Origin of the sequence: Rhizobium ruizarguesonis, assembly GCF_012349115.1 — a bacterium.
Taxonomy (GTDB): domain Bacteria; phylum Pseudomonadota; class Alphaproteobacteria; order Rhizobiales; family Rhizobiaceae; genus Rhizobium; species Rhizobium ruizarguesonis.
Genome location: NZ_PQIG01000122.1, coordinates 170801 through 226042, shown reverse-complemented (window position 1 = coordinate 226042; position 55242 = coordinate 170801). Strand labels below are relative to the sequence as shown.

Here is a 55242-nt window from a genome sequence, read left to right as displayed (position 1 = left end):
CAGTGTCTCGGCATGGCCGGTCACGGCATCGTCGGTGGCAAAATAGACATTGGCGTAGGAGGGCAGGCCCGTCTCCTTCATCATCAGATCGATCCGGTCGGGACCGATGATGGAAAGCGCCTGCGTGTTGGTGATCCACCCGGTCACGGCATCGACCTGGCCGGTCATCAGCGGCGTCATGTCGAAGCCGATATTGGTGATGGTCAGGCTCGATGGATCGATATCGTTCTTCAGCAGAATGGCATCGAGCACGTAACGGGCTGTCGGCTGGATGCCGATGCGCTTGCCGACCATATCCTTGACGGTGCGGATCGGCGCCTTCGGCAGTGAATAGAAGGCGAACGGCGCCATGCGGAAACCGCAGGCGAAGATCCTGATCGGCACGCCGGACGACCTGGCAAGAAGAAGCTGTGCCGAATCCGAAAATTGGCCGAGCTGCGCATCACCCGTGATCACGGGCGGCACCGTTGCCGAATTGGGACCGCCGGGGGAAAACTCGACGTCTAGACCCTCGGCCTCGAACAGGCCTTGCTTGACTGCGACGATATCGCCGATCTGGCCATTGCTCATCAGCCAGTCATATTTGATGACGACCTTGGAAGCGGCGGCTTTTGATTGACGCGGCACGAACACGCTGATCCCTGCCGTCGCTGCAGCAAGGGCAAAGGCGCCGCCCTTCAGGACGGTACGCCTGCCGACCACGATTTGTTTGTCATCCCCGTTCATTTGCTTGCCTTTCCCCTTGTTGGATTGTTGGACGACCGGCGATTGCGCTCGCTATTGCGGGCCGATGTCACCGATCGGGCCGCCTGCGGACCACGCATAGATTTCCCAGAGGTTGTCGTCAGGATCGGCGAAATAGACGCATCGCGCGTTCCAGACATAGTCCTGCGGCGGCGCGTAGAAGAGCACGCCCGCAGCTTTCAGCTCCGCATAGGCAGCATCGACCTGCTCTGGCGAGGCGAGCTCGATGGCCGCGCAGGCCTTGTGCGCACCTGGAGGGGCACGGCGGCTAGAGACACCGGTATTTTCGGCAATATGCTCGATCTCCCATAGCGCCAGCGTCACGCCCGCCCCTTTGAAATCGGCAAAGCCCGGAGCCCGGCGGCGCGGCTTGAAGCCAAGCCGCTCGACATAGAAGGCCGATGCTTTGTCGATATCCTCGACCAAAAAGCAGATGTCGGTAATCGGATTGGTTTGGGCAAAAGCGGTCATATGGGCCTCCTGATGGGAAAAGCCTCGCAGACCGCAGCCTCAAGAGATTTCAAATTCGTGCGGTTGTCTTTCGCAAAGCTGCTGATCTGTCATCGGCAAGAGCCGGCTCAAAGACAGACCGAACGCTGGTATTCCTTCGGGGTCGCCCCCATCAGACGGCGAAAGACGCTGGAGAAATGCGCCTGGCTGGAAAAGCCTGTGGCATAAGCGATGTTTGCGAGCGTCTCCTTGCCATCGGCGAGGTAAAGTCGCGCCCGCTCGATCCTGCGTTCCAGAACGAAGCGATGCGGCGCCATGCCGGCTGCCCGTTTGAATTCCCGGCTGAAGTGAAAGGGGCTCATATGGGCCACCCCGGCGAGCTCCTCCACACTCAGATCGGATTTGCCAAGCAGGTTCTCGATGTAATCGATCACACGCCGGAGATTGTCCGATGTCAGCGGACGATCGCCGACTTCAGGTTTGGCGCCCAGTAGCTTTACAACGCAGCAGGCGAGCGCCATCCCCAGATGCTGCATCAAAAGCGGATCGTCGCGCCCGGTCTTCTCGGCGGCAAATGCAAGGGAGAGCGCGACCTGCAGCGTTGTCGGATCAGTCGTCGCGCTGAGCGCGTCACTATCCCAATGCTCGGGATCGAAGCGAGAGCCGCCAATGCCGCTGTAGAGCGCAGGGGACTGGAAAATCGAGATATAATCCGCCGCATCGCCATCGACTTCGAGGACCGTGGCGGCCGGTTGAAATCCCAGGGTGAACGGCGGCCTCTCAACTTTGCGGAACGCCCCGCTTCCGAGCCGATAGGCGTATTTGCCGTGCGCCGTGCGGTTGATCGAAATTCTATGAAGGGAGCCCCTCGAAACCATTTGCCCCGCGGCGCTACGATAGGTCTCGACGATCATGTCGCGTTGAACGAAGGCCTTGTAGCCTCCAAGGGATGGCCGGCTTATTGAGAAAATCTGCGGGTCGATGTCGGGCATTGTTTCATTCTCCCTGGCAGGAGAGAGGCAAGTTGCGCGCCAACTGGAGCGAAGCTTCGCGCTAGCTATCAACGTCGTGGCATAAACCCCGACCGTGCCCATTAAATCGTGATTTTACGCCTGCTGTCGCGCCACACGGCACCGCGGCCTGGCAGGAGTTCGCCTTCGGCAAATTGGGTCGCATGCGCAAGAATTATGCAGTGCACGTTCTTCCTGATCGGTGGCTGCAGACTCATCTGACCGCTCTGAAAACCACCGAGGCCTCCGAAATCATTCCCGGTCGCGGGAAATCGAGCCAGGGATGAGCTTTCGCTCCATCCACTCTTTTCCCCGAAGATCGTTCTTTTGGAAATTCGTTCCTATCCACCGGCATTAATCTATTTAATCTATAGACATAATTAATTGGAGAGAGTGGCGATGAGCATCGAAAAGTCTGAAAACGGTCTCGGACGACGAGATCTGCTGAAACTGTCTGCCGCGGCCGGGGTCGCCGTCGCTGGTGCTTCGCTCATCGGGCAGAAGCCGGCTTTTGCCGCGGGCGAAGAATTGTCGCTGAAAGGCAAGCGCATCGCCATCAGCGCAACCGGCACCGATCACTTCTTCGATCTGCAGGCCTATAATGCCCAGATCGAGGAGGTAAAGCGCCTCGGTGGCGAGCCGATCGCCGTCGATGCCGGACGCAATGACGGCAAGCTGGTCTCGCAGCTGCAGACGCTGATTGCCCAGAAGCCGGATGCGATCGTTCAGATCCTTGGAACGCTCAGCGTCATCGATCCCTGGCTGAAGAAGGCGCGCGATGCCGGGATCCCGGTTCTGACCGTCGACGTCGGTTCGACCAATTCGATCAACAACACCACCTCCGATAACTGGGGCATCGGCAAGGATCTGGCGCTGCAGCTCGTCTCCGATATCGGCGGCGAAGGCAATATCGTCGTCTTCAACGGCTTCTACGGCGTAACCCCCTGCGCGATCCGCTACGACCAGCTGGTCAATGTCGTCAAATATTTCCCGAAGGTGAAAATCCTCCAGCCGGAACTGCGCGACGTCATCCCGAATACCGTGCAGGACGCTTTCACGCAGATCACGGCAATCCTCAACAAATATCCGGAAAAAGGTTCGATCAAGGCGATCTGGTCGGCCTGGGACATTCCGCAGCTTGGCGCGACCCAGGCGTTGACGGCTGCCGGGCGGACGGAGATTCGCACCTACGGCGTCGATGGCAGCCCGGAAGTGCTCCAGCTCATCGCCGATCCGAATTCGCCGGCCGGCGCCGATGTCGCCCAGCAGCCGGCGGAAATCGGCCGCACCGCCATCCGCAACGTTGTCAAGCTGCTCGCCGGCCAGACCCTGCCGCGCGAGACCTATGTTCCGGCACTGCTCGCCAACAAGGCCAATGTCGGCGAAGTCACCAAGAAGCTCGGCATCGGCTAACACGGAATACGAGCGATCCGCTCATCGCCGGATCGCTCGGAATCTGCCCGCCCGGAGAGATCGACATGACGGCCATTTCGTTGAAGCAGCCGGTCACTGCACGCGACGACATCATCCGCTTTGAAGGCATCGTCAAGCATTTCGGCGGTGCGCAGGCGCTTGCCGGTGCGTCGCTGATCGTCAGGCGCGGCACCATCCACGGTCTCGTCGGCCAGAACGGCGCCGGCAAGTCGACGCTGATCAAGCTGCTTGCCGGTCTTCATCAGCCGGACGGCGGCCGGATCGAGATCGAAGGGCAAACATTCGACAGGCTGACACCCCATCTTGCCGAAGAGCTTGGCATCCACTTCATTCACCAGGATCGGCTGCTGGTGCCGACCTTCACTGTCGGCGAAGCCCTGTTCCTTGGCCGGGAACCGCGGATATCGGGCACACCGTTCCTCGATCGGCGCCTGATGCAACGTCGCGCGTCTGATATTCTCAACGACTATTTCGGTATCCGGTTGCCGAACGCGGCCTTGATCAGCGAATTGTCGACTGCCGAAAAGCAGATCGTGCAAATCACCCGCGCGCTCCTCAATCAGCCGAAGGTGCTCGTCTTCGATGAGCCGACGGCCGCACTGGTGCGCCGCGAGGCCGATATCCTTTTCCGGTTGATCCGCCGTCTGCGCGACGAAGGCGTCACCATCATCTATATCTCGCATTACCTGAACGAAATCGAAGAGCTCTGCGACCACGTCACCGTGCTGCGCAATGGGCTCGACGTGGCCTCCCTGCCAATCGGGGAGACCTCGGCTGGCGCGATTGCGCGGCTGATGGTCGAACGCGACATCAAGGAGATGTTTCCGAAGCCGCAGGTGACGCCCGGCGCGGAAATCCTCAAGGTCGAGCAGCTGTCGGCGCCGGGGAAATATAGCGACATCAGTTTCACGCTTCGCCGCGGCGAGGTGCTCGGCCTCACCGGCCTGCTCGGCTCCGGCGCAAAGGAGCTGGTCCGCACGCTCTTCGGTCTGGAGACCCCGGCTTCCGGCCATATCGAGATCAGCGGCAAGGCTGCCCGTTTCACCAATCCCACCCAGGCGGCCGGCCTCGAGATCGCCCTGGTACCGGAAGATCGGCGTCGCCACGGCGTCGCGCTCGACCTCAGCGTCGCGGAAAATATCAGTCTTTCGAGCCTTGGCCGCTTCACGCGTTTCGGCTTTCTCGATCGCAGACGCGAACAGAGAGAAGTGGACGCTCTGATTACGCGGCTGCAAGTGAAGACCAATGGGCGCGATGCCCTGCTGCGCACGCTTTCGGGCGGCAACCAGCAGAAGATCGCCATCGCCAAGTGGCTGAGCCGCCGTTCCGAGGTCTATCTGCTCGACGAACCGACGGTCGGAGTCGATATCGGCTCCAAGGTCGAGATCTATACGCTGATTGGTGAACTCGCGTCGCGCGGCGCCGGCGTCATCGTGCTGTCTTCGGATCTGCCCGAACTCGTTGGTATCACCGATCGCATCCTGGTGCTCTTCCGCGGCCGCGTGGTGCGGGAATTCATCTCGTCGCAGACCACGGCGGATGCGGTGCTCGCTCAATCGACCGGATCATCCGAGGGACATCGCCATGTCGGCTGAAGTGGAATTTGCGCCTGCCGTTTTCTCCGCTGCGGAACCGCCTCTCCGGCCGGCCGGCAATATTGCGGCTGCGGCATTGCGCTTCGGATCGCTGATCGCATTTGCCGCCATCCTGCTCATCTTCTCGCTGACCGCACCCTATTTCCTCAGCATCGGCAATATCGGCAACGTGCTTGGCCAATCGGCCATCTCCGGTGTGCTTGCCATCGGGTTGACGATCGTGCTGATTGCCGGCGGCTCCAATGTCGTCACCGGCGGCATCGACCTGTCGCTGGCTGCCAATATGGGCCTCAGCGCCGCCGTCTATGCGAGCCTGACGCAACTCGGCTACGGCGATGCGACGGCGATTGCCGCGACAATCCTCACCGGCGCGCTGATCGGCACGGTCAATGCCATTGCCGTCGTTTATGCCGGCATCGTGCCGCTGCTGGCCACGCTGGCCGTCATGAACGTCGTCGCCGGCCTGGAATTGGTGCTGACCGGCAATACGGTCCTGCCGGCCTCGACGCCTTTCCTGTCGACGCTTTCGGCCTCGGATCCTTTCGGCATACCGGTTCTCGCCTATGTGCTCCTCGGTTTCACGGCCATCACCACGGCGATGGTGCAATATACCCCGCTCGGCCTGCGCCTCTATGCCGTCGGTGAGTTTCCGGATGCGGCCCGTGCCGCCGGTCTGCCGCTTCGCCGGCTGCTGGCCGGCGCCTTCGTCGCCAGCGGCGTCTCCGGCGGCGTCGCCGGCATCCTGTCGGTTTCCTATCTGAGCGGCAGCACGACCGGCGCCGGCGAGATGCTGTTGCCCGTCGTCGTGACGGCCCTGCTCGGCTCGGTCTTTTCGCGCCGGCTGGTTCCGACGGTCACCGGGACGCTGCTTTCGGCCCTTTTGGTCGGCTTCCTGGTCAATGGTTTCCAGCTGCTGAACATTTCGAGCACGCTGGTCAGCGGCGTCCAGGGCGTTCTCATTCTCATCGTCGTTTCCGCGACCACGCTGCTGCGTCGACAGGAGGCCTGACCATGTCGCTCCAGACCCCTACCCCCGCCAGCATTGGGTTGCCGCGTGTCATCGCCGGCGGCCTGGTGCGCTATGGCTTGATCCTCGCCCTGGTTGCGGTGTTTGCCGCCTTTTCCGTAGCAACGCCAACCTTCCTGTCGCCTGCCAACCTGCAAAGCATCCTGGTCAACAATTTCACGCTGCTTGCCATCGTCTCCGTCGCAATGACCTTCGCCGTCGCGTCGGGCGGCATTGATCTTTCGGTCGGAACGGCGATGGATTTTGCCAGCTTTGCCTTCGTCTCGCTCGTCCTCGCCGGACAGCCGGTGGCAGTCGCTGCACTCGCGGGACTGGCCGCCGGAGGGTTCGTCGGTGCCTTCAACGCGCTCTTGATTTCCGGGATCGGCGTGTCGCCGTTCCTCGCCACGCTCGGCACGCTGTTCATCGGCCGCAGCGTTCAGCAGCTGCTGACCAATGGCGGCAATCCGGTCTATCTGCCGCCGAACGGCGTGCCGGAAGCCTTCCGTTTCCTCGGCCACGGCACGATCGCCGGCTTCCCGGTGCCGCTTGCCGCGGCCATCGTCGTCATCGCCGCTGCTGCCATTGTTTTTGCCCGCACGCGTTTCGGTCGCGTCATCCTGTCGATCGGCATCCAGCCGGGCGTCGTGCGCTATTCCGGCATCGCCGCGCCGGCCCATGTCGCGGTGACATTCATCCTGGTCGGGTTGATCGCGGCAATCGCCGGCCTGATCCTGACCGCAACCGTCACCACCTACATCCCTTCCTCGGGCAATGCCTTCCTGCTCAATGCCATCGGCGCGACCTTCATCGGCACGACGCTCAGCCCACTCGGACGGCCGAATGTCGGCGGCACCGTACTCGGCGCCCTGCTGCTCAGCATCGTCGCCAATGGGCTTCTGCTGACCGATCTGAACTTCTATTGGCAGCAGGTCGGCACGGGAACGCTGATCTTCGCCGTGCTCGCCCTGAGCTTCATCAACGGAAAGGCTGCCGGCGCGTAAGAGCCGGAAGCGGTCCTATCCCGCGGAGGCGTCTGAAATCATTCGCGATACGGCATTCTTCCAGCCGATGATCTTCGTTTGCCGCTCGGTCTCATCCATCGAAGGGCTAAAGCGGCGGTCGTAGGCCCAGGCCTGCGCAAAATCCCGCTTGCCTGGCCAGATGCCGGCTTTCGAGCCGGCAAGCCAGGCTGCGCCCAGCGCCGTCGTCTCGCGGATCGCCGACCGGTCGACAGGATTTCCCGTCATGTCGGCCAGGCACTGCATCGTCCAATCCGAAGCCGCCATGCCGCCATCGACGCGCAGCACCGTTTCCAGCTGGTTGACGCCCCAGTCCTTCTTCATCGCCACCAGCAGGTCGAGCGTCTGGTAGGCGACGGATTCAAGCACCGCGCGGGCAAATTCCGCCGGCCCGCTGTTTCGCGTCAGACCGAAGATCGCGCCGCGCGCAGCCGGATCCCAATAGGGGGCGCCGAGGCCGGTGAAGGCCGGAACGATGTAGACCTGCTGTCCGGGATCGGCCTTGGCGGCAAGCACTCCCGCCTCCGACGCCTGGTCGATAATGCCGAGGCCGTCGCGCAGCCATTGCACGGCGGCGCCGGCGATGAAGATCGAGCCTTCGAGCGCATAGGTCGTCTCGCCGTCGAGCCGGCAGGCGATCGTCGTCAGCATCCGGTTCGAGGAGGAAACACGATCCCGGCCGGTGTTCAACAGGGCAAAGCAGCCGGTGCCATAGGTGGATTTCATCATGCCGGGCTCGAAGCAGGCGTTGCCCATCGCCGCTGCCTGCTGGTCGCCGGCGACCCCGAGGATCGGAAGTTCCGCGCCGAACAGCGCCTTGTCGACGCGGCCGAAATCATCGGCACATTCCCTGACGTCAGGAAGCATGGCGGCCGGAATGCGGAGAATGCCGAGAAGCTCCTCGTCCCAGGCACCGTCATCGATATTATAAAGCAGCGTTCTCGACGCATTGGTCGCATCGGTGGCATGCACGCGGCCATCAGTCAGATTGTAGATCAGCCAGCTGTCGATCGTGCCGAAGCAGACATCGCCGGCCTCGGCCTTCTCACGCAGGCCATCGACATTGTCGAGCAGCCAACGCAGCTTTGTTCCGGAGAAATAGGGGTCGAGCAGCAGCCCGGTCTTGGCGCTGAACAGCTTCTCGTAGCCGTCTGCCTTCAGGCTATCGCACATTTCGGCCGTGCGCCTGTCCTGCCAGACGATCGCGTGGTGAAGCGGTGTCCCGGACCTGCGATCCCAGACGACCGCCGTCTCGCGCTGATTAGTAATGCCGATCGCGGCAATGTCGGCGGCATCAAGTCCGGCATCGGCGATCGCCCTGCGCACAGTATCGACGACGGACTGCCAGATTTCGGCGGCGTCGTGCTCCACCCATCCAGGCTGCGGATAATATTGGGTGATCTCCGCCTGCGCCGAGCCGGCCGTTTTCATGTCGCCATCGAAGATGATTGCGCGCGACGATGTCGTGCCCTGGTCGATTGAAAGAATATAGCCGCTCATATCCGTCTCCGGCTCGCACGAAACCGCTCCTGCCGAGGACAGCAGGACGCGGACGTTTCATGAGAGAAAGATTGTGGGTGCCACCGGCTTGTTGCCGGTGGCAGGAAGTGATGGCCGGAAGCCCCGTCGCTTCCGGCCGGGTCCGCCTTACTTCGACTGCCAGCTCTTGACGAGTTCGTCGTAGTTGACCGTGACCGGCTTTTCCTTCTCGTTCTCGATCTTCAGCTGCGGTGCAAGGTTGCCCTTCTTCACCGCATCCGCGTTCCAATAAGCGAGGTCTTGCTCTTCAGCGAGTTTCGGGCCGATATCGCCCTGGACGCCCGATTTCTCGATACGTCCCATGACCTTCTCCTGCTCGCCGCAAAGAGAATCCATGGCTTCCTGCGGCGTCTTGGCGCCGGCAGCGGCGTCACCGATAGCCTGCCACCAAAGCTGAGCCAGCTTCGGATAGTCGGGGACGTTGGTGCCGGTTGGCGACCACTGAACACGCGCAGGCGAGCGATAGAACTCGATCAGACCGCCGAGCTTCGGAGCGCGCTCCGTAAAGCTCTTGTCGCGAATGGTGGATTCGCGGATGAAGGTGAGACCGAGCTGGCTCTTCTTCACGTCAATCGTCTTCGAGGTCACGAACTGTGCATAGAGCCACGCGGCTTTTGCACGGTCCGTCGGGGTCGATTTCATCAGCGTCCAGGAACCGACGTCCTGATAGCCAAGCTTCATGCCGTCTTTCCAGTAAACGCCATGCGGGCTCGGTGCCATGCGCCATTTCGGCGTACCGTCTTCGTTCATGACAGGCAGGCCAGGCTTGACCATGTCTGCGGTGAACGCCGTGTACCAGAAGATCTGCTGCGCGACGTTACCCTGCGCCGGCACCGGACCGGATTCCGAGAACGTCATGCCCTGAGCTTCCGGCGGTGCGTAAGCCTTCAACCAATCGAGATACTTCTGGATCGAATAGACCGATGCAGGGCCGTTGGTATCGCCGCCACGCGCGACGCACGAACCGACGGGACGCGAATTCTCGTCGACCTTGATACCCCATTCGTCGACTGGAAGACCGTTCGGCAGACCCTTGTCACCATTGCCGGCCATCGACAGCCAGGCGTCGGTGAAGCGCCAGCCGAGCGACGGGTCCTTCTTGCCGTAATCCATATGGCCGAAGACCTTCTTGCCGTTGACGTCGCGGCCGGTAAAGAATTCGGCAATGTCCTCATAGGCCGACCAGTTGACCGGAACGCCGAGATCGTAGCCGTATTTCGCCTTGAAATCGGCCTTGTTCTTCTCGTCGTTGAACCAGTCGTAACGGAACCAGTAGAGGTTGGCGAACTGCTGGTCGGGAAGCTGGTAGAGCTTCTTGTCCGGCGCTGTCGTGAACTTGGTGCCGATGAAGTCGTCGATATCGAGGCCGGGGTTGGTAACGTCCTTGCCTTCGCCGGCCATCCAGTCGGTCAGGTTGCGCACCTGCTGATAGCGCCAGTGGGTGCCGATCAAGTCGGAGTCGTTGACCCAGCCGTCATACAGGTTCTGCCCGGTCTGCATCTGCGTCTGGATCTTCTCGACAACGTCACCCTCTTGAATGACGTCGTGCGTGACCTTTATCCCGGTAATCGCAGTAAAGGCCGGAGCCAGAACCTCGGACTCATACTTGTGGGTGGTCAAGGTTTCCGAAACAACCTTGATGTCCATCCCTTGGAAAGGCTTCGCAGCATCGATGAACCATTGCATTTCCTTTTCCTGGTCGGCGCGAGAGAGCGTCGACACGTCGCCGATCTCTTTATCCAGAAAAGTCTTTGCCTCGTCCATGCCGGCATAGGCCGACCCGGTCATGGCCAGCAGCACGGCTGCTGTCGTCGTCAATAAATGCCTTCGCATGATATCCTCCCAGGGTTTTGCGATTGCAGTCTTCACGTCTCAGGCGGCCAGAAAAACCCTGGCCATCTGCATCAGTTTGCCTCACACGTAACGGAATACGCCAACGGCGTAGACAACGGAGAGAGCGAGAGCCCACCAGAGGCTTGATCCAGCGAGACCAAGCCAGGCAAGATGGATAAAGGCGCTGCCGAGCAGCGAAAGGAAAAGCCGGTCGCCGCGCGTCGTCTCGAAGCGCAGGATTCCGATCCGGGGATTGCCGCCCGGAGCGGCGTATTCCCAGACCCCCATGCCGATCAGCAGCAATGCGATGACGACGAAGAAAGTGGCCGTCGGCCAGGTCCATGCCATCCATGAAAAATCGGGAAGCGAAAAGCTCATCAAACCCTCCCCAGGGCGAAGCCCTTGGCGATGTAATTGCGCACAAACCAGATCACCAGCGCTCCTGGGATCAAGGTCAGAACACCCGCGGCGGCGAGCAGGCCCCAATCCATGCCGGATGCAGAGACGGTACGGGTCATGGTGGCAGCGATCGGCTTCGCGTCGGTCGTCGTCAGCGTTCGTGCGATCAGCAACTCGACCCAAGAGAACATGAAGCAGAAGAAGCAGGCGACACCTATGCCGCTCGCAATCAGCGGCGTGAAGATCTTCAGGAAAAAGCGCGGGAACGAATAGCCATCGATATAGGCCGTTTCGTCGATTTCCTTCGGCACGCCGGACATGAAGCCTTCAAGGATCCAGACCGCAAGCGGCACGTTGAAGAGGCAATGCGCCAATGCCACGGCGATGTGCGTATCGATCAGTCCAAAGGCTGAGTAGAGCTGGAAGAACGGCAGGGCAAAGACCGCCGGCGGCGCCATCCGGTTCGTCAGCAACCAGAAGAAAAGATGCTTGTCACCAAGGAACCGATAACGGGAGAAGGCATAGGCCGCCGGCAGCGCGGCTGCCACCGAGATCACCATGTTGATCACGACATAGGTGATTGAATTGATGTATCCGGAATACCAGGCCTTCTCCGTGAAGATCGTCACGTAATTGGCGATCGTCGGATTATGAGGATAAAGCGTCAGAGAATTGACGATTTCCGCGTTGGTCTTGAAGCTCATGTTGACGAGCCAATAGATCGGCAGCAGGAGCACAATGATATAGATCGTCGGAACCACCCACCACCAGCGTGATTCCTCGCCGCGCCGGCGCATCAGACGGCTGACTTCATCGGAGGAGAGACCGCTTGCGACACTGGTAACGCCAGAGATTTTTCGGCTCGCTGTCGTTTCGTTGGAGGTGCTCATTTCAATTCTCCGCGTCGTGGCTTGTCATGACGGTGTAGAACACCCACGAAAGCAGCAGGATGATCAGGAAATAGACCAGCGACATGGCAGCGGCCGGACCGAGGTCAAACTGTCCGAGGGCGGTCTTGACCAGATCGATCGACAGGAAAGTGGTCGCGTTGCCGGGACCGCCACCAGTGACGACAAAAGGCTCGGTGTAGATCATGAAACTATCCATGAAACGCAGCAGCACGGCGATCAGAAGAACGCGCTTCATCTTTGGCAGCTGGATATAGCGGAACACAGCCCAACGAGAGGCACCGTCGATCTTGGCTGCCTGATAGAAAGCATCCGGAATGGAAACGAGGCCTGCATAGCAGAGCAAGACGACCAGGCTCGTCCAGTGCCAGACATCCATGATGATGATCGTCACCCAGGCGTCGAACGGATCCTGCACATAGTTGTAATCGATGCCGATGGCATTGATGTAATAGCCAAACAAACCAATGTCGTTGCGGCCGAACACCTGCCAGATCGTGCCGACAACGTTCCACGGGATCAGCAGTGGTAGCGCCATCAGAACCAGGCACACCGGCACGCCGATGCCCGATTTCGGCATGTTGAGCGCAATGAAGATACCGAGCGGGATCTCAAGAGCGAGAATGATCAACGAAAAAATCAGGTTTCGCTGTAGGGCGGCCCAGAATCGGTCGGAATGCAGGATTTCGGTAAACCAGTCAGTTCCGTTCCAGAAGAACTGGTTGTTTCCGAAAGTGTCCTGAACGGAATAGTTCACAACCGTCATCAAGGGAATGACGGCCGAGAATGCCACCAGCACGAGGACCGGCAGGACCAGAAACCACGCTTTGTTGTTCCAGGTTTTTTCCATCATCAAGCCTCCGGTCCGGCGCGCCAAGAGTCGGCATAGATACTGATACCCGATGGCTCGAAGGTCACCCGAGGATCAGCCGGAATGTCCTCGTCCTCAGGGACGACGATCGCGATCGGCTGGCCGGCAAACTGCGCGCGGACGATCTTCTGCCGGCCGATATCTTCCACCTTGCTGACGGTCACAGGCATGCCCTCGCGGCCGATCCGAACAAACTCGGGCCGGATTCCAAGCTCTACCTTGGCCGCTGCCGAAGTCTTTGGCGCATAGTCGAGCGTCAGCGCATGCTCGCCGACCCGAACCGTGCGGCCTTCCACCTTGGCTGGCATGAAGTTCATGCCCGGAGAACCGATGAAGTAGCCGACGAAGGTATGGCTCGGACGCTCGAAGAGCTCGGCCGGCGTGCCGATCTGCACGATCTCGCCATCGTACATCACCACGACTTTGTCGGCGAAGGTCAGCGCCTCCGTCTGGTCATGCGTGACATAGACCATGGTAAAACCGAACTGCTTATGCAGCCGCTTCAGCTGCGATCGCAGCACCCATTTCATATGCGGATCGATAACAGTGAGCGGCTCGTCGAAGAGAATCGCGTTCACATCCGAGCGCACGAGGCCGCGGCCGAGCGAAATCTTCTGCTTTTGGTCCGCCGTCAAACCGCGCGCGCGACGCTTGGCCCAGTCTGCAAGATCAATCATCTCCAATATTTCGCGGACACGACGATCAACATCAGGCTCCGCGACTCCGCGGTTGCGCAATGGGAAAGCCAGATTGTCATAGACGGTCATCGTGTCGTAGATGACCGGAAACTGGAATACCTGCGCAATATTTCGCTGCTGCGTCGGCAGGTTCGTAACATCCTGTCCGTCGAAGAGAATTCGCCCTTCGGAGGGCTGAATAAGGCCGGAAATGATATTGAGCAGCGAGGTTTTTCCGCAGCCTGAAGGTCCGAGCAGCGCATAGGCACCGCCATCGTTCCACTCGTGGTGCACTTCCTTGAGAGCGTAGTCCTTCTCGCTCTTCGGGTTCGGCCCATAGGCATGTCGAATATGATCGAGGGTGATACGTGCCATGATCTTCTCCTAGCCCCCCTGCCTGGCAGTGGTGATCGCCCGGCCGTCCGCGCCGAACGCCATCAGGTGGCGCGTATCGATGAAAACGGAGAGATCCGTGTCCGGGTCGACATTGTGGATGCCGTGCGCAAGCATCACCCAGCGGGTGTCGGCAAATTGCAGATGCACGAAACTTTCCGACCCGGTGATCTCCGAAATCTGTGTCCGTGCTGTCAGCCGCGCCGAATCAGCCGTCTGGGCGGTTGGTGCAAGATGATGGGGGTGAAACGCGATCGTTGCCGGCCCGTCTGGCACGTTCTGAAGATGCCGCGGCACGGCAAAAATCACAGCGCCGTCGCGCAGGAAATTGCCTGCCGATTTGATGAGATCAATAAAATTCAGCGGTGGATCGGCAAAGGTTTTCGCCGTCGTCAGATCGAGCGGATGGCGATAGACCTCGACCGTCGGGCCAAACTGGGTGATCCGGCCCTCGCTGAGCGCTGCCGTATTGCCGCCCAGCAACAAGGCTTCGGAGGGTTCCGTCGTGGCATAAACGAAGATCGCGCCGGACAGGGCGAAAATGCGCGGCAATTCCTGCCGCAGTTCCTCGCGCAGTTTGTAATCGAGATTGGCGAGCGGCTCGTCCATCAAAACAAGGCTCGCATTCTTCACGAGTGCACGGGCAAGCGCCGTGCGCTGCTGCTGGCCGCCCGAGAGGTTGAGCGGCGTGCGATCGAGATAAGGGGCGAGTTTCAGAAGTTCGGCAGCCTTGCGTACCTCCAGATCGATGATCTTGGCATCCTTGCCGGCAATCCGCAGCGGCGAGGCAATATTCTCGTAGACCGTCAATGCCGGATAATTGATGAACTGTTGGTAGACCATGGCGACATTGCGCTTCTGCACCGGCATGCCGGTAACATCGGCGCCGTCGAAATGGATCGAGCCGCCTGTGGGACGGTCAAGCCCCGCCATCAGCCGCATCAGCGACGTTTTACCCGCGAGCGTCGGCCCGAGCAGGACGTTCAGCGTGCCCCGCTCGAGAACCAGATCGGTCGGATAGATATGATAGTCCGCGCCCACCATCTTGGCGGCGTTTCGCAGTTCCAGCATTCCTGTTCCCGTGCCTCCACGCAGCGGGGACCACATGGCTCCTACCCGGCCATCGCCGGCATGGCAGCCATGTACTCCTCCAGTGACTGGGCCTGCTCCTTCGAAAGGCGCAGACCATCCTTTGTTCTCCTCCACAGCACGTCTTCGGCGTGCCGGGCCCATTCATGTTCGACGAGATAGGTGACCTCTGCCTCATAGAGATCGCCACCGAAGAGCCGTCCGAGATCGTCGATACCGCCGGCATCGCCAAGCAGCAGCTCCGCCTTGGTGCCGTAGCGCCGCACCAGCCGGCGGGCATGCCGATCGGCGAGGAACGAATAACGCCGCTTCAGCTTGTCAACCTGTGTCTCGTAACCGCGGACCGGGAAGTCGCCGCCCGGCAGATGGCTTTTGGCCGTCCACGGAGCGCCCTTGACGCCGATTGCGGCACCGATCTTCTCCAGCGCATGTTCGGAAAGCCGGCGATAGGTGGTGAGCTTGCCGCCGAAGACGTTGAGCAGCGGCGCGGCACCTTCGCCTTCCAGCTTCAGCACATAGTCGCGCGTCGCCTCCTGCGCCTTCGAGGCGCCGTCGTCATAGAGCGGCCTGACGGCTGAATAGGTCCAGACGATATCCTCCGGCCTGACGGGCTCCTTGAAATATTCCGACGCCGCATTGCAGAGATAGACCGTCTCCTCCTCCGAAATCCTGACATCCTTGGGATCGGCGGTGTAGTCGCGATCCGTGGTGCCGATCAGGGTGAAGTCGCCCTCGTAGGGGATGGCGAAGATGATGCGGTTGTCGGGATTTTGGAAGAAATAGGCTCTCACATCGTCGAACTTCTTCTTCACGACGATGTGGCTGCCCTGGACGAGGCGGACATGGTGGGCTTCGTTCTGGCCGAAGGCGGAACGGATGACATGATCGACCCAGGGACCGGCGGCATTGACCAGCATGCGCGCCTGATGGCTGTCATTGCGGCCGGTGAGGGTATCGGTGGTCTCGATATGCCACAGGCCGTTCTCGCGCCTTGCCGACACCACCTTGGTGCGCGGCATGATCGTTGCCCCTTTGTCGGCGGCGTCGCGGGCGTTCAGCACCACCATGCGGGCATCGTCGACCCAGCCGTCGGAATATTCGAAGGCCTTGGCAAACAGCGCCTTCAGCGGCTTGCCGGCCGGATCGCGGCGCATGTCGAGCACGGACGTCGGCGGCAGCAGCTTGCGACCGCCGAGATGGTCGTAGAGGAAGAGGCCGAGCCGGATCAGCCAGGCCGGACGGATGCCGCCCTTGTGGTAGGGCAGCACGAAACGCAGCGGCCAGATGATGTGCGGCGCCATCGCCCAGAGGATCTCGCGTTCCATCAACGATTCACGCACCAGGCGGAACTCGTAATGCTCGAGGTAACGCAGGCCGCCATGGATCAGCTTGGTGGCGCCCGACGAGGTGCCCGAGGCGAAATCGTTCATCTCCGCCAGCGCCACCGAATAGCCACGCCCAACGGCATCGCGTGCAATACCGCAACCGTTGATGCCGCCGCCGATGACGAATATGTCGTGAATATTTCGGCCCAATTCCCCCTCCGAGCCCGCTGTCGATTTCGCATCGCACAAAATTTGCGCAATTGCGAAAGTAACATCAGTTAAAACGAAAGAGATCCGAATGTCAAACGAATGTTTGGTGGAGGTGGCTGCCTAGCGAAATCTGCCGTTGGTTTCGATTAGTTTCACATTGTTTTCGAGGCAGAGATTGCGGATCGACGGCACCGGACAGTGATCGGTGATGAAGGTATGAACCTGGGAAAGCTGGCCGATCCTGACTGGTGCGGTGCGTTCAAACTTCGTCGAATCGGCAACGAGAATGACATGTCGGGCATTGGCGATGATTGCTTGAGCGACCTTCACTTCGCGAAAATCGTAGTCGAGAAGCGCGCCGTCAATATCGATCGCCGACGCGCCGATCACGGCATAGTCGACCTTGAACTGGCGGATGAAATCGACGGCCGCCTCACCGACGATCCCGCCGTCCGAACCGCGCACGACCCCGCCGGCAATCACCACCTCGATTGCCGGAAAAAGACGTAATCTATTGGCAACGTTGATATTATTGGTAATTACCATCAGCTCGTGATGGTTGGCGAGCGCCTCACCCACCGCCTCTGTCGTCGTTCCGATATTGATGAAGAGCGAGGCACCACTCGGGATCAGTTCGACCGTCGCAATGCCGATCGCCTGTTTCTCGGAAGCGGCGATCTGGCGACGCGCTTCGTATTTGACATTCTCCGTTCCGCTCGGAAATGTGGCGCCGCCATGGATGCGTGTCAGCACCTGCGCATCGCAGAGATCGTTCAGGTCCTTGCGGATCGTCTGCGGCGTCACCGAAAAGCGGGAGGCGAGCTCCTCGACCAGAACCCTGCCGCTCGATTTCGCAATCGCCACGATTTCGGTTTGCCGGTCGGTCAAAAACATGAGCGTGCGCCTTTCGATCTGCTTTCGTTTTAAAGAAAGCGAACGGCGGCGCAATGCCTAACTGTTGCCAATCCGCCTTCACCGCCCGAATTTGACGCTACCGCTTCCGCATGACGTTGACGACCAGGACGCCGAAGATTGCCATGACGCCGCCGATTGCGCCGAGCACGGTCGGTGTTTCGCCCAGCCAGACGAACCCGATCAGCGTGGCGACCGGCGGAACGCCGTAGAGGAAATTCGAGGCGCGGGCGGCCGTCAGCCGCTTCAGGGCGATCGCCCAGGTGAGGTAGCCGATCGCGGTCGGGAAGATGACCAGATAGGCAACGCCCCAGTTCACTTCCGCCGGTGCGGCGGCCAGCGCCTGGATCGTCGCCGGAACGGCTGGAAACAGCGGCACGGAACCGATCAGCAGGATCCAGGCAGTGACGGCAAGCGCCGGCAGCCGCCCGAGCAGCGGCTTCTGCAACACGCTGGCGATCGCTGAGCAAAGCGCTGCGCCAAGGATGAGGACGGCATTTGGATCGAGCTTGAAACCGCCGTCGGAGGCGACCGCAATCAGCGCCACGCCGCCGAAGGAAACCGCGGTGCCGGCCCAGCCCCAGCGGCCGAAGCGCTCGCCGAGCGCGAATGTGGCAATGAGGGCGGTGAAGACGGGCATGGTGTTGATGATGAAGCTCGCCGGTCCTGCCGCAACGGTCTGCTCGCCAGTGTTCAGCAGAACCGCATAGGCGGCAATGAAAAGCACGGCAGCAACGGCGAGACGGACGAAATCGCGTTTTTCCGGTATCGGCCGGTAGATAACGAGATAGACGAGGGCGATGACACCGGCTGCCACATAGCGGGCCGTCGCCAGTTCGATCGGCGTCAGCGGTCCGAGGCAGATACGGATCACCACGAAGGAGGACGCCCAGAAGAGGATGGTGACGAGGATCGCCGCAAAGGCCACCAGATCAAACCCGCCTTGCTGTTTCGTCGAAATCGGTGCGCTTGCTGCCATGCTCATTTTCGCCTCCATATGTTCCTGCGACAGTGGATTAGGCCTTCCATGCGTGCTTGAAAAGCATCGCAATCGATGATCAAATGTGCGTATGGTTCACAGCTCGCCAGTCCTTCCGCCGCTCGATACGCTCGAGACCTTTGCCCGTGCCGCCCGGCTCGGATCGTTTTCGGCCGCGGCGGAGGAAAGCGGCATCACCCACGGGGCGGTATCTCGGCAGGTCTCGCGCCTGGAGCGCTGGATGGGTGTGCGCCTGTTTGCGCGCGAAGCCCGGGGCGTGCGCCTGACGCCGGAAGGTATGCGGTTCTTCGCGCGGGCGGAGGAGGCACTTGCGCTCCTCGGCAATAGCGGCGAGCGCTGGCTGCCTCGTCGTAACAAGGTGGTGGTGCGCCTTTCGGTGACGCCCTCCGTCGCCTCTCTATGGCTGTTTCAGCGCCTGCCGAAGCTCGAAGGAAACGAGCTGCATGTCGAGCTGACGCTCGAACACCGGCTGGCGGATTTCGGCGAAGGCACGGATCTCGCCATTCGTTGCGGCAAGGGGCCGTGGGCCGGCGTGCGTGCCCTGCCGCTCTGGCAGGAGAAATCGTTTCCGATCGCCGCCCCGATGCTGGCGGACCGGCTCGGGCAGCGCTCCGATGCCCTTTCGCTGCTCGAGATGCCAATCCTGCATGATTCGAATATTGAAGGCTGGCGCCGCTGGCTCTCCCGTGAAGGTGTCGACTATACGCCGCGCGGCCACGACCGGCGCTTCGAGGACTATAATTTGGTGATCGATGCCTGTGCGCAGGGGCTCGGCATCGCGCTCGCGCGCCCGCCGCTGTCGGATGCCGCGCTGGCGGCCGGGCGCGTCGTCACTGTCTCGGAGCGGACGCTCGATTACCATGTGGCCTTTCACCTGATTAGACCGGACGATGCGCTTAGAAGCCCTGCCATCGAATTCGCCAGCCGCTTTCTGCGCGAGGCCGGCCATGACGAGACAACGATTGCCGCCTTTGTCGCACCCGGTAGGGTGAAAGCGTAGGCCAAAAGCCCAGCGGCGGCTTCGGCGATCGCTGGTCGCTACCCCTCCGAAATCTTCAGGCGCATTTCCTTCGCCAGTTCGAAACCAGCGGCCCGATAGACGGGTTCGCCTGGATCCGAGGCATGAATGACGACGGTGGTGCAGCCAATCGACTTCAGATAGTCGACAGCCTTGTTGGTCAGCGCCAGTGCGATGCCGCGCCGGCGGAAAGCGCCTCAGACATAGACGGACCATATGTAACCGTGCAGCCGCTGTTCCGGCCGGATGACCTCCGGAAATGGCGATTGGTGCAGCTGGCAGGATGCGGAGCCGGCAATGTCACCGTCGACGATGGCAAGGAACGAGGTCAGCCGGCGCTCATCGCGACCGCTTCTGATGAACGACAAGATCCGTGCCGCTGCATCTGGCCTGTAGCGTTCCGGTGGTGTGCCGTAGCTGTCCCAGATCTTCAGATAGTGCCCCACCAAGACCTCGTCTTCGTCGGGCGTTGCTATTCGAATATCCATGATGTCGTGATCCGGCTTGGGCGTGCGAGGGCGCGAAATCGCTCCTCAGAAGAGGTGGCGCCCCCTTGCCGCCATGCGGCAGGAGGCGCCAAAAAGGCATATCAATTCGCTGCCGTCAGCGTCATCGAGGCACTGCCGGCCGCAACGTTGAGGCCGAGCTGACCGGTGAGGCTGACCGTCTGCAGATGGATCGAACCGGAGGTGCCGCCAATCAGGAGATTGGCGCCGACACCGGCGCCGAGCGTCGCTTCGGCTGTGGCGCCGACATAGAGGCCGGCGAGCGATCCGCGGTGATAGCCGGCCGTCGGCGCAAACACCGCCCAGATCAAGCGGCTGCGCGTGGTGAAGCCGAGGTCGATGCCAAGTTTTCTCACTTCGCCGGTATAACGATCCGAAAGTTCGTTGCCGACGGTCGACTGAAAGATGCAATCAGCTTCCTTGGATGAACCAAGCACATAACCCGTGCCGCCACCAATATCGCAGGTGAGGTAGCCGATTTTCACGCCATTGCGCAGGTCCGGCTCTTCATATGTCCTCGTGACGAGGTCAGCGGCATTGACCGCCCCTGCGCCAACAAGCGTCAACGATACCGCGGCAAACGCCGTCGCAACAATTTTCTTCATAAGTCTCTCCTTCTCAAATCGCGACGGGAGCATACCCGGCTACTCGCCACCAGATTCGGCAACAGATAACGGACGGAACCGCAAAACGGATCCCGAACCGGCATCACTTACGCATCGCATGTCAAAGCGCGTGGGAGGGCGCTAGCGACAAACACAGTCACGGTTCAGCCCCCATTGGGACATTTCGAAGGCATCCTTTCGCGTCATCCGGTTATTTCACGATGTTGTCAGCGATGGTTGCCGGAAAGGCACGATCCTGATCGCTGTCAACTCTCAACGAGCGGTATCATGCACATCGCAGGCACCCCTATTTGCATAGGCAATCGATGATCGCGCAGGTTGCCATGCCGTATAGATAGCTGTACTATTTTTGAAATACTCTCCATGCGACACTGTATTTGGAGAGGAAACGGCATGATGTCTTGGCATTGCCGCAGAATTTCCGCTTGTTTTCCGGAATTCTGCTTCTGTTCGAACAGAAACTAAGTCTGAATTTGAGAAATATAATCAGGCGATATTTTCGCGGGGGCCGGACAATCGCACGCCCGGCGATCTCTATTGGAGATAGCGGGCAATTTATCGGGAGGGAAAGATGCGCATACGCAGGACAAATATCATACTGGCGGGATGCCTTGCCGTCTCCGCCTGCCAGTCCGGGCCGACGTCGCAGGCCGTCTCGGATCGTAATTCCGAATTCGGCTGCATCGCGGGAACCGTCGGCGGCGCGATTGTCGGCGGCTTGATCGGCAGCACGATCGGCGCCGGAACCGGGCAGGTGCTTGCTGTCGGCGCCGGCATCGGCGGCGGCGGTTACGTCGGCAACCGGCTGGCTTGCCGCTAATTCGGGAGGGAGATCACGCGATGAAAACCTTGGCTTTGGTGACCACATTCATATTGTGCCAATGCGTTGGCGCAATGGCGCAGCAACCGCAGCCCCAACAGCCCGGATCGATGTATCAGGGCCAGATGGACCGGCTTGACGCAAATACCAGCAAGACGGTCGACCGCTCGGAATACGAAACCTTCATGGGCACGGCTTTTGTCAGCCTCGACAAGAACAAGGACGGAAACCTGCAGGCCGGCGAGACGGTGCAGATCCTGTCCGTCGAGCAATTCACCCTGACGGACGCCAACCAAGACGGCCGCATCAACAAAAGCGAGTTCATGCAGCGGGTGATGGCGGATTTCGCGACGGCCGACCACGACCGGAACGGAAACCTTCAATAGTCAATGAAATGCAACGGTACAGAAAAACCCGGCGAAGTGTTTCGCCGGGTTTTTAACGCTCGATCTGTCCGCGTCATACTTTTCGCATCAGCCGCATGACGAGCGATACGACGAACAGCACCAGGAAAATGAAGAACAGAACCTGGGCAATAGAAGCTGAAGCGCCTGCGATGCCGCCAAATCCGAGGACGCCGGCAATCAAGGCCACAACGAGAAATACCAGAGCGTAATAAAGCATCGCGATCTCCTTTGCGTTTGCTGCGGAGATAACGGAGACGGCCCGGTTTGGTTCCCTGCCCGCCTTGAGGCGGTGCACCGGTCTTCGGATAAGCTTATTCAGCCGAAATGAAACACGCCTTTGTACATCCGGTCGCCTTCAGTCGGCTCGGGAGGCTCGGCGGCATCGAGATAGGTCTTGAGCGGTCCGGTCAGCACGAACCAGACACTCGCGCCCAGCAAGAAATAGGCTCCCACCGGATCGTCGATACGGGCGATGAAGGGAAGGCAGGCGGATGCGAAGAGAACAATGATCCGCACCGACCACTCCGCCTCGCGTTTGGCGATGGCACGTGCTCTCAGCGACTTGTATTCCCGGGCGCCATAGGCGCTTCCTCGTGCCTTTACCGCCGAAAGCAGTTTTCGCGCGGAAGGCAGCGCCAGCATGATCAGGGCGACGACGCTGAGTGCGAAAGGCTTGCCCGACATGACCTGCCCGCTCGCAAAGAACAGAAAGGAGAGCACGACGAGATTCCATGTCGGCTCCAGCAGCTCCGGCGGCTGCCGCGTGCGGATGTGCCAGCTGCGCAGCAAGCCCGCCGCGCCGTGCAGTAGCGGCTGATCGATATAGCGATTGATCCAGTCCATGCGGATGCGCCCGTCCCCGATTGCATGAAGAGGGTTCCGAACACCACGGAATTTGGTCATCATCGTGGCAAGGCGGTCGCAATATCCACCATTGAGCCGACTTTCGTCCTTGGCGACCACAGCCTAATGCAGTTCTTGCGCGATTTCCCAGACATGGCCCGACGGATCGGCGAAGGCCGCGGTGCGGCGGCCCCAGGGACGATCGATGGGACCATTGAGCAGGGTGACGCCAAGTTTGCGCAGCTCCGCACAGACCGCATCGACGTCATCGACCCTGATCGTCAGCAGGATGCGCGCGCCGGAACCCGGTGCCGCCACCGCCGATGGCTCGACCAGTTGCGGCGCTTCCGTCGCCCTGAGCAGGTTGACCATCGTCCCTGAGAATTTCAGCACCGAGGACACCGCGTCCTCATAGACGGACGCAGGTGCAAAGACCTTCTGGTAGAAGGCTTTGGCTTCGTCGATATCATCGACGAACAGGGTGATAACCTCGATCCTGTCTAACAGCATGGACATCTCTTCCTCCGTTGCTCCGGCCATTCAGTCGATAGCGCCGGCCGGCTCTCTGCTGGTCGCTTCGAGCCTCACGGTTTCGACATGCCGCCGCAAAAAAAAGCTGTCAGCTCCTGAGGCCGGGCGCCTCGTGGCCGGTGCGAGCCACATATTCCGTGTAGCCGCCGCCATATTGGTGGATGCCGTCGGGCGTCAGTTCCAGCACCCGGTTGGAGAGTGCTGCCAGGAAATGCCGGTCGTGCGAGACGAAGAGCATGGTGCCCTCATATTGCGACAGCGCCTTGATCAGCATTTCCTTGGTGTCGAGGTCGAGATGGTTCGTCGGCTCGTCGAGCACGAGCAGGTTCGGCGGGTCGAACAGCATGATCGCCATGACCAGCCGCGCCTTCTCGCCGCCGGATAGGACCCGGCACCGCTTCTCGACATCGTCGCCGGAGAAGCCGAAGCAGCCGGCCAGCGCGCGCAAAGGCCCCTGCCCCGCCTGGGGAAACTGGTCTTCCAGCATCTGGAAGACGGTGCGTTCGCCATCGAGAATATCCATGGCGTGCTGGGCGAAATAGCCCATCTTGACGCTGGCGCCCAGCGCAACGCTGCCCTGGTCTGGCGCGGTGGAACCCGTCACCAGCTTCAGCAGCGTCGATTTGCCGGCGCCGTTGATGCCCATGATGCACCAGCGCTCCCGCCGCCGCACGACGAAGTCGAGCCCCTCATAGATGCTGCGGCTGCCGTATTTCTTGTGGACGTTCTTCAGGTTGACCACGTCCTCGCCGGAGCGCGGCGCCGGCTGGAACTCGAAGGAAACGATCTGGCGGCGCTTGGGCGGCTCCACCCGGTCGATCTTCTCCAGTTTCTTCACGCGGCTCTGCACCTGCGAGGCATGCGAGGCGCGTGCCTTGAACCGCTCGATGAACTTGATTTCCTTGGCGAGCATCGCCTGCTGGCGTTCGAACTGGGCCTGCTGCTGCTTCTCGTTCTGCGCCCGCTGTTGCTCGTAGAATTCGTAGTCGCCGGAATAGGCCGTCAGCGTGCCGCCGTCGATTTCGATGATCTTGGTGACGATGCGGTTCATGAACTCGCGGTCGTGCGAGGTCATCAGCAGCGCGCCTTCGTAGCCTTTCAGGAATTCCTCCAGCCAGATCAGGCTTTCCAGATCCAGATGGTTGCTCGGCTCGTCGAGCAGCATGACGTCGGGGCGCATGAGGAGAATGCGGGCGAGCGCCACGCGCATCTTCCAGCCGCCCGACAGCGCGCCGACATCGCCGTCCATCATCTCCTGGCTGAAGCTCAGGCCCGCGAGCACTTCGCGGGCGCGCCCCTCGAGCGCATAACCGTCCAGCTCCTCGTAGCGCGCCTGCACCTCGCCGTAGCGCTCGATGATCTCCTCCATGTTATCGGCCTGTTCGGGATCGGCCATGGCCGCCTCGAGCTCGCGCAATTCGCCGGCAACGATGCTGACAGGACCTGCGCCATTCATCACCTCGGCGACGGCGCTGTGGCCGGCCATTTCGCCGACATCCTGGTTGAAATAGCCGATGGTGACGCCCTTCTCGCAGGAGACCTGCCCCTCGTCGGGCTGCTCCTCGCCGTTGATCATCCGGAAGACGGTCGTCTTGCCGGCGCCGTTCGGACCGACGAGGCCGATCTTCTCGCCTCTATTGAGGGCTGCGGACGCCTCGATGAAGAGGATGCGGTGGCTGAGCTGCTTGCTGATATTTTCGATACGGATCATGGTTTGCGCGGGAGCCTGGAGAAGGAGATTTTGGCGCGCTTATGCCATGCGGGGAAACCGGGGGATAGCCCTGTTTCCCACCCTCTCGATCAAGAGTATGATGCCGAAAGGCGTGAGCGGTTTTCGAACGACATCATGCCCACTTCTTTAATTTGCAACAGGATTGGCTAATATCGCGGCTCACGCCAACGGAGACCTGTGCCAATGAGCGTTCGTCCGCCGCAATCCTTCAGACAATCCGAGCAGGATAGAAACGGCTTCAACGTCCTCGAATACGAGTTGATGTCGGAACGCGCGGATTCGCTCGGACGTCACGGGCTGAAGGTGGAGACTGCCCTTGCCGCCCTGAAGGCCTGGACTGCCGACCGCCAGAGCGGCGAAGACCGCGAGAGGCTTCTCAACGACGCATCCGACGCCGTCTGGGCGTTCTTCATCCAGCGCGAGATCTGCGGCTTGCGGAACAACCGCGACGCCATCCAGCGCTACGGCATCCCAAACGAAGTGATCGCGAGATTGGGCGCGATCAGGAAATGACGAGGGCAGCGGCTGCTGTGCTGCCGTCCCGCCCCTCTATTGGGTGGAAATCCCCCGTGCGGAACGGTATGGCTTGGTGCCGCACCAATTCGAAAGGGAAACGCGATGCCAATCTCCATCCGGATCGGGAATCAGGATCTCACCGTCGATGTCTCCTCCCTCGGCGCCGAGATGCAGGCGCTCAGGTCAAGCGACGGACGCTCGTGGCTATGGACCGGTGACGCGGCCTTCTGGACCGGGCGGTCTCCGATCCTGTTTCCGATCGTCGGCAAGGCGCCTGATGACAAGATCGCGATCGACGGCACGGTCTATCCGATGTCCCAGCATGGTTTTGCCCGCCGCAGCGAATTCGCGCTTGCGGCCTCCTCCGAGACGATGTGCCGCTTCGAATTGGTCGCCTCGGATGCGACGCGAGCGGTCTATCCGTTCGAATTTCAGCTGGCCGTCGTGCATGCGGTCGAGGGCCGCGCGTTGACTGTCACGGCGGAGGTCACCAATCGCGACCCGAAGCCGATGCCGTTCGGCCTCGGCTTCCATTCGGCCTTCGCATGGCCATTGCCCGGTGCGGCCGGCCGCGACCATATCGTCACGCTCGACAATGAAGGCGAGCCGGCGCTGGTGCGGCTGGGAGGTGGTCTCATCAATCCCGCGCCCCTACCCTCGCCATTCGATGCCGGCCGGTTGGTGCTCGATCATTCGATGTTCGAGCAGGATGCAATGATCTTCCCGCGTGGTGCGGGCGAAGGCTTGAGTTACGGCGCCGAAGGCGGGCCCACCATGCACTTCCATTTCGAAAACCTGCCCAATCTTGCGCTGTGGACCAAGCCCGGAGCGCCCTTCCTCTGCATCGAGCCCTGGCATGGAACGGCCGCGGAAGCCGGGGGCTCCAGCGAGCTATCGAAGAGGCCATCGACCACGATCCTGGCGCCGGGCGCCGTGGCGAGCTTTTCCTTCGCGGTCGAAATCCCGCAATAAAAGACAGCAGAAGGCGCTCGCCGGGAAGTCCGGTGAGCGCTAGTTTCAGTGAGCGCCGGCGCCACCGCCGGCCCGCGGTTTTTGGGTGAGCAGCAGGGCGACGGCTGCAATGGCAAGAACCACGCCGATGACGGCGAAGGTATCGGCAAAGCCGAGGATGAGGGCCTGGCGTCTGACGACCTGACCAAGCGCCACGACGGCTTTCTGGGCTGCGACGGCATGATCGGAAACACCATGCTGCTGGAAGTAGCCGGTCAATTGGTCGAGACGGGTGCGAACTTCGTCACGGCCGAGCGTCACCGACTGGCCGATGATGTTCGAGTGGAACTGCTCGCGTTTGGTCAGCACCGTGCCGAGCGTGGCCGTGCCGACGGCGCCGCCGAGATTGCGCAGCATGTTGGTGAGGCCCGAGGCGGCGGCAGCATCCGAAGGGGCGATGCCGGCGGTGGTGATGGCGGTGATCGGCGTCAGCACCAGGGCCTGGCCGATGGCGCGGACAATGTTCGGAATCCAGAACTGGTCGCCTGCGGTATCGGCCGACAGCGTAATGTTCATGAAGCAGCTGATCGCAAAGATCGAGATGCCGAGGAAGCCGATGTAACGTGCATCGAAGCGCTTCATCATCATCGGGACGAGGGGGATCAGAAGCAGCTGCGGCAGGCCGGTCCAGGCCAGCACGTTGCCGATCTGCTCGGCATTGTAGCGCTGCACCTGGCCAAGATATTGCGGCAGGATATAGACGGTGCCGAAGAGGGCGACGCCGACCAGCACGTTGACGGCAACGCCGATGCCGAAGTTGCGCTGCTTCAGCAGGCGCAGCTTGACCAGCGGCTTTTCCACCCTCAGCTCGATCCAGATGAAGGCGACGAGGAAGACAAAGGCGAGGATGCTGAGCTTGACGATGAAGGGTGAGGAGAACCAGTCCTCCTTGTTGCCTTCTTCGAGCACCGTCTGCAGCGCCGAGAGGCCGATCGCCATGCTGATGATCCCGGCCCAGTCGCCTTCCCTCAGCAGGCCGAGCTGCATCGGCTGCTTGTCGAGCGTCAGGGCAAGGGCGACCGCCATGATGGCGCTCGGGATGGCGTTGATGAAGAAGATCGTCTGCCAGCCGTAATTTTCGGTAAGATAACCGCCGATGGTCGGACCGATCGCCGGTGCGAAGGTGACCGAGAGCGCGAAGGCCGCAAGGCCGAGCGGCTGCTGGTGTTTCGGCAGCTTGGTCAGCACCATGGTGAAGGCCATGGGGATCAACACGCCGCCTGCAAAACCCTGCAGGCCGCGCAGCACGATCATCGTGCCGAGATCATGGGCGAAGGCACAACCAATCGAAAACAGCGGGAAGAGCACGGAATTGACGAGGATATAGCGGCGGAACGAGAAGACGCTGCTGAAATAGGCTGTCAGCGGAATGACGACGATCTCGCCGATCAGGTAGGAGGTCGAGATCCAGGCGCCGTTGTCGACGCCTGTTCCGATGCCGCCCTCGATGTCGAGCAGGGAGGCATTGGTGATCTGGATATTGAGGATCGCCATGAAGGCGCCGATCATGCCGGCGAGAACGGCGATCCATTCCCTGGTGCTGGCGCCGGTTTTCGGCTGCGGGAGGGCGATTGTTGTTGCTGCGATGGTGGACATGACACGAACTCCTCGTCCCCCGGCCTAGCTGCGGTCGTTCTTGGTGTCGATGCTAGGCTGGACCGACATGCCGGGGCGCAGGTCGCCGTTTTCGGCGGCGTCGCCGTCGAGCACGATCTTCACTGGAATGCGCTGGACGACCTTGGTGAAATTGCCGGTGGCGTTGTCGGGCGGCAGCAGGGCGAATTCCTGGCCGCTTGCCGGCGCGAGGCTATCGACATGGCCGTGATAGGTGCGGCCCGGGAACATATCGACCTCGATATCGACAGGCTGGCCGGCCTTGACGTCGGTGAGCTGGGTTTCCTTGTAGTTGGCGATGACATAGGCAGCCGTCGTCGGTACGACCGACATCAGCTGGGTGCCGGCCTGGACATATTGGCCGACGCGCAGCGTCCGGTTGCCGATGGTGCCGTCAACAGGAGCTGATATCGTCGCATAGGAAAGGTTGAGCTCGGCCTGATGCTGAACGGCCTGGCTATTCGCAAGTGCTGCCTTTGCCTGGGCAAGCTCGGCATTCAACAGGTCGACCTGCTTGACGGCGGCGTCGAGTGAGGCGGTGTCGCGGATAATGGTGGCCTGGGCGGCAGCGATCTGCGAGGCGGCCTGTTGCGCCGTCTGGACCGGGGCATAGCCGCTGGTGGCAAGGTTCGAATAACGCTTGTTGTTCTGCTCGGCAAAGGTCTCGTTGGCGCGGTCAACATCGACGGTCGCGCGGGCTGCAGTAATAGTCGACTGCTGGATATCGAGCGAAGCCTGCCTGGCGTTGACGGTGGCTTCCGCGGCGGCGACATCGGCCCTGGCCTGATCGAGGGCAGCCTTGAAGTCGCGGTCGTCGATACGGGCGAGCGGCTGGCCGGCCTTGACGGTCTCGTTGTCCATGACAAGCACCTCGGCGAGATAGCCTGATACCTTGGGGGCGATGGTGCTGCTGTCAGCCTTCACATAGGCATCGTCGGTCGAGATGTGGAAGCGGCCGACCGTCCAGTAATCATGGCCGTAATAGGCGCCGGCGGCGATCAGCACGAGCGCAGTGGCGCCGAGAAGCAGGGAGCGGCCGCCGCGCCTGCGGGCGGGCTTTTCTTCGGCAACGGGGGCGGCGACCTCAGTGATGCGCGGCGGCTTGCCGGCGTCGAGGCTTGCGGGAGCGGCTTCGGCGGTGGTTTCGACGGCGGTATTGTTGTTCAAGGCATGCAGCTTCTTGATGGTCATTGTCTCTCTCCGGATGACGGGTCGCCGTCTCTTGGGCTGCGGCCTCTGAATTCAAGTGAAATCCTATTTAGGAAACTTGATGTTTTCCAAAATATGCACTATAAAATGGATGTCAATGGGAATTTGGAAAATCATCATGGTCCAAAATCAACAAATTGAGAGAAGGCCGCGCGGAAGGCCGCAGATACGCTGTGACGACGACACCAGGAGCCTGATCGTCGAAGCAGCGGACACTCAGTTTCACGAGAACGGCTACGCGGCGGCAAGCATCGCCACGATCGCCCAGGAGGCTGGTGTTTCCACAAAGACGCTCTACCGGCTGTTCCCGACAAAGGCCGATCTCTTCGCGAGCGTGGTCTCCGAGCGTATCAGCCGCTTCCTGCTGGCGCTCGATCCCCCGATGCTTGCCGCCGCCGATCTGAGAGAAGGGCTGGAGCGCATGCTGATGGCCTATGGCATGCTGACACTTTCAGAAGATACGGTCACCATCATGCGGCTCGTCATCGCCGAGTCGGACCGTTTTCCGGAGATCGCTACGTCCTTCTACGAACAGGCGATCCTGCGCACCAATGCGCTGATGGAAAACTGGCTGCGCCTGCAGGTCGACCGCGGCCTCATTGCACTCGACGATCCGCATTTGGCCTGCGGCATGCTGCGCGGCATGATGACCATGGAGCCGCAGCGCGCGGCGATCCTGCGCCAGGAGCCGCCGCCGAAGATCGAGGCGATCCAGGCGCGGGCGAAGATGTGCGCCGATCTTTTCCTGAAAGGTTGCGCGCTCTGAAGCATCGCTCGGGCTTCAGAGCGCGTTGGTTTTTCTTACGAGCGAGCCGGCGCGTGAAGAAGCTTGCCCCGCAGCAGCCCAATTCGCCAAGGTCACACGATGCCGTTCGAGGACACCCTCAGGTCGGCGGCGCCCCTAGCGCATGCAGAATGCCGCGCAGTTCGGCAAGGCCGCGCATGCGGCCGATGGCCGGGTAGCCTGGTGTGACGACTTTATCGAGATCGTCGAGCATGCGATGGCCATGATCCGAGCGGAAGACGATGGTGTTTTCGGGACTGCGCCGGCGGTCTTCCGCCACCAGTTCCTGAAGCACCGCGACCATGTCGACGTCACCTTCCAGATGCGCGCTTTCATGAAACGTCCGGCCGTCGCCCTCGCGCGTCGTGGCGCGCAGATGGGCGAAGTGGATGCGCGAGGCGAAGCGCCGGGCGATCGCCGGCAGGTCGTTCTCGGCGCGCACGCCGAGGCTGCCCGTGCAATAACACATGCCGTTCGCCGCCGATGGCACGGCATCGAAGAGCGCGGCATAATCATCGGCCGTCGAGGCGATGCGCGGCAGGCCGAACAGCGAGCGCGGCGGATCATCGGGATGCAGTGTCAGCTTGACACCGCGCGCTTCGGCAGCCGGCGTCACAGCCTCCAGGAATTCGATCAGGTGCCGACGCAATCTTGCGGCATCGATACCGCTATAGGCGACCAGCTTTTCCCGGAAGGCCGGAATGGTCAGAGGTTCGGTAGTCGACCCCGGCAGAGCCGAGGTGATGATGCGGGTGATGTCGGCGATCTCCTCGTCCGACATCGCCTCGAAGACGACACGGGCCCGCTCGCGGTCCTCCTGTGAATAGTGCTGTGCCGCATCCGGTCGCTCCAGGATGAAGAGATCGAAGGCTGCAAAGCGCTCGTGATCGAAGCGCATGGCGGTGGCGCCCGTCGGCGTCACGTAATCGAGGTCGGTGCGGGTCCAGTCCACGACAGGCATGAAATTATAGCAGACGATCGGAATGCCGCAGGCGGCGACCGCTTCGAGACTGGCGATCCACGCCTCGATTTCGGCCTTCGCCTCCCCGCCCTTGCGCTTGACGGCATCGGGGATCGGGATGCTTTCCACGACCGACCAGGTGAGCGGCGAGCGGTCGCCAGGCGTCGTCTCGATCAGGGACTGGCGCTCGCGCACTTCCTTCTCCGTCCAGGCCCTGCCAATCGGCACCTGATGCAGCGAAGAGACGATATTCGTCGCGCCCGTTTGGCGGACATCATCCAGCGTCACCGGCGCTTCTGGTCCGAACCATCTCCAACCCTGTCGCATTTTCTTCCTTCCCTAAGTCTTTCGTTTCGTGTTGGCCTGCCGTCAGCAGAAATAATCGGGGTAACGCGCGCGCAGTTCGTCGACATCGGGAATGACGGCGCTTAAGTGATGGATCATCGCGCTGCGTGCAGCCTGCGCATCGTGAGCGGCGAGCGCATCGCGGATAATGATGTGTTCGTGCACGACGTTATCCATGCGCCCGAGCACCGGCAACGTCAGCCGCCGTGCCCGGTCGATCTGCACCTTGACCGTTTTCAGAATTGTCCAGATGCCGGGATAACCTGATATCTGCGCGATCGCCTCGTGGAAGGCCTCGTCCTCCTCGTGGAAGCTAGAGGCATTGCCGGTCGCGGCATGGGCTTGCTGGCGGGCAATGATGGCGTCGAGACGGGCGATATCGTCGGCGGTGGCGGTCAGAGCCGCAGTCTCCACGGTCGTACCTTCGAGCGCCTTGCGCACGACGACCGCCTCAGGGATCGCCTGGACCGGCACCCGCGACACGACGGTGCCCGACTGCGGGTAGATATCGACCAGTCCGCCTTCGGAAAGCCTAAGCAGCGCCTCGCGCACCGGCGTGCGGCTGACACCGAATTCATCGGCGATCCGCTTTTCCTGCAGCAGCATGCCGGGTGGCATCCGCAGCGACACGATGTCGGCATAGAGGCGATCGTAGATGGCGCCGGCCGTGGTGATGCGGCGCAGCCTGCCCCCGACCTCCTGCGACGTCGGGGCTACCAAAACTTCAGTTTCTGATGCTTGGGGCATGACATACCGAGACGTTAAAACTTCTGGCATACTAGTATATCAATTTTATCACCCTGCCAAGACATGCCGCTGGGGGTTCGGCGCTTCGCGAATTGAGCATATCGGCCCGCGGGCCGCAGGCTCGGACGGATTCGAAAGCATGGAGTGGCATTGCGGTGTAAAAGCGCGGGTGAACGGCAGAGGCCTCGCGGAATCGGAAGCCCGATCTTGCGCCGAGGCACTCTTTGTTTGGAACTTAGATCGGCCGAGTTGGTTGAGATCCCCAAGGAGATGCTCATGAAAAACCCAGCACGACGCAAGACAAGCGAAGGGAAGGCTGACGGCGGCCGGCCGGAAGCTCCACCCGCCGCGGACGCAGGCGGACGGAAAATGGCTCGGCGAGCCGCAAACCAAAGCGACAGGCAGAGCGGTGGGTCGCCACCAGCCGCCCGCGAGGAGGAGATCCGAAAAAGGGCATATTCCCTGTGGGAGAAGGAAGGGAGACCGGAAGGCAAGCACGGGCATCACTGGACTCTCGCCGAGCATGAACTCGATGCCCAGCAGGGTGAAGCCGACAATCCTCCAAACCTCGCAGCACTGCGAGAGGCCTCGCGCGAACACACCGATGCATTCCTCGTCAAGACGGATCTCGAGGATGCGGACCAACGCGAAGCCTCACCCGGCACACGCGAGCAGGATTGAACTTTCCGCCGCGCGCCAATTTCAGATCGCGCGCCAACTTCAGAAAGGTCCCGGACATGAGCGACAAACAGAACTTGAATGCCGGATTCACCGGAACGCCCGTCGAACAACCGGAGGGATTGACCAAGGTCGCGAAGTCTGCGGCCAAAGAGATCAAGCGTGAGGCTTATGCAGTCACCACCGGCGTTAGAGAGCATCCGCACACTGCAAGCGCGCTGTTGCTCGGCACCGGCATTCTGGCATTCGGGCTCGGTTATCTCCTCGGTCGATCAGCGGCGGAAGGTTCGACACGCCCCTATTGGCGATAGCGGCAGCCACTTAACCACAAAATCATGCCGCACTTCAAAGAGCGACAGCATCCCTTGCGCGTCTAAAAAGACGCGCAGCGCCGTAGATCTGCCGACCCCGATGTGGCCGCCATCTCGCTCCGCGGCATGCCCGTCGGCTGCTGGACGAGCAATCAAGCCCGCACCTCAGACGTGTTTTCTGTTGAGGCAGACCTTGCCCTCGCATTCATTTGCCGCCCATCATAGTATAGAACTATGCCCGTCTGGACGCCTGTTGCTGGAATACCACGTCGAATAAAGCCACAGATTGCATCCTCATCACCGCTTGACAGCCGTGATCACGATCCTTAGCGAGGCAGTATGGCTACGGTCAGGACCGGCAAAGTGAATTATTTCAGACAACTCAAGATGGCGGTGCTTTATCCCGGGAATGAGGCCGGAAGCGCGCTCGACCGAAACAACCGCATTGCGGTCTTTGCCTTTGCAATCCTTCCAGGGCTTTCGCCGAACTTTAACTCCTTCATCCTGCTGGCCTCGATGGTATGGGGCGCCTACTGTCTGGCCACGGGCAGCCTCGCCTTGAACCTGTCAAGATCCGACCGGCTGGTTGCCATTGGCATGTCGATCTACCCGCTGGTGATGATCGCGAGCATTTTTATCAACCCGCCTTACTCCGAAGAACTGGACTGGATATTCCGGCTCCTGCCTTTCTTTTCGGTCTGGCTGATATTGCCGCGGATGCGCCAATCTCCCGATGGCCGTCTCGTGCCGCTCTTTATCCTCGGCGCAGGCATCGGCATGATCGTCACCTTTCTTTTCAGTCTCCTGCAGATCATGTTTCTGATGGAGAGGGCAGAGGCCGGGACTTCGAACGCTGCACTCCTGGGCGTCATTGGCGTTCTTTTCGGCGGCATCGCGCTTCTCAACGTTCAATCTCCCAGAAGCGTGGAGCAAAGAATTGCGATATTGGGATATGCCGCCGGCCTAGGCTGTGTTCTGCTATCGGGAACGCGCTCGGCCTGGCTGGTCATTCCCGTCCATGTCGTCATCTTTCTCTGGTATTTTCGCAAACACAGCTTCCATCTGAGTTTGCGAAGCCTTGTTATTACCAGCTCCTTGCTGTTGGCGGGACTTATCGCCCTGGGCAGCGGCCAGGTTCTCCATCGCATCGAGGCGCTTCAGGAGAATCTGACATCGCTCGAACGCAGTGACGGCGAGATCACGTCGATCGGTGCGCGGTTCGCCTTATACAAAGGCGCACTATCGGCAATCAGCAAGGACCCGTTGACGGGTTATGGCCCGCAAAACCGGATGGCTTCGGTTTTGGCTGAGCTGCCCGAAAACATACGGCCGCAGCTGCCCTACTCGCATGTCCACAACGGTTTCCTCACCGCGGGAATCGACGCCGGCGTTTTCGGCATTGCAGCGCTTTCGCTGATGTTGCTGACGCCCGTGGTAGGCGCGTGGAGAAAAGAAGCGGGACCGGGCCGGGATTTAGCGATTGCGCTCGCTCTTCTGCTTGTCAGCAGCTACGTCATAACGGGCAGCTTTGGCATTATGTTCAATCAGAAGGCTTTGGATCCGATCTTCGCCTATCTCGTCGCCCTTATTTGTGTGGATCGCGGCAGCACGTGCTTTGCGCCCGTCGTTCGGAGCTGACGTCCGGCACCCCTTGAGCCTGCAGACCCTACATCGTGCTTTGAATTGTCTGAGGCAGACGTATTGGCTCGGCGCCGGTGAAAGCCAGATCCGAGACCTCACCGGTTGACGAATAGCCGGAAACAAGCTCTGCCAACGTCGCGCGTGCAGCGATCATGTCGTTCCGGTCCAATGCCGCGTTGAGCGAGTTCAGCCTTTTCGACAGCTCAGGCCAGGACAGGAAATCCTCGCGCGCCTTCATAATCCGAGGATGTTCGGTTGTTTCAGGATTATCCCCGATCAGCAGCTCTTCGTAGAGCTTCTCGCCGGGCCTGAGACCGGTAACGGAAAGCTCGATATCGCCTTCGGAATTGTTCTCATCGCGGACGGTCAACCCGGAAAGCTCGACCATCTTGCGGGCGAGATCTGCAATGCGAACGGGCTCCCCCATATCGAGCAGGAAAACATCGCCGCCGTCGGCCATCGCGCCGGCCTGGATGACAAGCTGCGAGGCTTCCGAAATGGTCATGAAATAGCGGGTTATGTCAGGATGTGTCAGCGTAACGGGGCCGCCGTCCTTGATCTGCTGCCGGAAAAGCGGCACGACGGATCCGGAGGAGCCGAGGACGTTTCCGAAGCGGACCATGGAAAAATTCGTTCGCGTTCTGTCGGTCGCCGATTCTGCTGCGAGCGCCTGCAGAACCATCTCCGCCAACCTCTTGCTGGCGCCCATCACATTTGTCGGCCGCACGGCCTTGTCTGTGCTGATCAGCACGAAATTCGAAACGCCGCATTTGTTCGCTGCGCGTGCCGTGATCAGCGTACCCATGACATTGTTCTTGATGCCTTCCACGGCATTGTGTTCGACAAGGGGCACATGCTTGTAAGCGGCGGCATGATAGAGCGTCTGAGGTCGCCAGCTCTGCATGATATGTTCCATGCGATCCTGGTCGCGGACGGAACAGAGGATTGGGACGATCTGCAGATTTTCGTGTCTGTACAGTTCGGCCAGCTTCCGCAATTCGGCATGGATATTATAAAGCGCAAACTCGTTCTGATCGAGGAGGATAAGGCTGGAAGGCTCGTTGCGCAGAATCTGGCGGCATAATTCGCCGCCGATCGAGCCACCAGCACCGGTGACCATCACCACCTTGTTGCGCATCGCCGTGTCGAGCAACTCCTGCCGCGGCGCGACCGCTTCCCTCCCCAGCAGATCTTCAATCTCCAGCTCACGAATGTCGGAGACGGCGATGCGTCCCTGAGCCAGGGCCGTGAGATCCGGCAACGTGCGAACATTGACCCTGGCTTTACGGATATGTTCCAGGATTTCGTTGCGACGCTGCCGCGATGCAGACGGAAGAGCAAGAAGCACATTGTGCACGCCAAGGGCTCCCGCAAGCACCGGAAGATCCGAGGGGTCGTAGATCGGCAAACCACCCATGATGCCGCCCTTGAGACGCGGGTCATCATCCAGATAGCCGACGACATTGAGTTCGGCACTGTTGATCAAGGCACCGGCCAATTGCCGCCCGGCCGTCCCTGCCCCATAGATCAGCACCTTGGCGAGCATATTGTTGTGAAGGATGCGCTGGTAGGCATCCCCGAGCCAGTAGCGGATGCTCAACCTCGACAGGCCGATGGCAATCAACAGCAGGAAGGGCTGGAGGATGCCAACGGTTCTCGGGACACCGGGGACGCTGAGGGCGGTAAAGATCGTCATGAAGGCGACGCCGTAGATGGCGATCGCCTTTAGAACAGTAATGAAAGCAGCCATATTGGCATAACGGAAGATCGCCCGGTACATGCCCATGACGATGAAGATGGGAAGTGCCATACAGAGCGAAACGAAGACCGGCAACCACTGGATGCCGGTCAGCACCGTCCATTCGTTCAGACGGAAACAATAGGCCAGCCAGATCGTCAGAACGCAAAAGCTAGAATCCAGCAGCAAGGCCAGAGCGCGTTTGGCAACCCGCGGCATCGCCAGCAGAGGGGCGACGAGCGCTTGCATAGGCATTAAGAACCATCCTGAGCGCGGCGTCTCAGTGGGGGTATTTTCGGGCATTGCTTACCAGCGTCTCGCGGATCAATCAGACAACCACCTTCTTGTCATTTTCTCCAACGAGCGCAACTGAAATAATCGGAAATCACAGTCTCCCGCACCGCTGATCTATCAGAAGTAGGTAGCTTAATGCCTTATTCCCTTACGGCGGATGACCTTTTCGGCAGTCATAAAGAGGATGCTTATATCGAAGCCGAACGAGCGACGTTGGAGATATTCGACATCGAATTTTACCTTCTCCGGAATCGGCAATTCGTCCCGGCCATTGATCTGCGCCCATCCCGTTAGTCCGGGCAGGAGCTTGTCGACACCATGGGCCGTCCGCAACTCTATCAGATCATATTGATTGTAAAGTGCCGGCCGCGGGCCGACGAAACTCATCTTCCCCGCAAGAATGCACCAGAGTTGTGGCAGTTCGTCGAGGCTGGATTTGCGCAGAAACGAGCCGATGGGTGTCAGAAACCGATCCGGATTTTCGAGCAGATGCGTGGCAACCGTCGGTGTATTGACGCGCATGCTGCGAAACTTCGGCATCAGGAAGATCTGATTGAAACGGCCGACACGTTTTGACCAATAAAGGATCGGTCCTGGCGAGGTAAGGCGAACACAAAGAGCGACGATAAGGATTGGCACAAGCAGGATCACCGACGCAATCAAAGCCAAGAAGAAATCCATCGCCCGTTTCAAATCCATATTCCGAAGTTCTTCCGCCCATCGATCGACGATCCGGCATTCGCCGCTGTCGTTTGCCGTATCGTCAAAAAGTGTTTCGCGTCAACTGTAGGGCATGGCGTTTTATCATGCGCCGGCTTCGTCCATTATCGACCTGTGCATTGGAAGGGAACAGCACAAGCCTGCTTCCTCGGAAAGCTCTCCCGTGGGATAAAAGCTCAGCAAGTCATTTCAAGATGGCCAGCGCTCGGAGTCGGTGATGCCGAGCAGCGGCTTGGCCTTGCACAGGGCACGACAGAGATTGCCGCGATGCGGCTATCGACTATGCGAAAGAGGTAGGAAAACTCTGATTTTCAATGCCAGATTTGCGTCTGACGCCGCCGGCATTGTAACAGAAGAGGTCAAAAACTCTTGAACGATACAGCCGCGAGCACGATAGCGCCTTGAAGCGGGTCTCCTGCTATTTAGGAATGCGCTCGACGAAAGAGTTCGAGCACGCCAGCCCAATCGATATGATTCAACCCGGCTGGACGGACGCGACCGGCCGGGTTGAGTCTGGAGCTTTACTTACCCATCATCTGCTTCGCGTTGTCGGGCGTAATGGCGGTGGTATCGACCGTTACTGTCGCCGGCACCGACGATGCGCAGTCCAGCAATATCGACTTAGCCATGTCGATCGCTTCCTTGGCTCCTGTCGGATATGTGAAGGTCGCGGACCAGTCGCCCTTTGCGACGGCCTCGATCCCGCCTGCCGGACCTGGCAAGCCATCAGTGCCGATGATCTTCACGCTCTTACCGGCACCTTTCGCAGCAAGGAGTGCACCCGCCGCCATCATGTCGTTGCTGGCATAGACCATCTTGATATCGGGATGAGCCTGCAGCATCGCGGCGAACGCGGTCTGCGCTTTATCCGGCAACCAGTCTGCCGCTTGTTCTGCCACGATCTGGATCTTGGAGTTGGATTTCACGCCATCCTTGAAGCCATTCAGCCGTTCGACGGCCGGTGTGGAACTCGGCAGGCCCTGCAGCACGGCCGCCTCGCCGCCGTCCGGCAGAAGCGTCTTGCTCGTATATTCGCCGGCGGCCAACGCGATCTTGTAGTTATCTCCTCCGATGAAGGCTGTGTAGTCCTTGCCAGCCTCGCCGTTCGTCTTGCGGTCAAGTTCGACGACCGGGATACCCGCGTCCATTGCCCGCTTGACGGCGGGCGTAAGCGGAGCCGCCTCGAAAGGCGAGATCAACAGAAGATCAACCTTTTGGGTGATGAAATTGTCGACCTGCGATGTCTGAGTGTTGACGTTGCCCGCGCCGTCAGCGATCTGCAGCGTGAACTGCGGGACTGCCTTGGCGGCGGCCTCCAGTTCATCGTTGACGTGCTGGCGATAGGGCTCCGCATTGTTGGCCTGCGAGAAGCCGATGACGAACTCGCCATCCTTGGCGCAAGCCTTCACGAGCGGATCGGCAGCGTGAGCCACGCTGGCAATAGCAAGGCATGAGCCCGCCAGGAGTGCCATGCGCCCGGCATGCGACAGTCGAAGTGCATTCTGTGTCATTACTTTCTCCTCCACATTGATCCCGGATCCACCCTCCGGGTGATGCCGCCACACTACCTGCCCAATCCTTCGCGGCGACGAACGAGGGATTGAAGGACTGCCGCCAGAACGATAATTGCCGCTGTCGCAAGCAACTGCATGGCTGGCGTGATGTTGTTCAGCTGCAATATATTGGCCAAAGCGCCGAGCATGATCGTACCGGCGATTGTTCCGACCATTGAACCCGACCCGCCAAACAGGCTGGTTCCGCCGATGACGACAGCCGCGATGGCCGTCAATTCATATCCGGTCCCGTCATTGGCACTGCCAAAATTGAATTGCCCGGCATGGACGATGCCAGCAAGCGCGGATGCAAATCCGGTAATGGCGTAAACGGCGATCTTGATTGCCGAGACCGGAACACCCGAGATACGGGCGGCGCGCTCGTTGCCGCCGACGGCATAGACGTAACGGCCGAACCTCGTCGTGTTCAGCACCAGTGTGGCGATGCAGGCAAAGATCAAGAAAACGATCGTGGCAACGGGAACGACGTTGCCGAATAGCCGGCCGCCCAGAATGGCAAAGATGGGCGGAGCGAGCCCTGGACCATCACCATAGGAAATATTGATGTACTGATTGTCCGACACAACGAGTGCAAGCCCACGGGCGGCCTGTAAACCGGCAAGAGTGACGATAAACGCTTCAAGTCGAAACTTGCTTGAGATCGCTCCCTGGACCAACCCGAAACAAGTGCCCATCAGCAGCACTGCCAGCACCGTCGTGACCAGCCCAAAACCGCCTGAGACCATCAATGTTGCTGTTACGACGCTCGCAAGGCCAAGTGTCGCCCCAACCGAGAGATCAATCCCGGCGGTGATGATCACGAAGGTCATTCCGATCGCGATGATGCCAGTTTCGGACACCGCGCGGACGATGTTGGCGATGTTGTCGGGTTGAATGAACAGGATGACTCCGTGCCGACGCGGTGAGAAAATGATGCCCCCGGCGAAAACGAGTATAAGGCCGATCAAGCTCTGGAAGCGGACCAACACCGCGAGCGGATCAATCCGCTTGGCGGGCTGAACTGCTGGATTGGATGCGATTTGCTGTTCGGACATCAGGCCTCCCTCCCGTTGGCGGCCGCCAGGACTTCGTGTTCGTCGACGCCGCCAGAAAACTCAGCAACGCTGTTGCCGTTGCGCAAAACCACGATGCGATCGCATAGGCCGATCAGTTCGGGCATCTCGCTAGAAGCGACAAGAATGCCCAATCCCTCTGAAGCCAGCTTGCGCAAGCGGGCGTAGATTTCACCCTTTGCGCCGACGTCGACGCCACGTGTCGGCTCGTCGAGAAGCAACAAGCGCGGATTGCCCAGCACTTCCTTTGCGAGGACGACCTTCTGCTGATTTCCCCCGGAGAGAGCCCCGACCGCGATGCCGGGATTCTTTGGACGAATGTCGAATTGGCCAAAAGAGCTCTTGATCGCATCCTCTTGGCGTCGCGCCGACAGCAAGCCCTTTGGTGATATCCAGCGGATGATCGACATCACCAGATTGAGACCTACAGACATACGCAACATGAGACCGGCCCCACGCCGGTCATCGGTTACGAATGCCAGTCCTGCCCTGCGAGCAGCCGCGATCGATTTAAGCCTGGTCGGCCTGCCACCAATCGTAATGTCCCCATGCCATTGGCCGGGCACTCCTGTTCCGTACAGAGCGCTCAAAAGCTCGGTTCGACCCGCCCCCATAACGCCGGCGAGCCCGACGATTTCGCCATGCCGAACATCCAGATCGACTTTAGTTGGCGCCTGCCACCCTGGCGACACGCGGTATGGGCGGAAGGAAGCCTGTCGCATCCGCAGGAGCACGTCACCAACACTGTGTGCGCGGCGGGGATAAAGCTCGTTCAAAGGACGTCCGACAAGAAGCTGCACCAGTTCGGCCTGCGGCGCATCTGGTTTGGTGACGCCTGCCACCTTGCCGTCGCGCATGACCGTCACGCGATGAGCGATCTGCGGGACTTCCTCAAGACGGTGCGAGATATAGACGATGCCGACGCCCGACGATGCCAGGCCACGCATGATGTCGAACAGTCGATCCACTTCGCCAACGGTCAAGGCAGCCGTCGGCTCATCCATGATGAGAGCTCTCGATGCGTAGGAAAGCGCCTTGACGATGGCGACGACCTGGCGCTGGCCGATCGAAAGCTCACTGACGAACTGGGCTGGATCGATAGATCGGTCGATCGCTTCTAGTCTTTTACGCGCCTCTTGCAGCATCGCCTTGCCATCGAGCATGCCATGCCGATGGACAAGTTCGCGCCCGAGGAAGAGATTGGCAGCCACTGTCAGGCTCGGAACGAGGTCCAGCTCCTGGAAGATCGTTGCGATCCCGGCTGCTTGTGCATCACGCGGGCTATGAAATCGCGCCGGTTTGCCGTCGATGAAGATCTCTCCCTCGTCCGGCGTATTCACACCGGACAGCAGGTTCATCAACGTCGATTTTCCTGCACCATTTTCACCAAGCAGCGCATGGATTTCGCCAACCTGTAGGTCGAAATCCACGCCACGAAGCGCCTGAACGCCGCCGAAGCGCTTGACGACACCTTTCGCTGAAAGAACGACTTGGCTCATGCTGCTTCTCCACACGATTCCCGCACCCGCAAAACTGGCGACAGTCGAATGGTCTCGCGGGGGCGGCGCTTGTTGCCTATCCGCTCGATCAGCAAGTCCGCCGCCCTCCTGCCAATCTCGTCGCAAGGCTGGGCCATCAGCGTCAGGCGCGGTTCGAAATAATCTGCCCATTCGAAATCATCGATCCCAAGTACAGAAATGTCCGCGGGAACACGCAGCTTCCGCTCCCGGATAGCCCTCATAGCCCCGATCATCGCCAGATTGTTCGAAGCAAGAATCGCTGTCGGCGGCTCCTTCAGCCCCAGCAAACGGTGCGTCGATGCAGTGGCGTCGGCGGTGCTGCGATTGCCATCGCTGATTAAATTATCCTCTACCTCTATTCCCTTCTCCGTCATCGCTGCGCGGAAGGCCTTTGCGCGCTCCACAGTCGTCGCAAAGCCGGGCTGACCGAGAATGATCCCAACCCGTCGATGATGCAGCGTGACGAGATGATCGACGAGCGTTCGTATTGCGGCGACGTTATCCGTCCCGACCTGGTCGAAACGGTTGTCCGACAGTCTGTCAACAAGCACACAGGGAAGGTCGGACCGGATGAGATAGTCCAGCGCTTTTTTAGGATCGCCGGAAGGCGCAAGTATAATCCCGTCGACGCGGCGCTGATGCAGATGCTGGATCAGTTCCAGCTCCCGGACCGGATCATCCTGCGTGTCACAGAGGAACGCGATCAAGCCTCGTTTGGAACACTCGGCCTCAATCGCGCAGATGATGTCACTGAAGTAAGGGTTGGAAATCGCGGAAATCGCGAGGCCGACAGTGCCTGTCGATGACAGTTTGAGCGAGCGAGCGACTGTATTGGGGATGTATCCGATCGCCTCCACGGACTCGATGACGAGCTTGACCTTCTCGGGTGAGACGTAGCGCGTCTTATTGAGAACGTGCGAAACCGTGGAGACTGAGACTCCAGCCGCCTTTGCCACCTCGGAAATAGTCGTCATGAGCGCACTCCAGCTCTCGCCAGCAGCGCCACAAAAGAGTTTTTCAAACTATCCTCCCAAGCGGAATTCCAACCTCCAGAGGCTCTCCCAGGATCCGCTATTTGGTCACGCTAGCGCCATCGAAACGTTTGCGCAATCGTTTTTTTCTGCTAATCGTTCATCGTTCTTGTCGGTGAAATCTCTTGGGAGGGAGATGCCATGCTGAAGGGTATGCCGCCGTTTATTACGGCCGACGTGTTATGGGTCATGGCCTCCATGGGTCACGGCGACGAACTGGCAATCGTGGATCGAAACTTCTCCGGTTTTCGTGTGGCGACCCAAACCACGAGCGGAAAGCTTCTCATCTTAGAGGGTGTCGATGCACCGACTGCAGTCCGCGGGATCCTTCAGCTGATGCCCTTGGACACGTTCATTGAAACGCCTCTGATGCACATGGAGGCCGTTGACGCGCCAGGCGAGTTGCTGGAGGTACACAAAGACGTCCTCGCGGTTTGCAGTGAGGCAGAGGGGCGTTCGATAGCGAGCCAACCTGTCGAGAGGTTTGCATACTATCCCATCGCCATGCGATCGTTTGCAGTCATCCAGACGGCTGAATCGCGCCCCTATGGGAACTTCATCCTTAAGAAGGGCGTGGTCTGATGGTCAGGTCTTCTTCTTGCCGAACGCCCTTCGGGGGCTCAATCGGGTCGCATTACCAAATCCACAGCTCCATCCGAGGTGCGCTAAATTGAGTCACTTGCCCAATCTTCATGAGCGTGGCGAATTCGTATTACAAAAATTGTCTCATCATCTTCGATCCGATAAACGATTAGATGCGCTTTGAAGGGATGAATTCTAACGGGCGGATCAATCTCATCCCGTTCGCGCGCGATGCGTGGATTGACAGCTATCAGATCAAATAATGCGAAAAGTTCATCGTGGTATCGCTTTGCCTGGCCCGCCCCGAACATACGGACACTTTGCTCGGCGATCGCAATAATGTCATCTTCCGCTTCGGCAGAAAGCTTAAAACTCATGACTTGTTGGCACGAGCCATTGCCTCAGCAAAGAGTTCATCCTTTGATCGGATGCCGACACCACTTTGGAGCCCGGCCTCGACGAAGCTTTGCATGGCGGCGATCTTGTCGTTTCGCGTCTGGTCGCGTCGGATCAGGTCGCGCACGTAGTCGCTAGCATTCGAATATCGCCCGGTCCTGGCCTGGGCCTCCACCCAATCCTTCATCGGGCCTGGAAGAGATACGTTCATCGTGGCCATTGATACCCTCCATTTGAAGGCAACATAACCGATTTTGGCAAAGTTTGTCAAAGGCTCGAGCGCCTTGATGTGATGCGGACCTGACGACTGCATCACCACTTTTGCGGCCTTCCCAGAGATGAAGGGCCCTCCCGGGCCCTTCGGATCAGTTTGAAGACCGGCTGTTCAGCCCCACTTCATTTCTCCCTTGGCAACCTTGGAGCCGATGTCGAGCGCAACGCCCATGCCGAGACCGGGGAAGCGGGCTTCCATGGCGGCCTTCAGCGCGGTGGAATCGGCGGCCTTGGCGAGTTCTTCCTCGAAAGCGAGCAGATAACTCTTCGTGTGCTCGACGGCGGACAGATCGGTTGCCGCTTCCGGCGTCATGTGGCCGGGAACGACAATCGTCGGCTTGCGGGCGCTGATCTTGTCGAGGGTGGCCACCCAAGCGGCACGCTGCTCCGGAGCCTGGGTGTCGGCCGTCCACACGTGGACGCCGGAGAAAATCATGACGCCCCCGAAAACGGCGTTCAGCGATGGCACGAACAGGTACCGGCGATTGCTTAACCCTGCTTCGGCCGCGACAATCTCGACTGGTTCGCCGTCAACTGTGAGGCTTGGAGCGTCGAACGCTTCCGGCATGACGATGTCTGCAAGGGTCTGCGGGCCGTTCTCCTTGAGCTGCGGCCCCCAAACGGCAAGCTTTTTCTCGATATTGCCCTTGATCGCTGCAATCGTATCGGAAGCGGCCAGCACTTTTGTGCCGGGAAAGGCTTCGAGGACCGGCTTCAGGCTGAAGTAATAGTCCGGATCGGACTGGCTGACATAAATCGCGGTCAGCGTCTTGCCGGTGGCCTTGATGGCCTCCGCCAGCGCACGGCCGTCGGGATAGCTGAACCCGCCATCGATCAGCAACGCTTCGCTGGGGCCGGTCAGCAGCACCGGAGCGCGAAAGAAGCCATTCTGACCGGCGGGGAAGTGCTTCCAGGCCAGCTTTGATCCGGCCGCGTTGCCGAGGCCGGCAGGCGCAAAAACGGCAACGGCGCCGGCTGCGAGGGTGGTTTTCATGATTTCTCTCCTTGAATACATGGTTGTCTCCGATGATCGCCAGTTTCGATTTTCTGCTGCCGTGAGTGTTGCCCCCGGCAGGGTGGTCGGTAGTTCATGGAACGGTCTGCTGAAAATGAACGATCACGCCGCCTGAAGCTCGGCAGCAAGTCGGTCAAAGCCGCCGAACAAGGCATCGCTACGCAGCACGCGGCGCTTATCGCCGTCGCTGACCAATAGCGCGGGGACACCATCCATCCGGAATGCAGCCATGAGTTGGCGGGACTTTCCGATCCTGTTGCGATAGATATCGAGCAGAGCCTCGTCCGGAGCCCGGACACGAGCGGCGGCATCGGAAAATCCGGCCTGATCGAGAACGCCGGCCACGACAGCGATCTCCGAGGTGTTGCGGCCGTCAATATAACGGGCGATTTGAAGTGCCTTCAGAGCTTCGCGCTCGCTGTCGAGTTGCCTTAGCCCGACCGCAATGATCCCGAGCGTCGCAGGGGCGGAGTCGAACAGACTGTCTGCGCCCGCGAGAACCTGATCGCGATAGAGATGGCTGAAGACCTGTCCGGTGAGCCGGTTGATCCGCTGGTCATTGTGCCAGGCATAGGCTGCGAAACGTTCATCCAGCGGACGCGCGCCTTCGCCCGCGAAGAGCCCGGTGGGCGCAAGCTCGACGGTGAGATTGTCAAGCTTGGCCATTTTGTCGAGCGCGGGCGCCGCACCATAGCACCAGCCGCAAAGCGGATCGTAGAGATAGGTAAGATGCATATCGGACCATCCTTGAAGCGATGGCCAACGGATAGTGCACTTCTATTGAGTGATAAATATTGTTAAATGTGACAGAAAGTATGTCAAAAACTTACAATCAAATGGAAGAAGGCTATGGAGGCTGTCAACCTCAATCGGCTGGCCTATTTTGCAGCCGTCGTCGATACCGGCTCGTTCACGAAAGCTGCCGAGCGCCTCGCGATCACGAAGACGGTCGTCAGCCAGCAGGTTGCGCGGCTGGAAGCTGAGTTGAAAACTAGCTTGCTTCTCCGGACGACACGACGCGTCGAGCCGACCGAGGCCGGCAAGCTTCTCTACGCGCGCTGCGTCTTGATTTTCCGCGAAGCCGGGGACGCTGTCGATGAAATCACCCGCGCAAATGCCGAGCCGACAGGCATGCTACGCATTGCTGCGCCCAATGATTATGGTGCGAGCACGATCGCTCCCATTGCTGCGGCCTTTATCCGGAAGTACCCCGCTTGCAGGGTCGAGCTTCTGCTCGCTGATACGAAGATGGATCTGCTCGCCAATCAGATCGACCTGTCGATCCGCGTTGGATGGCTCGATGACTCCAGTCACCAAGCGAGACGGATCGGTTCGTTCCGGCAGTTTCTTGTGGCGTCCCCCAGCTTCTTCGCCACGCTCAGTTTGAACAGTCCAGAGGATGCTGCGGGCCAGCCGTTTATCGCCAACCTGGCCCTCAAGGAGCCGGTGGTCTGGAGGTTTATCCAGGGCGATTTCGACCGGCGAACCGTGCGGATGCAACAGAGCCTCATGAGCAATTCGACGCCTGCGGTGCTCGCGGCCACGCTTGCGGGGGCAGGCATATCCGTCCTGCCGGATTTTCTGGCTGGAGAGCATATAGAGGCTGGCCGACTGATAAGATTGTTGCCGGACTGGACCCTGCCTGCCGGAGGAATTTATGTCGTCTATCCGGCAGCTCGGTTTCGTCCGCCCAAGGTCACGGCTTTTGTCGCAATGCTGACTGGTAGTTGCTAGCGCGGCTCAGGCTGCGCCAACGCGCAGGGATACGGTGGCAGGAATTGGTATGTTGCCGCAGGGATTTGCAAAGGAAATTCCGACGCCATATTCTCTCTTTGACGATGATCCCTTCCCCCAGTTCCTTCAGGCGCTGTGGTGTAGGAAAGCAAGGGCGAGCATGCGACAAGATACAAGCTACCTGCTGGAGCGGATGACGATTGTCGGTGATCTCGAGGTCGCCTCCTTTGTTCCCTGGATCCGGCGCCATGCCGCCAAGCTTGGGCTTTCGCACACCATATCTCATACGAGTTCCATGCGGATCGAACTTGAGGTTGCTGGGCCGGTGGAGCTGATCGACATGATGGAGATGGGATGCTCTCTCGGGCCCATCGACGTATGGGTCGAGAGGATAGAGCGCACCGCGCTCAGCGCAAAAAGACCCAGTGCCGGGCTGTAAGAGATTTCCTCCGTGCATATTATTTACTCAATGTTGCCAATGCGAAATAATTATGCAAACCTGATAAGGTTGGGCGGAATTGCCTCGAGGGCGAGGTAGGACGTGCTCGGCAAGCATATGATGTTGTTTGGGAAATCTAGTCATGCCATCCCCTACGACCGGCTTTTGGACGCCAGTCGCCCTTTCCCGGGATTTGCCGGCCGGAACCGTCATACCGGCACGGACGGCAGCCGGATCGATTGCCCTGTGGCGTAGCGCTTCGGGGCGCATATCGGCATCGGCGGATCGCTGTCCGCATCGTGGCATGCGCTTGTCTCACGGCTTCGTGCGCGGCGAGACGCTCTCCTGCATCTATCACGGTTGGAGCTACGGCCAGGCCGGAAACTGTCTCCGCATTCCGGCTCATCCAGGCCTGACGCCACCGGAGACAATCCGCGTCGCCACCCATGACGTCGAGGAAACAGATAACGTGATCTGGGTGGCTGTGGGTGCGCCCGCTTCGAAGCCACCGAGGCTTGATGACCTCACTCCCTTGCGTTCGCTGACGGCATTCGCCGGCGTCGCGGCGATCGAGGCGGCGGCCGGTGCGAAGGCGAGCAATGTCGGTCTAGTCGAGATCGACGCATCCACCGGGACCGTCTGTCTGCTATTATCCGCTTGGGAAGACGGACAGACGTTGATCCATGTGCTGCTGAAGGGTGACACCGGCCCGGAGGCGGGCATCGGTGCTTCACGGGTCGCCGAGAGCCTGCGCCGCCGAGCCGAGGATCTTCAGAAAAAGGAGGTCGCGCAATGACCGTGCAGGCGATGATCGACGAATGGTATCCGGTCGGGCTTTTCAGCCAGCTCGACAGCGCCGGCCGTAAGACGGCGCTGATGGGCGAGCCGATCGAAGTGGCGCGCGATGGCGATGGCAATGCGAAGGTGACGGGCGGCGATGGCCGTGTTCTGCCGGTTCGTGTGCGTTACGGTCATGTCTGGTCCTCCCTCGGCGAGCCGAAGAAGGAGCTTTTCCCCATTCCCGAGGCTGACCAGCCCGGCCGTCGCTTCGTCGATGTCGGCGTGGTGCGGGTGCGCTGCTCGCCGCTCCGCGCCGTCGAGAACTTCCTCGACATCGCCCATTTCCCCTTCGTCCACACCGACATTCTCGGCGCGGAGCCGCACACCGAGGTCCAGAACTACAAGGTCGAGATCCGCGAGGAAGAAGACGAGGTCTGGGCAACGCAGGTGAAATTCTACCAGCCGCAGGCCGCCAAATCGGCAAGCGGCGGGATCACCACGGAATATATGTACCGCGTGCCGGCGCCCACCTGCTCCGTGCTTTACAAGACCTGCCCGCCGCGCCCGAGCGAATGGGATGTCATCACGCTCTTCGTGCAGCCGCTGGCAGAGGACCTGTGCGACGTCTGGCCATGGATGGCGCTCTTCGATGACGAGACCGCGATGACCGACCTCATCCACTTCCAGCAGACGATCTTCCTGCAAGATCGCTCGATCCTCGAAAACCAGATCCCGCGGCTGCTGCCGCTCGACCCCGGCATGGAAATCCCGACGCGGGCCGATCTGACATCGATCGCCTACCGGCGCTGGCTGAAGCGTCACAACTATACCTACGGCGCACAGCTGGTGGCGCAATGAAGCTCTACGACTACATTCTCTCGCCCAGTTGCTACAAGGTGCGTCTGATGGCGGCGCTGACCGGGGTGAAGCTTGACTTGCGCCCGGTGGATTTCCATCCCGGCGCCGAGCATCGCGGTCCCGAGCTGCTTGCGCTCAACCCGGCAGGCTCCATTCCGATCCTGGAGGATGGCGACCTGATCCTGACGGAATCGTCGGCGATCCTCGTCTATCTTGCCGCCAAGGCAGCACCCGAGTGGCTCGGCAGCGGTACGGCCGAGGAAGCGGCACGGGTGCAGCAATGGCTGTCGTTCTCCGGCCGGCTGACGGCAAGCCTCGGGGCAGCACGGCTCCATGAGATGCTGCTGCGGCCGGGCGATATCGGCGCGCTGCAGGCCCAGGGCATCGCCGCGCTTCGCGAGCTTGAAGCCGGGCTTGTCGAGCAGGGTCTTCGCGGCATGCGCTTCCTCGCCGCCGACCGGCCGACAATTGCCGACATCGGCTGCTTTCCCTATGTAGCGCTGGCGCCCGATGGCGGCGTCACGCTGGATGCCTATCCCGCCATCCGGCTCTGGTCCCGGGCGCTGCGCGCCCTCGACAAGTTTATCGAAATGCCAGGCATTCACCGGCTGCACGAGCTGAAGCCCGAACCTCATATCGAACCGGGCGAGGCGTGACATGGCTGGATATCTCCTGAAGAACTGCGCAGCCGTGATTGTCGACGAGGGCAAGGGACCGGTCGTCCATCGCAATGTCGATCTCCTGACCAGCGGTCCGGCGATCCTGGCGATCGGCGAAAATCTGGGGGCGGACGCACTGCCTGCCGGCACGACCGTGCAGGATGCCGCCGGCTGGTTTGTCTATCCGGGCCTCGTCAACACCCATCATCACTTCTTCCAGTGCTTCGTGCGCAACCGCGCCGATCTCGACTGGACGAAGCTCTCGGTGATCGAGTGGCTCGACCGCATCTACCCGATCTTTTCGCAGCTCAACGAGGAATGCTTTTACCAATCCTCCGTCACGGCGATGGCCGAGATGATCAAGCACGGCTGCACCACGGCCTTCGACCACCAGTACAATTTCCCCCTGCATGCCGGGAAGCGGCTGATCGACCGCCAGTTCGAAGCGGCCGAGCTGCTCGGCATGCGCTTCCATGCCGGCCGCGGCGGCAACACCTTGCCGAAGTCGGAAGGCTCGACCATCCCCGACGCGATGCTGGAAACGACCGACGAGTTCATCGCCGACTGCGCCCGGCTGATCGAGACCTACCACGATACCAGCCCCTTCAGCATGCGCCAGGTGGTGGTCGCGCCCTGCCAGCCGGTCAATTGCTATCGCGAGACCTTCGTGGAATCGGTGGCGCTGGCGCGTGATCGCGGCGTCATGATGCATACCCATGTCGGCGAAGGCGAAAGCCCGGTCATCCAGGCGCGCCACGGCATGCGCACGGTCGACTATCTCGAAGAACTCGGCTTTGCCGGGCCCGATGCCTTCTATGCCCATTGCTGGGAGCTGACCCATGACGAACTCAGGAAGATGGCCGCCAGCGGCACCGGTGTCGCGCATTGCCCGGAACCCGTCTATCTGGTCGGCGCCGAGGTCACCGACATTCCCGCCATGGCCGCCTTCGGCCTGCGCGTCGGCCTCGGCTGCGACGGGGCTGCCTCCAACGACAATTCCAACCTGATGCACTGCCTGCATTCCGCCTACATGCTGCAGTGCCTCGTCGCCTCCGGGCGTGCCCATCCCGTGCCGCCGCCGGTCGATTTCCTCGGCTACGGCACGTCAGGGGGTGCCAGCCTGCTCGGCCGGCACGAGATCGGCCGGCTGGCGCCCGGTATGGCCGCTGACCTGTTTGCGATCGACACTCGCCGTATGGATTATGTCGGCACGCGGCACGACCCGCTGAGCCTGATTGCCCGCGTCGGCATCGGTATGGCGACCGACATGACCATGATCAATGGCCGCATCGTCTGGCAGAAGGGCGAATTCCCCGGTCTCGACGAGGCCAAGCTGGCTGCCGATGCAGAGGCTGCACTATCCACCGTGGAATTTTAAAAAAACCAAAAGAGGGAACTGAGAACATGACCAAACTGACCCGCAGAAACCTGATGACGGCCGCTGCCGCTACCGGCCTTGCCGGCGTGCTCGGCAGCCGTCTTGCTTTGGCCGCCGACGAGCCGCTCGGCATCACGCTCGTCGTCCCGTCGCCGATCGGCGACGTCGGCTGGGGGCATGCGCTTGCCGCCGGTCTCGAGCCGATCAAGGCCGCTTACGGCGACAAGGTGAAGGTCACCGTGCTTGAGAATATCGCCGAAGGCCCGGACGCCGACCGCATCATGAACAAGACCGTCGCCGACGGAAACAAGTTCCTGGTCGCTGGCTCTTTCGGCTATCAGAACGGTGCCTTGCAGATCGCTCGCCGCGATCCTAGCGTTACGGTTCTGCACGCCTCCGGCTTCCAGATCGCTCCGAACTTCTCGCCTTTTGCGGCCAAGTATTTCCAGGGCACCTATCTGCTCGGCATGGCTGCCGCAGCCCTCTCCAAGACCGGCAAGCTCGGCTCCGTATCCGCCTTCGCCATTCCCGAACTGATCACTTCGATCAACGCCTTCACCCTCGGCGCCCAGGCCGTCAAGCCGGATATCGAGGTCTCGGTCGTCTGGGTGAACTCCTGGTTCGACCCGGCCAAGGAGCAGGAAGCCGCCAAAGCCCTGATCGCGCAGAGGTGCGACGTGATCTTCTCCAATGCCCAGGACACGCCGTCCGTCATCTCGGCCTGCGAGGAAGCCGGCGTCTACGCCTTCAACCTTAACTCCTCGATGAAGAAATACGCACCGAAAACCTATCTCGGATGCATCTCGACGGACTGGTCGCCGTTCTTCAAGGCGTCGGTCGACGCTCACCTTGCCGGTACGTTCAAGGGCGCCAATGCGTTCCTCGGCGTCGCCGACAAGGTCGTCGAAGTGGTCGACTGGAACCCGGATGTTCCAGCTGACGTGATGACCAAGATCAAGGAGATCGAGGTAAAGATCGCCGACGGCAGCTTCTCGCCCTTCACCGGGCCGATCACCAAGGCCGACGGCAGCGAAGGTGTCGCATCCGGCGCAACCATGGCCGACGCCGAGATCATCGCCATGAATTGGCACGTCAAGGGCGTGTCGACGCCGCTGCCGAAATAAGTCATGACGACCCCGCTCCTGTCGCTGCGCGGCATTTCGAAGAGCTACGGCCAGATCCACGCCAATCAGGCAGTCGATCTGGACGTGGCCCCGCAATCGATCCATGCGATCCTCGGCGAAAACGGGGCGGGAAAATCGACGCTGATGAAGCTGATCTACGGCGTCGAGCAACCGGACGACGGAGATGTCGTCTGGGAAGGAGAGCCCTTGCGCCTCGCCTCCCCCGCCGAGGCGAGGCGCCACGGCATCGGCATGGTCTTCCAGCACTTTTCGCTGTTCGAGACCCTGACCGTCCTGGAGAATATTCGGCTGGTTGTGCCGGGTCGCAAGGCTGAACTCAAGGAACGCATTCGCAGGCTTGGACGGGAATTCGGTCTTGAGGTCGACCCGCTCGCCCACGTGCATGCGCTATCGGTCGGCGAGCGGCAACGGGTGGAGATCATCCGAAGCCTGATGACCAATCCGAAGCTGCTGATCCTCGACGAGCCCACCTCCGTCCTGCCGCCGCAACTGGTGGAGAAGCTCTTCGACACGCTGCGACGGCTGCGCGACGGCGGCGTTTCCATCCTGTTGATTTCCCACAAATTGGAGGAAATCCGGGCGATCTGTGACCGGGCGACCATCCTGCGCGGCGGACGCGTGACCGGGGATGTCGATCCGCGCGAACATGATGCCCATGACCTTGCCCGCATGATGATCGGCCGCGATATGCCCGCTCCCATCTCGGCGCTGCCACTGTCTGGCGGCGAAAAGCGGCTGGAGATCATCGGTTTGGACTACCAGCCCGACGATCCCTTTGCCGTGCCGCTCGCCGGCATCAGCCTTGAAGTGCGTGCCGGCGAAATCCTCGGGATCGCCGGTATTTCGGGCAACGGCCAAAGCGAGCTTGCCGCACTGATTTCAGGTGAGACCGTGCTGGGGCGCGATCAACGCGACCGGATCTACATGATGGGGATGGATGTCGGCAGGCTCGATGCCGCCGCGCGGCGGACGCTCGGATTTGCCTTCGTTCCGGAAGACCGGCTCGGACGCGGCGCCGTCCCCGAAATGTCGCTCGCCCTCAACAGCCTGCTGACGGCCCATCCGCTCAAGCTTTTGCGGTACGGTCTCGTCGACAGGGCGCGGGCGTTGGCGTTCACCAAGGATTGTATCCGTCAGTACGATGTCCGCACCCCCGGCCCGGATGCGGAAGCCGGCACTTTATCCGGCGGCAATCTGCAGAAGTTCATCGTCGGCCGCGAAATCATGCTGTCTCCGAAATTGCTTTTCGTGGCGCAGCCGACCTGGGGCGTTGATATCGGCGCTGCATCCGCCATCCGCAGCCGTCTGGTCGCATTGCGCAATCAGGGCATGGCGATCCTCGTCATTTCCGAGGAGCTGGAAGAACTGTTCGAGCTCTGCGATTCCATCCAGGTGCTGCATCACGGCCGGCTCAGCCCGCCGCTCGCAACGCGGGACACGAAGCCCGAGGAGATCGGCCGATACATGATCGGGGCACAAGCCTCGCCCGAGAAAGTCCAGTAATGAGCGCTTGGTCCCTTGCTTTCGTTCCCACCCTGGTCCGTCGGGAGCGCGCCTCGCTTGCCGCGACCTTGCTCGCGCCCGTCATGGCGCTTGTCATAGCGATCGCGCTCAACCTTGGCCTTTACATCTTGATGGGCCGCGACCCTGTCGCGGTCGTTTATGCGATGCTTTTCGAACCCTTCCTGTCCTGGGCCTCATTTTCGGAGGTGCTTTTAAAGGCAGGCCCGCTCCTCCTGATCGCCCAAGGGCTGGCGATCGGCTTTCGCGCCAAGGTCTTCAACATCGGCGCCGAAGGCCAGTTCATTCTCGGTGCGATCTTCGCCTCTGCCATTCCGGTCTGGTTTCCGCAAGCGACGGGCCAGTGGATCTGGCCGGCAATGCTGCTGCTCGGCGCCATCGGCGGCGCTCTCTGGGCTTCTCTCACCGCTTTCTGGCGCGTGCGCCTTAACGCCAACGAGATCCTCGTTTCACTGATGCTGAGCCTCGTTGCGGCGCAACTGCTGAACTATCTGCTGCTCGGCCCCTGGAAGGATCCGAACGGCTTCAACTTCCCCCAGTCGGTGATGTTTCAGTATGATGCGATGGTGCCGACCCTGATTGCCGGCACCCGCGTCAATGTCTCGTTCCTGATTACGCTCGCTTTGTCTGTTGCGGCCTGGATCTTCATGCAGAAGAGCTTCATCGGCTACAAGCTGCAGGTCGGTGGTCTGGCACCGCGGGCTGCCGGCTATGCCGGCTTCAGGGAAGGTTGGGCGATCTGGCTTTCGCTGCTGATCGGCGGCTTTGCGGCCGGCCTTGCCGGGGCTGCCGAAGTCGCCGGTCCGCTCGGCCAACTGCAGCGTTCGGTCGCGAGCGGTTATGGCTATGCGGCCATCATCGTCGCCTATCTCGGCGGCCTGCATCCGATCGGCATCGTGATCTCGGGGCTGGTCATGGCGGTCATCTATATCGGCGGCGACAATGCCATGGTCTCGGCCAACCTGCCGATCGCCGCCGTCCGTGTCTTCCAGGGCAGTCTGCTGCTCGCCTATCTGATCGCCGTCGCCTTCGTGCGCTACCGCCTTGAATGGCGCCGCGCCGCCCACCGGAGCCCGTCATGAACGCCATCGAGTTCATTCTTGCCGGCATGCTTGCGGCTGCGACACCGTTTCTTCTGGCAGCCCTTGGCGAACTGGTGGCCGAGCGCGCCGGCGTCCTCAACCTCGGGGTCGAGGGATTGATGGCCTTTGGTGCCGTGCTCGCCTTCATTATCGTCTACCAGGGCGGCGGACATCTCCTGGGTTTCGTCGCAGCCGGGCTCGGCAGCGCTGTCCTTTCGCTGCTCTTCGCCTTCGTCACGCTGGGTTTCCGGGCAAACCAGGTGGCAGCGGGCCTTGCCATCGGCATTCTCGGCCAGGGCCTTTCCGCGCTTTTCGGCAAGACCTATGAAAGCCTCACGGTCAGGGGACTTCCGAAGCTCGCCCTTCCGGGGCTTTCGGAATTGTCGGTTGTCGGCGGCCTTTTCGTCCAGGATATCGTCGTGTGGATTTCACTCGCCGCGACGCTCACCTTGTGGGCGATATTTGCCTACACCAAGCTTGGCCTCATCGTCCGCGCTGTCGGCGAGAACCCGAAGGCCGCTCACGCCATCGGCTATTCGGTAATCTCAGTCCGCGTCCTCGCCATCGCCTTCGGCGGTGCGATGGCCGGCTTCGCCGGCGCCTATGCGTCGGTGGTCTATACACCACTCTGGGCCGATGGAATGATCGCCGGGCGCGGCTGGATCGCCATCGCCCTCGTCGTCTTCGGGACCTGGCTCACCGGTCGTATCTTCCTCGGCGCCTGCCTCTTCGGC

At 60.6% G+C, this 55242-nt stretch carries 57 protein-coding genes and 1 pseudogene (2 of these 58 only partly in view); 25 read left to right on the top strand and 33 right to left on the bottom strand.

Annotation, left to right across the window (positions count from 1 at the left end):
* The 3 genes from C3Y91_RS33650 to C3Y91_RS33640 form a co-directional block, all read right to left on the bottom strand.
* Positions 1 to 726: the 5' portion of an ABC transporter substrate-binding protein gene (locus C3Y91_RS33650; RefSeq protein ID WP_168576315.1), read on the bottom strand. 321 nt of this gene lie to the left of the window's left edge; 726 of the gene's 1047 nt are visible here — the first part of the coding sequence; its start codon is at positions 724 to 726; its stop codon lies off the left edge, out of view.
* A gap of 51 nt (positions 727 to 777) precedes the next feature.
* On the bottom strand, positions 778 to 1215 hold the full coding sequence (locus C3Y91_RS33645; protein WP_018070800.1) for a VOC family protein: 438 nt from the start codon (positions 1213 to 1215) through the stop codon (positions 778 to 780).
* A 107-nt stretch (positions 1216 to 1322) separates the two neighbouring features.
* Positions 1323 to 2186 (bottom strand): AraC family transcriptional regulator, encoded by an 864-nt coding sequence (locus C3Y91_RS33640; protein WP_024320206.1) that lies wholly within the window; start codon positions 2184 to 2186, stop codon positions 1323 to 1325.
* Positions 2187 to 2603: 417 nt separating this feature from the next.
* Here C3Y91_RS33640 and C3Y91_RS33635 point away from each other — a divergent pair, with 417 nt between their 5' ends.
* From C3Y91_RS33635 to C3Y91_RS33620, 4 genes are all read left to right on the top strand, one after another.
* Positions 2604 to 3617, top strand: a complete 1014-nt coding sequence (locus C3Y91_RS33635; RefSeq protein WP_168576314.1) for a sugar ABC transporter substrate-binding protein — start codon at positions 2604 to 2606, stop codon at positions 3615 to 3617.
* A gap of 65 nt (positions 3618 to 3682) precedes the next feature.
* Positions 3683 to 5233 carry a sugar ABC transporter ATP-binding protein gene (locus tag C3Y91_RS33630; RefSeq protein WP_024320207.1) on the top strand — a complete coding sequence of 517 codons (1551 nt, stop codon included), beginning with the start codon at positions 3683 to 3685 and terminating at the stop codon, positions 5231 to 5233.
* On the top strand, positions 5223 to 6242 hold the full coding sequence (locus C3Y91_RS33625) for an ABC transporter permease (protein ID WP_024320208.1): 1020 nt from the start codon (positions 5223 to 5225) through the stop codon (positions 6240 to 6242). Before C3Y91_RS33630 ends, C3Y91_RS33625 begins: the two co-directional genes overlap by 11 nt.
* A 2-nt stretch (positions 6243 to 6244) precedes the next feature.
* Positions 6245 to 7243 (top strand): ABC transporter permease, encoded by a 999-nt coding sequence (locus tag C3Y91_RS33620; protein WP_168576313.1) that lies wholly within the window; start codon positions 6245 to 6247, stop codon positions 7241 to 7243.
* A gap of 15 nt (positions 7244 to 7258) precedes the next feature.
* Here C3Y91_RS33620 and glpK read toward each other — a convergent pair whose 3' ends face one another.
* From glpK to C3Y91_RS33570, 10 genes are all read right to left on the bottom strand, one after another.
* The gene (gene glpK / locus C3Y91_RS33615) at positions 7259 to 8761 is read right to left on the bottom strand and encodes a glycerol kinase GlpK (RefSeq protein ID WP_018070793.1); all 1503 of its coding nucleotides are present in this window, start codon (positions 8759 to 8761) and stop codon (positions 7259 to 7261) included.
* Between the two features lie 147 nt (positions 8762 to 8908).
* Complete coding sequence (locus C3Y91_RS33610) at positions 8909 to 10633, bottom strand: ABC transporter substrate-binding protein (protein WP_012759892.1); 1725 nt, start codon at positions 10631 to 10633, stop codon at positions 8909 to 8911.
* An 81-nt stretch (positions 10634 to 10714) separates the two neighbouring features.
* A complete protein-coding gene (locus C3Y91_RS33605) occupies positions 10715 to 11011 on the bottom strand; it encodes a DUF2160 domain-containing protein (protein ID WP_003552210.1) in 297 nt (98 codons plus the stop codon).
* Positions 11011 to 11922, bottom strand: a complete 912-nt coding sequence (locus tag C3Y91_RS33600) for a carbohydrate ABC transporter permease (protein ID WP_018070792.1) — start codon at positions 11920 to 11922, stop codon at positions 11011 to 11013. The genes C3Y91_RS33605 and C3Y91_RS33600 overlap by 1 nt, the downstream gene beginning before the upstream one ends.
* 1 nt (position 11923) lies before the next feature.
* On the bottom strand, positions 11924 to 12790 hold the full coding sequence (locus C3Y91_RS33595; RefSeq protein ID WP_012759894.1) for a carbohydrate ABC transporter permease: 867 nt from the start codon (positions 12788 to 12790) through the stop codon (positions 11924 to 11926).
* A 2-nt stretch (positions 12791 to 12792) separates the two neighbouring features.
* Positions 12793 to 13863 (bottom strand): ABC transporter ATP-binding protein, encoded by a 1071-nt coding sequence (locus C3Y91_RS33590; protein WP_018070791.1) that lies wholly within the window; start codon positions 13861 to 13863, stop codon positions 12793 to 12795.
* A 9-nt stretch (positions 13864 to 13872) separates the two neighbouring features.
* Positions 13873 to 14952 (bottom strand): ABC transporter ATP-binding protein, encoded by a 1080-nt coding sequence (locus tag C3Y91_RS33585; RefSeq protein ID WP_024320211.1) that lies wholly within the window; start codon positions 14950 to 14952, stop codon positions 13873 to 13875.
* 41 nt (positions 14953 to 14993) lie between these two features.
* Positions 14994 to 16505, bottom strand: a complete 1512-nt coding sequence (gene glpD, locus C3Y91_RS33580) for a glycerol-3-phosphate dehydrogenase (RefSeq protein ID WP_024320212.1) — start codon at positions 16503 to 16505, stop codon at positions 14994 to 14996.
* A 120-nt stretch (positions 16506 to 16625) separates the two neighbouring features.
* Positions 16626 to 17399, bottom strand: coding sequence for a DeoR/GlpR family DNA-binding transcription regulator (locus C3Y91_RS33575; RefSeq protein ID WP_018070788.1), 774 nt, complete (start codon positions 17397 to 17399; stop codon positions 16626 to 16628).
* Between the two features lie 97 nt (positions 17400 to 17496).
* Complete coding sequence (locus tag C3Y91_RS33570; RefSeq protein ID WP_018070787.1) at positions 17497 to 18414, bottom strand: DMT family transporter; 918 nt, start codon at positions 18412 to 18414, stop codon at positions 17497 to 17499.
* A 73-nt stretch (positions 18415 to 18487) separates the two neighbouring features.
* Here C3Y91_RS33570 and C3Y91_RS33565 point away from each other — a divergent pair, with 73 nt between their 5' ends.
* On the top strand, positions 18488 to 19417 hold the full coding sequence (locus tag C3Y91_RS33565; protein WP_018070786.1) for a LysR family transcriptional regulator: 930 nt from the start codon (positions 18488 to 18490) through the stop codon (positions 19415 to 19417).
* Between the two features lie 38 nt (positions 19418 to 19455).
* Here the strand turns inward: C3Y91_RS33565 and C3Y91_RS33560 are convergent.
* Together C3Y91_RS33560 and C3Y91_RS33555 are read right to left on the bottom strand one after the other, a co-directional pair.
* Positions 19456 to 19923: pseudogene (locus C3Y91_RS33560) on the bottom strand (GNAT family N-acetyltransferase).
* 101 nt (positions 19924 to 20024) lie between these two features.
* Positions 20025 to 20546: a DUF992 domain-containing protein gene (locus C3Y91_RS33555; RefSeq protein ID WP_018070784.1), complete on the bottom strand. Its 522-nt coding sequence runs from the start codon at positions 20544 to 20546 to the stop codon at positions 20025 to 20027.
* A gap of 592 nt (positions 20547 to 21138) precedes the next feature.
* Between C3Y91_RS33555 and C3Y91_RS33550 the strand changes: the two genes are divergently transcribed.
* A complete protein-coding gene (locus tag C3Y91_RS33550; protein WP_003552191.1) occupies positions 21139 to 21387 on the top strand; it encodes a YMGG-like glycine zipper-containing protein in 249 nt (82 codons plus the stop codon).
* 20 nt (positions 21388 to 21407) lie between these two features.
* Positions 21408 to 21773 carry an EF-hand domain-containing protein gene (locus C3Y91_RS33545; protein ID WP_018070783.1) on the top strand — a complete coding sequence of 122 codons (366 nt, stop codon included), beginning with the start codon at positions 21408 to 21410 and terminating at the stop codon, positions 21771 to 21773.
* Between the two features lie 73 nt (positions 21774 to 21846).
* Here C3Y91_RS33545 and C3Y91_RS33540 read toward each other — a convergent pair whose 3' ends face one another.
* From C3Y91_RS33540 to C3Y91_RS33525, 4 genes are all read right to left on the bottom strand, one after another.
* Positions 21847 to 22011 carry a DUF1328 domain-containing protein gene (locus C3Y91_RS33540; RefSeq protein WP_003549551.1) on the bottom strand — a complete coding sequence of 55 codons (165 nt, stop codon included), beginning with the start codon at positions 22009 to 22011 and terminating at the stop codon, positions 21847 to 21849.
* Between the two features lie 98 nt (positions 22012 to 22109).
* A complete protein-coding gene (locus tag C3Y91_RS33535; RefSeq protein WP_020397458.1) occupies positions 22110 to 22700 on the bottom strand; it encodes a hypothetical protein in 591 nt (196 codons plus the stop codon).
* A gap of 60 nt (positions 22701 to 22760) precedes the next feature.
* A complete protein-coding gene (locus C3Y91_RS33530) occupies positions 22761 to 23153 on the bottom strand; it encodes a VOC family protein (RefSeq protein WP_018484069.1) in 393 nt (130 codons plus the stop codon).
* Between the two features lie 103 nt (positions 23154 to 23256).
* On the bottom strand, positions 23257 to 24879 hold the full coding sequence (locus tag C3Y91_RS33525) for an ABC-F family ATP-binding cassette domain-containing protein (protein WP_130662957.1): 1623 nt from the start codon (positions 24877 to 24879) through the stop codon (positions 23257 to 23259).
* Positions 24880 to 25083: 204 nt separating this feature from the next.
* Between C3Y91_RS33525 and C3Y91_RS33520 the strand changes: the two genes are divergently transcribed.
* Positions 25084 to 25413 carry a DUF6665 family protein gene (locus C3Y91_RS33520; RefSeq protein WP_029767499.1) on the top strand — a complete coding sequence of 110 codons (330 nt, stop codon included), beginning with the start codon at positions 25084 to 25086 and terminating at the stop codon, positions 25411 to 25413.
* Between the two features lie 105 nt (positions 25414 to 25518).
* The gene (locus C3Y91_RS33515; RefSeq protein WP_024320219.1) at positions 25519 to 26388 is read left to right on the top strand and encodes an aldose 1-epimerase family protein; all 870 of its coding nucleotides are present in this window, start codon (positions 25519 to 25521) and stop codon (positions 26386 to 26388) included.
* 45 nt (positions 26389 to 26433) lie between these two features.
* Here the strand turns inward: C3Y91_RS33515 and C3Y91_RS33510 are convergent, their stop codons facing one another.
* Positions 26434 to 28023, bottom strand: coding sequence for a DHA2 family efflux MFS transporter permease subunit (locus C3Y91_RS33510; protein ID WP_024320220.1), 1590 nt, complete (start codon positions 28021 to 28023; stop codon positions 26434 to 26436).
* Positions 28024 to 28047: 24 nt separating this feature from the next.
* The gene (locus C3Y91_RS33505) at positions 28048 to 29232 is read right to left on the bottom strand and encodes an HlyD family secretion protein (RefSeq protein ID WP_024320221.1); all 1185 of its coding nucleotides are present in this window, start codon (positions 29230 to 29232) and stop codon (positions 28048 to 28050) included.
* A 136-nt stretch (positions 29233 to 29368) separates the two neighbouring features.
* Here C3Y91_RS33505 and C3Y91_RS33500 point away from each other — a divergent pair, with 136 nt between their 5' ends.
* Positions 29369 to 30016, top strand: a complete 648-nt coding sequence (locus C3Y91_RS33500; RefSeq protein ID WP_024320222.1) for a TetR/AcrR family transcriptional regulator — start codon at positions 29369 to 29371, stop codon at positions 30014 to 30016.
* 118 nt (positions 30017 to 30134) lie between these two features.
* Here the strand turns inward: C3Y91_RS33500 and uxuA are convergent, their stop codons facing one another.
* Complete coding sequence (gene uxuA, locus C3Y91_RS33495; protein WP_075223723.1) at positions 30135 to 31322, bottom strand: mannonate dehydratase; 1188 nt, start codon at positions 31320 to 31322, stop codon at positions 30135 to 30137.
* 42 nt (positions 31323 to 31364) lie between these two features.
* Positions 31365 to 32087, bottom strand: a complete 723-nt coding sequence (locus tag C3Y91_RS33490; protein WP_018070772.1) for a GntR family transcriptional regulator — start codon at positions 32085 to 32087, stop codon at positions 31365 to 31367.
* Positions 32088 to 32363: 276 nt separating this feature from the next.
* Between C3Y91_RS33490 and C3Y91_RS33485 the strand changes: the two genes are divergently transcribed.
* From C3Y91_RS33485 to C3Y91_RS33475, 3 genes are all read left to right on the top strand, one after another.
* Positions 32364 to 32768, top strand: a complete 405-nt coding sequence (locus C3Y91_RS33485; protein ID WP_027688714.1) for a DUF2934 domain-containing protein — start codon at positions 32364 to 32366, stop codon at positions 32766 to 32768.
* A 56-nt stretch (positions 32769 to 32824) separates the two neighbouring features.
* Positions 32825 to 33076 (top strand): hypothetical protein, encoded by a 252-nt coding sequence (locus tag C3Y91_RS33480; RefSeq protein WP_168576320.1) that lies wholly within the window; start codon positions 32825 to 32827, stop codon positions 33074 to 33076.
* Between the two features lie 339 nt (positions 33077 to 33415).
* Positions 33416 to 34714: an O-antigen ligase family protein gene (locus C3Y91_RS33475; RefSeq protein WP_018070769.1), complete on the top strand. Its 1299-nt coding sequence runs from the start codon at positions 33416 to 33418 to the stop codon at positions 34712 to 34714.
* A gap of 28 nt (positions 34715 to 34742) precedes the next feature.
* Here the strand turns inward: C3Y91_RS33475 and C3Y91_RS33470 are convergent, their stop codons facing one another.
* From C3Y91_RS33470 to C3Y91_RS33445, 6 genes are all read right to left on the bottom strand, one after another.
* Positions 34743 to 36758: a polysaccharide biosynthesis protein gene (locus C3Y91_RS33470; protein ID WP_018070768.1), complete on the bottom strand. Its 2016-nt coding sequence runs from the start codon at positions 36756 to 36758 to the stop codon at positions 34743 to 34745.
* Positions 36759 to 36881: 123 nt separating this feature from the next.
* Positions 36882 to 37448: a sugar transferase gene (locus tag C3Y91_RS33465; RefSeq protein ID WP_024320229.1), complete on the bottom strand. Its 567-nt coding sequence runs from the start codon at positions 37446 to 37448 to the stop codon at positions 36882 to 36884.
* Positions 37449 to 37990: 542 nt separating this feature from the next.
* A complete protein-coding gene (locus C3Y91_RS33460) occupies positions 37991 to 38980 on the bottom strand; it encodes a substrate-binding domain-containing protein (RefSeq protein WP_024320230.1) in 990 nt (329 codons plus the stop codon).
* A gap of 53 nt (positions 38981 to 39033) precedes the next feature.
* On the bottom strand, positions 39034 to 40077 hold the full coding sequence (locus C3Y91_RS33455; protein ID WP_018070765.1) for an ABC transporter permease: 1044 nt from the start codon (positions 40075 to 40077) through the stop codon (positions 39034 to 39036).
* Positions 40077 to 41594 carry a sugar ABC transporter ATP-binding protein gene (locus tag C3Y91_RS33450; protein ID WP_018070764.1) on the bottom strand — a complete coding sequence of 506 codons (1518 nt, stop codon included), beginning with the start codon at positions 41592 to 41594 and terminating at the stop codon, positions 40077 to 40079. Before C3Y91_RS33450 ends, C3Y91_RS33455 begins: the two co-directional genes overlap by 1 nt.
* On the bottom strand, positions 41591 to 42589 hold the full coding sequence (locus tag C3Y91_RS33445) for a LacI family DNA-binding transcriptional regulator (RefSeq protein ID WP_018070763.1): 999 nt from the start codon (positions 42587 to 42589) through the stop codon (positions 41591 to 41593). The genes C3Y91_RS33450 and C3Y91_RS33445 overlap by 4 nt, the downstream gene beginning before the upstream one ends.
* A 198-nt stretch (positions 42590 to 42787) precedes the next feature.
* On the opposite strand from C3Y91_RS33445, the gene C3Y91_RS33440 reads away from it, so the two are divergent.
* On the top strand, positions 42788 to 43228 hold the full coding sequence (locus C3Y91_RS33440) for an RbsD/FucU family protein (protein ID WP_018070762.1): 441 nt from the start codon (positions 42788 to 42790) through the stop codon (positions 43226 to 43228).
* 83 nt (positions 43229 to 43311) lie between these two features.
* Here the strand turns inward: C3Y91_RS33440 and C3Y91_RS33435 are convergent, their stop codons facing one another.
* The 3 genes from C3Y91_RS33435 to C3Y91_RS33425 form a co-directional block, all read right to left on the bottom strand.
* Positions 43312 to 43605 carry a type II toxin-antitoxin system RelE/ParE family toxin gene (locus C3Y91_RS33435; protein WP_018070761.1) on the bottom strand — a complete coding sequence of 98 codons (294 nt, stop codon included), beginning with the start codon at positions 43603 to 43605 and terminating at the stop codon, positions 43312 to 43314.
* Complete coding sequence (locus tag C3Y91_RS33430) at positions 43602 to 43844, bottom strand: type II toxin-antitoxin system ParD family antitoxin (protein WP_024320231.1); 243 nt, start codon at positions 43842 to 43844, stop codon at positions 43602 to 43604. The genes C3Y91_RS33435 and C3Y91_RS33430 overlap by 4 nt, the downstream gene beginning before the upstream one ends.
* Positions 43845 to 44009: 165 nt before the next feature.
* Positions 44010 to 44912 (bottom strand): MBL fold metallo-hydrolase, encoded by a 903-nt coding sequence (locus tag C3Y91_RS33425; RefSeq protein ID WP_163885091.1) that lies wholly within the window; start codon positions 44910 to 44912, stop codon positions 44010 to 44012.
* Between C3Y91_RS33425 and C3Y91_RS33420 the strand changes: the two genes are divergently transcribed.
* Positions 44890 to 45027 carry a hypothetical protein gene (locus C3Y91_RS33420; RefSeq protein ID WP_155249514.1) on the top strand — a complete coding sequence of 46 codons (138 nt, stop codon included), beginning with the start codon at positions 44890 to 44892 and terminating at the stop codon, positions 45025 to 45027. The two genes, C3Y91_RS33425 and C3Y91_RS33420, sit on opposite strands and share 23 nt — an antisense overlap.
* On the opposite strand, the gene C3Y91_RS33415 is transcribed toward C3Y91_RS33420, so the two are convergent.
* Complete coding sequence (locus C3Y91_RS33415) at positions 45015 to 45647, bottom strand: DsbA family protein (RefSeq protein ID WP_168576312.1); 633 nt, start codon at positions 45645 to 45647, stop codon at positions 45015 to 45017. The genes C3Y91_RS33420 and C3Y91_RS33415 overlap by 13 nt on opposite strands.
* A gap of 114 nt (positions 45648 to 45761) precedes the next feature.
* On the opposite strand from C3Y91_RS33415, the gene C3Y91_RS33410 reads away from it, so the two are divergent.
* From C3Y91_RS33410 to C3Y91_RS33365, 10 genes are all read left to right on the top strand, one after another.
* A complete protein-coding gene (locus C3Y91_RS33410) occupies positions 45762 to 46646 on the top strand; it encodes a LysR family transcriptional regulator (RefSeq protein ID WP_017992594.1) in 885 nt (294 codons plus the stop codon).
* Positions 46647 to 46806: 160 nt separating this feature from the next.
* On the top strand, positions 46807 to 47085 hold the full coding sequence (locus C3Y91_RS33405; RefSeq protein ID WP_018070756.1) for an acylphosphatase: 279 nt from the start codon (positions 46807 to 46809) through the stop codon (positions 47083 to 47085).
* A gap of 142 nt (positions 47086 to 47227) precedes the next feature.
* Entirely contained in the window at positions 47228 to 47881 is a 654-nt protein-coding gene (locus tag C3Y91_RS33400) for a Rieske 2Fe-2S domain-containing protein (RefSeq protein WP_024320234.1), read from the top strand.
* Positions 47878 to 48723: an aromatic ring-hydroxylating oxygenase subunit alpha gene (locus tag C3Y91_RS33395; RefSeq protein WP_018070754.1), complete on the top strand. Its 846-nt coding sequence runs from the start codon at positions 47878 to 47880 to the stop codon at positions 48721 to 48723. Before C3Y91_RS33400 ends, C3Y91_RS33395 begins: the two co-directional genes overlap by 4 nt.
* Complete coding sequence (locus C3Y91_RS33390) at positions 48720 to 49379, top strand: glutathione S-transferase family protein (protein ID WP_130657758.1); 660 nt, start codon at positions 48720 to 48722, stop codon at positions 49377 to 49379. Before C3Y91_RS33395 ends, C3Y91_RS33390 begins: the two co-directional genes overlap by 4 nt.
* 1 nt (position 49380) lies before the next feature.
* Positions 49381 to 50760, top strand: coding sequence for an amidohydrolase (locus C3Y91_RS33385; RefSeq protein ID WP_168576311.1), 1380 nt, complete (start codon positions 49381 to 49383; stop codon positions 50758 to 50760).
* A gap of 26 nt (positions 50761 to 50786) precedes the next feature.
* Entirely contained in the window at positions 50787 to 51884 is a 1098-nt protein-coding gene (locus tag C3Y91_RS33380) for a BMP family ABC transporter substrate-binding protein (protein ID WP_168576310.1), read from the top strand.
* Positions 51885 to 51887: 3 nt separating this feature from the next.
* A complete protein-coding gene (locus tag C3Y91_RS33375) occupies positions 51888 to 53408 on the top strand; it encodes an ABC transporter ATP-binding protein (RefSeq protein ID WP_168576309.1) in 1521 nt (506 codons plus the stop codon).
* Complete coding sequence (locus C3Y91_RS33370; RefSeq protein ID WP_130784341.1) at positions 53408 to 54508, top strand: ABC transporter permease; 1101 nt, start codon at positions 53408 to 53410, stop codon at positions 54506 to 54508. Before C3Y91_RS33375 ends, C3Y91_RS33370 begins: the two co-directional genes overlap by 1 nt.
* A protein-coding gene (locus C3Y91_RS33365) for an ABC transporter permease (RefSeq protein WP_130662940.1) crosses the window boundary here: on the top strand, positions 54505 to 55242 show its 5' portion. Its footprint extends 174 nt past the window's final position; 738 of the gene's 912 nt are visible here — the first part of the coding sequence; the start codon lies at positions 54505 to 54507; its stop codon lies beyond the right edge, outside the window. The genes C3Y91_RS33370 and C3Y91_RS33365 overlap by 4 nt, the downstream gene beginning before the upstream one ends.

Bases quoted from the DNA above. Each gene is read 5' to 3' on its own strand.
- C3Y91_RS33490 (WP_018070772.1), bottom strand. From the start codon at position 32,087: ATGCCCCAAGCATCAGAAACTGAAGTTTTGGTAGCCCCGACGTCGCAG.
- C3Y91_RS33420 (WP_155249514.1), top strand. From the start codon at position 44,890: ATGATTTCTCTCCTTGAATACATGGTTGTCTCCGATGATCGCCAGTTT.
- C3Y91_RS33445 (WP_018070763.1), bottom strand. From the start codon at position 42,589: ATGACGACTATTTCCGAGGTGGCAAAGGCGGCTGGAGTCTCAGTCTCC.
- C3Y91_RS33535 (WP_020397458.1), bottom strand. From the start codon at position 22,700: ATGATGACCAAATTCCGTGGTGTTCGGAACCCTCTTCATGCAATCGGG.
- uxuA (WP_075223723.1), bottom strand. From the start codon at position 31,322: ATGCGACAGGGTTGGAGATGGTTCGGACCAGAAGCGCCGGTGACGCTG.
- C3Y91_RS33620 (WP_168576313.1), top strand. From the start codon at position 6,245: ATGTCGCTCCAGACCCCTACCCCCGCCAGCATTGGGTTGCCGCGTGTC.
- C3Y91_RS33640 (WP_024320206.1), bottom strand. From the start codon at position 2,186: ATGCCCGACATCGACCCGCAGATTTTCTCAATAAGCCGGCCATCCCTT.
- C3Y91_RS33465 (WP_024320229.1), bottom strand. From the start codon at position 37,448: ATGGATTTGAAACGGGCGATGGATTTCTTCTTGGCTTTGATTGCGTCG.
- C3Y91_RS33375 (WP_168576309.1), top strand. From the start codon at position 51,888: ATGACGACCCCGCTCCTGTCGCTGCGCGGCATTTCGAAGAGCTACGGC.
- C3Y91_RS33550 (WP_003552191.1), top strand. From the start codon at position 21,139: ATGCGCATACGCAGGACAAATATCATACTGGCGGGATGCCTTGCCGTC.
- C3Y91_RS33485 (WP_027688714.1), top strand. From the start codon at position 32,364: ATGAAAAACCCAGCACGACGCAAGACAAGCGAAGGGAAGGCTGACGGC.
- C3Y91_RS33510 (WP_024320220.1), bottom strand. From the start codon at position 28,023: ATGTCCACCATCGCAGCAACAACAATCGCCCTCCCGCAGCCGAAAACC.
- C3Y91_RS33610 (WP_012759892.1), bottom strand. From the start codon at position 10,633: ATGCGAAGGCATTTATTGACGACGACAGCAGCCGTGCTGCTGGCCATG.
- C3Y91_RS33585 (WP_024320211.1), bottom strand. From the start codon at position 14,952: ATGCTGGAACTGCGAAACGCCGCCAAGATGGTGGGCGCGGACTATCAT.
- C3Y91_RS33395 (WP_018070754.1), top strand. From the start codon at position 47,878: ATGACCGTGCAGGCGATGATCGACGAATGGTATCCGGTCGGGCTTTTC.
- C3Y91_RS33370 (WP_130784341.1), top strand. From the start codon at position 53,408: ATGAGCGCTTGGTCCCTTGCTTTCGTTCCCACCCTGGTCCGTCGGGAG.
- C3Y91_RS33545 (WP_018070783.1), top strand. From the start codon at position 21,408: ATGAAAACCTTGGCTTTGGTGACCACATTCATATTGTGCCAATGCGTT.
- C3Y91_RS33400 (WP_024320234.1), top strand. From the start codon at position 47,228: ATGCCATCCCCTACGACCGGCTTTTGGACGCCAGTCGCCCTTTCCCGG.
- C3Y91_RS33645 (WP_018070800.1), bottom strand. From the start codon at position 1,215: ATGACCGCTTTTGCCCAAACCAATCCGATTACCGACATCTGCTTTTTG.
- C3Y91_RS33565 (WP_018070786.1), top strand. From the start codon at position 18,488: ATGGTTCACAGCTCGCCAGTCCTTCCGCCGCTCGATACGCTCGAGACC.
- C3Y91_RS33555 (WP_018070784.1), bottom strand. From the start codon at position 20,546: ATGAAGAAAATTGTTGCGACGGCGTTTGCCGCGGTATCGTTGACGCTT.
- C3Y91_RS33625 (WP_024320208.1), top strand. From the start codon at position 5,223: ATGTCGGCTGAAGTGGAATTTGCGCCTGCCGTTTTCTCCGCTGCGGAA.
- C3Y91_RS33385 (WP_168576311.1), top strand. From the start codon at position 49,381: ATGGCTGGATATCTCCTGAAGAACTGCGCAGCCGTGATTGTCGACGAG.
- C3Y91_RS33515 (WP_024320219.1), top strand. From the start codon at position 25,519: ATGCCAATCTCCATCCGGATCGGGAATCAGGATCTCACCGTCGATGTC.
- C3Y91_RS33635 (WP_168576314.1), top strand. From the start codon at position 2,604: ATGAGCATCGAAAAGTCTGAAAACGGTCTCGGACGACGAGATCTGCTG.
- C3Y91_RS33450 (WP_018070764.1), bottom strand. From the start codon at position 41,594: ATGAGCCAAGTCGTTCTTTCAGCGAAAGGTGTCGTCAAGCGCTTCGGC.
- C3Y91_RS33595 (WP_012759894.1), bottom strand. From the start codon at position 12,790: ATGGAAAAAACCTGGAACAACAAAGCGTGGTTTCTGGTCCTGCCGGTC.
- C3Y91_RS33470 (WP_018070768.1), bottom strand. From the start codon at position 36,758: ATGCCCGAAAATACCCCCACTGAGACGCCGCGCTCAGGATGGTTCTTA.
- C3Y91_RS33480 (WP_168576320.1), top strand. From the start codon at position 32,825: ATGAGCGACAAACAGAACTTGAATGCCGGATTCACCGGAACGCCCGTC.
- C3Y91_RS33410 (WP_017992594.1), top strand. From the start codon at position 45,762: ATGGAGGCTGTCAACCTCAATCGGCTGGCCTATTTTGCAGCCGTCGTC.
- C3Y91_RS33530 (WP_018484069.1), bottom strand. From the start codon at position 23,153: ATGTCCATGCTGTTAGACAGGATCGAGGTTATCACCCTGTTCGTCGAT.
- C3Y91_RS33415 (WP_168576312.1), bottom strand. From the start codon at position 45,647: ATGCATCTTACCTATCTCTACGATCCGCTTTGCGGCTGGTGCTATGGT.
- C3Y91_RS33590 (WP_018070791.1), bottom strand. From the start codon at position 13,863: ATGGCACGTATCACCCTCGATCATATTCGACATGCCTATGGGCCGAAC.
- C3Y91_RS33500 (WP_024320222.1), top strand. From the start codon at position 29,369: ATGGTCCAAAATCAACAAATTGAGAGAAGGCCGCGCGGAAGGCCGCAG.
- C3Y91_RS33570 (WP_018070787.1), bottom strand. From the start codon at position 18,414: ATGGAGGCGAAAATGAGCATGGCAGCAAGCGCACCGATTTCGACGAAA.
- C3Y91_RS33425 (WP_163885091.1), bottom strand. From the start codon at position 44,912: ATGTATTCAAGGAGAGAAATCATGAAAACCACCCTCGCAGCCGGCGCC.
- C3Y91_RS33390 (WP_130657758.1), top strand. From the start codon at position 48,720: ATGAAGCTCTACGACTACATTCTCTCGCCCAGTTGCTACAAGGTGCGT.
- glpK (WP_018070793.1), bottom strand. From the start codon at position 8,761: ATGAGCGGCTATATTCTTTCAATCGACCAGGGCACGACATCGTCGCGC.
- C3Y91_RS33475 (WP_018070769.1), top strand. From the start codon at position 33,416: ATGGCTACGGTCAGGACCGGCAAAGTGAATTATTTCAGACAACTCAAG.
- C3Y91_RS33380 (WP_168576310.1), top strand. From the start codon at position 50,787: ATGACCAAACTGACCCGCAGAAACCTGATGACGGCCGCTGCCGCTACC.
- C3Y91_RS33460 (WP_024320230.1), bottom strand. From the start codon at position 38,980: ATGACACAGAATGCACTTCGACTGTCGCATGCCGGGCGCATGGCACTC.
- C3Y91_RS33455 (WP_018070765.1), bottom strand. From the start codon at position 40,077: ATGTCCGAACAGCAAATCGCATCCAATCCAGCAGTTCAGCCCGCCAAG.
- C3Y91_RS33600 (WP_018070792.1), bottom strand. From the start codon at position 11,922: ATGAGCACCTCCAACGAAACGACAGCGAGCCGAAAAATCTCTGGCGTT.
- C3Y91_RS33505 (WP_024320221.1), bottom strand. From the start codon at position 29,232: ATGACCATCAAGAAGCTGCATGCCTTGAACAACAATACCGCCGTCGAA.
- C3Y91_RS33435 (WP_018070761.1), bottom strand. From the start codon at position 43,605: ATGAGTTTTAAGCTTTCTGCCGAAGCGGAAGATGACATTATTGCGATC.
- C3Y91_RS33405 (WP_018070756.1), top strand. From the start codon at position 46,807: ATGCGACAAGATACAAGCTACCTGCTGGAGCGGATGACGATTGTCGGT.
- C3Y91_RS33540 (WP_003549551.1), bottom strand. From the start codon at position 22,011: ATGCTTTATTACGCTCTGGTATTTCTCGTTGTGGCCTTGATTGCCGGC.
- C3Y91_RS33520 (WP_029767499.1), top strand. From the start codon at position 25,084: ATGAGCGTTCGTCCGCCGCAATCCTTCAGACAATCCGAGCAGGATAGA.
- C3Y91_RS33440 (WP_018070762.1), top strand. From the start codon at position 42,788: ATGCTGAAGGGTATGCCGCCGTTTATTACGGCCGACGTGTTATGGGTC.
- C3Y91_RS33630 (WP_024320207.1), top strand. From the start codon at position 3,683: ATGACGGCCATTTCGTTGAAGCAGCCGGTCACTGCACGCGACGACATC.
- C3Y91_RS33525 (WP_130662957.1), bottom strand. From the start codon at position 24,879: ATGATCCGTATCGAAAATATCAGCAAGCAGCTCAGCCACCGCATCCTC.
- C3Y91_RS33430 (WP_024320231.1), bottom strand. From the start codon at position 43,844: ATGGCCACGATGAACGTATCTCTTCCAGGCCCGATGAAGGATTGGGTG.
- C3Y91_RS33575 (WP_018070788.1), bottom strand. From the start codon at position 17,399: ATGTTTTTGACCGACCGGCAAACCGAAATCGTGGCGATTGCGAAATCG.
- C3Y91_RS33605 (WP_003552210.1), bottom strand. From the start codon at position 11,011: ATGAGCTTTTCGCTTCCCGATTTTTCATGGATGGCATGGACCTGGCCG.